We start from the raw sequence: 56,599 nt of genomic DNA, 5'->3' as shown, positions 1-56,599 counted from the left end.
ATCGCTGCTGCGGGTTCCGAAAAGATGACGAAAGGTTTCGGCCCATTGCTTCCCGGTTTTGTGCATCTGCCATTTGGCGATCACGACGCCCTGACTGAGGCTGCGAAATCACCGACGGTTGGTGCGATCATGGTTGAGCCTGTGCAGGGCGAAGGCGGTATTCGACCTTTGCCTGATGCCTGCCTTAAGGGGCTGCGCGATCTTTGTGACGAACACGGGCTGCTGATGATTTTGGATGAGGTCCAATGCGGCGTGGCGCGTACCGGTAAACTGTTCGCCCATGAATGGGCTGGCATCACGCCTGATATTATGATGGTCGCCAAGGGCATCGGCGGTGGCTTTCCACTTGGCGCTGTTCTGGCCACTGAAACCGCAGCGATGGGCATGACAGCCGGAACCCACGGATCGACCTATGGCGGCAATCCATTGGCCTGCGCCGTTGGCTGCAAGGTGATGGATATCGTGGCAGAGCCCGCGTTCATCGCGGATGTAAGCCGCAAAGCAGGCCTGTTTCGTCAAAAACTAGAGGGGTTGGTGGCGTCACATCCTGACGTATTCGAAGACGTGCGCGGCACCGGCTTAATGCTGGGCCTCAAATGCAAGGCGGTGAACATGGACATCGTTACTGCCAACTACGCACAAGAGCTTCTGACCGTTCCCGCAGCAGACAACGTCATCCGTCTGCTTCCCCCGCTCAACATCACAGATGCAGAGATAGACGAGGCCATATCCCGCCTTGAGAAAGCAGCCACACACATCACAGCGGGCGCTTAACTCTTTCTTAATCCTGCTTTTGTTTCCCAAATATCCTGTGGGATTGGAGGCTAGCCCCCAATTCCGCAGCCAATTACAAGCGATAGAACAATGACCCATTTTCTCGACATCAACAAAACATCTCCCGCCGACCTGCGCGGGATCATCGACAACGCCGCTACCATGAAGGCCGCGCGCGCAGGCCAGCCAAAGGGGACGCCAGATGCGGACCTTTCACTTGCCAATCACATGGTAGCCCTGATCTTTGAAAAACCGTCCACGCGGACACGTATTTCGTTTGACGTGGGCGTGCGCCAGATGGGTGGTGAAACGATGGTATTGTCTGGCAAAGACATGCAGCTTGGCCACGGTGAAACGATTGCTGATACGGCCCGCGTTCTGAGCCGCTATGTTGACTTGATCATGATCCGTACATTCGAAGAACAAACCCTATTGGAGATGGCCGAATACGCGTCTGTGCCTGTGATCAACGGGCTGACGGACCGCACACACCCGTGTCAGATCATGGCTGACATCATGACGTTTGAAGAACACAACGGCCCGATCAAGGGCAAGAAAGTCGTCTGGTCAGGCGACGGTAACAACGTGTTCGCGTCTTTCGCCCATGCCGCAAAACAGTTCGATTTTGATCTGGTGTTCACCGGACCCGAAACACTGCAACCCGAGGCCGCGCTAGACGGGCTATACACAACTGTGCGCGACCCAAACGAGGCCGTTCAAGGTGCTGATTTGGTTGTAACCGACACATGGGTGTCCATGCATGACCCTCAATCTGCACGTGAACGCCGCCACAACCAGCTGCGAGGCTATCAAGTCAATAAAAACCTGATGTCCAAAGCGAAGGACGACGCATTGTTCATGCACTGCCTGCCAGCGCATCGCGATGACGAGGCGACCTCAGAAGTTATGGACGGCCCGAACTCGGTTATTTGGGACGAAGCAGAAAACCGGATGCATGCGCAAAAGGCCGTCATGCGGTTCTGCTTGGGGAAATAATTCCCCCTTCGTCGGTGAGTTGCGACATTGTTGGCAAGCGTGAGGTTGAAGCCCCCGCGCTTGCAGCATACTCGTAGCGGATACAATTGAGGGATCCCGATGACCGAATCCGCGACGCTTGGCCTGTTTGGGCTTGGAACTATGGGCAGCGCTTTGTCGCTCAACATTCTCGAAAAAGGGTTTTCGTTGCATGTGACCAACCTTGAGACCGAGGTGGTTGGCGAATTCGTTAAGGAAGCCGAGGACGCAGGGCTGGCAGAAAATCTGCACGGCGCGGACGACTTGGCAAAGATGGTTGCCGCGATGGCGCCGCCGCGTGCGATTATTCTGATGATCCCGTCAGGCGCGCCGGTCGATGAAACCATTGAAAAGCTGCTGCCACATCTGGCCAAAGGCGACACGATTATCGACGCCGGTAACGCGGATTTTCACGTAACCCGCCGCAGGACAGCCGAAGTAGAGGCCCAAGGATTTACCTATATCGGTATGGGTGTTTCTGGCGGTGAAGATGGTGCACGGCACGGGCCAGCGATGATGGTTGGGGGTTCACCCGCCGCGTGGAGCGGAATTCGGGACGTGATTGAGGGCATTGCCGCCAAATTTGAAGGAAGCCCCTGCGCGGACCATTTTGGCCCCGACGGCGCAGGGCATTTCGTTAAAACGGTGCACAACGGTATCGAATACGCAGACATGCAGTTGATCGCGGAAACCTATGGCTTGATGCGCAACGGGCAGGGGCAGTCACCATCCGAAGTCGGCGAGGTCTTTGAGCGTTGGAACAAAGGTGTGTTGGAAAGCTATCTGGTTGAGATCACCGCGAAGGTCTTACAGGCCAGCGATACGGAAACTGGCGGGCCAGCAGTCGACGTTATTGTTGATGCGGCGGGTCAAAAAGGCACAGGTCGTTGGACGGCCATTGAAGCTGTGCGTTTGGGACAATCCGCCAATGTCATTGAGGCTGCGGTCGCCGCACGGGCGTGGTCGTCTGAGGGCGAAGCGCGGGCTGCGGGCAGTGCAATATTTGATGCGCCGCGGGGCGACTTGGAGCTGGACGAAGCTGATCTTGAGGCTGCGTTGCTTGTGGGGCGTATCGTGTCTTATGCGCAGGGGTTCCGGATTTTGGATGCGGCATCGGCTGAGTATGATTGGTCGATCGATTATGCCCGCGTCGCAGAAGTTTGGCGCGCGGGATGTATCATCCGTTCGTCTTTGCTTGGCGACATTGCCGCAGCATTTCGCGGCGATCTTCCTGAGGGCCAGCTTATTTTCTCTGAAACGTTTGCAAAGCTGATTTCTGAGGGTTTGCCAGCGTTGCGCCGCGTTGTTGGCGCTGCGGTTGCGGGTGGTCATGCGGTTCCTGCGCTCGCTTCGGCGCTTGGTTTCCTCGATACGATGCGCACAAAGCGCGGCACTGCGGATGTGATCCAAGCGCAGCGCGACTTCTTTGGGCACCACGGGTTTGTGCGGATTGACGGGCGTCGCGACCAACACGGGCCTTGGTGGGACTGATTGAAGTTGGAGTGATCTAGCGATCAGCGCTTGCAGCGGGCGGGGCGCAAATTTTCTTTGAAAATTTGAACCTTAAGCGAAGGAAAGGAAGAGGGGGCCAGCCCCCGTCCTTCAGACTCCCCCGGGATATTTTTGAGACAAAGACAAAATGAAGTTGGCCTATTTACGCGGTTTTGCGCGTAGGGTCGGGTCCGCTTGTGTTGGGTCTTCGGGCCAAGGGTGGCGTGGGTAGCGGCCGCGCATGTCTTTGCGCACGTCCACGTAGGATGTGGCCCAAAAGCCGGGGACATCCATCGTGGTTTGGATTGGTTTTTGCCCCGGCGATAGGAACGTCACGCGCAGTGGGCGGCCTGCGACAGTTGGATGCTGTGTGGTGCCGAACATTTCTTGAATGCGCAGCGTGATTTCGGGGGCATCGCCACTGTAACCAATCGGAGTATGGCGACCCAAAGGCGTGGTGAATTGGGCCGGTGCTTGGCTGTCGACGCGTTGCATTTGGTCCCACGTTAAGATCGCGCGCAATGCTTGGAGCGTGTCGTGGGCTTTCCATTGCGCCGTGGAGTGTGTGCCGTTGAGGTAGGGGAGAAGCCAGTCGTTGAGGGTTTCCATCAGTGCGGTGTCTGACATGTCGGGGAGGCTGGGATCTACTGCGCGAACCAGTGCGACGCGGGCGCGAAAGCGTTCGGCGGCTGCTGTGAACTTAAAGCCAAGCATGCGCACACCGTCGAGCATGGCGTGGGCGATTTCATCTGCTGGCGCATTTTTCCATGCGGTGTCTGACAATTTGATCGCGCCAAGGCGTTCTTGGGTGCGTGCCAGAACCTTACCGTCGCGTTTGGACCAAGCGCAGCTGTTGACGGTGGTGATCGTTGTGCCTGCCACATCGCGCATGTCGGCTTCCGAAATGGTGAGGGCGGCGCGGATTTTGGCTTCTCTTGGGTTGCCGTCTGTGTCGGTCACAACAAGCAAGCGCTGCCCTGCGAGAGGGTCGGCGCTGTCCATGTGCGCGCCATTACCGCCGGACAGAACGTAGCGTGGTTCGTCACCTGCACGGCGCAGGGCGATGCGGTCGGGGTAGGCCATTGCGGCGTAGATTTCGGAGGGCTGTTCGGGCGCGTTGGGTGCGAGTTTTGCCAACCGTTTGGCCTCTTGTTTGACGCGGGCGAGGGCACCTTTGTGGATTTGGTGTGCACCGATTTCTCCGGACAGCGCTTTGATACGTAGGGATAAATCGCTTGGAGCGCCTTGCAGGATGTCGCGCTCGGATAGCAGGGCAGCGAGGGGGGCGGCGGCTTTGCCCCCCGTGACCAACATATGCGCAAGACGCGGGTGGAGCGGCAGTTTCGCCAGTGCACGTCCGTGCGTGGTAATGCGACCATCTTTCAACGCGCCGAGTGCGGTTAGCAACACGCGTGCTTCGCTTAGGGCGTGTTCTGGTGGGGGCGTTAAGAACGGCAAGCCATCGCCCCCCCAAACGGCCAATTCCACTGCGAGGCCCGTAAGATCTGCAGCTTCAATTTCGGCGGGCGGGAACGCGGCGAGAGCGCCGTCTTCGCCTTTTGACCAAAGTTTGTAGGCGACACCTTCAGCCACGCGCCCTGCGCGGCCAGCGCGTTGGGTGGCTTCGGCGCGGGTGACGCGTTCGGTGATGAGACGCGACATGCCAGAGCCTGGGTCAAAGCGTGCGCGACGCGATTTTCCGCAATCCACGACTACGCGGATGTCCTCAATCGTGAGGGATGTTTCCGCGATAGAGGTTGCGAGGACGACTTTGCGGCCCGATGAGACGGAAGCAATCGCCGCGCGTTGCTGCGCGAAGGGTAGGGCGCCAAAAAGGGGGCGAATGGAGCAATCGCTTGGGAGGCGACCGTCGAGGCGAGCTTGGACGCGGCGGATTTCGCCCTCTCCGGGGAGGAAGACGAGCACGCCGCCTTGGGTCTCAGTGACGGCTTGTGCGACGAGGTCCGCTGCAGCTTGGTCAAAGCGCACGTCTTTGCGCAAGGGGCGGTCCAGCCAGCGCGGTTCAACCGCAAAAGCGCGTCCTTGGGACGTCACGACGGGGGCGTTAACCAATTCAGCGACAGGGCCTGCGTCCAAAGTGGCGGACATGACCATGAGTACCAAGTCAGGACGCAGTGCCTCGCGGACCTCTAGCGTGAGGGCCAAGCCGAGGTCGGCGTTTAGGGAGCGTTCGTGGAACTCATCGAAGATCACTGCGCCGATGCCCGACAGTTCAGGATCAGATTGGATCATGCGGGTCAGGATGCCCTCAGTAACAACCTCGATCTTGGTGGCACCGGACACTTTGGTTTCGCCGCGCATGCGGTAGCCAACGGTTTCCCCAGCCGTTTCACCCAATTGCTGCGCCAAACGTTCTGCTGCGGCGCGGGCAGCCAAACGGCGCGGTTCCAGCATGACGATTTTGCCTTGAACGATGCCCGCATCCAGCAAAGCCAGCGGAACACGTGTGGTTTTGCCCGCACCGGGGGGCGCTTGCAGGACGGCGCAGCCGCGCGCCCGCACAGCCGCAATCAGCTCGGGCATTACGTCATCAATGGGGAGTGCGTCGTTCATATGTCCTACATCTTGGCAAATATGATTAAACACAACACCCTGATCTGGACGTGAGGCGTTGGTGATCCCATAAAGCGCCTATGGATATTGCGACGACAGCTGAGAAAATCCGCGCAGGCGAGCGCCGCGCATTGGCCAGAGCTATTACACTTGTGGAAAGCACGCGTGCGTCGGATCGTGTTTTGGCGGCAGAACTGCTCGGGGCCGTCGGAACGGACCGCCAAGCGTTGCGCATCGGGCTGTCCGGTACGCCGGGTGTAGGAAAATCTACGTTCATCGAATCTTTTGGCAAAATGCTGACCGGGCTGGGGCTTCGTGTGGCAGTTTTAGCTGTGGACCCTAGCTCAACCCGTTCTGGCGGATCTATCCTTGGCGATAAAACCCGCATGGATTTGTTATCGCGCGACCCGAATGCGTTCATCCGTCCGTCCCCTAGTCAGTCCCAACTAGGCGGCGTGGCGCGGCGCACCCGCGAGGCGATTGCGCTGTGTGAAGCGGCTGATTTCGATGTGGTGTTGATTGAGACAGTTGGCGTTGGGCAATCCGAAACGGCAGTCGCGGAGATGTCTGATCTGTTCCTGCTGTTGCTAGCGCCTGCGGGCGGGGATGAGTTGCAGGGCGTGAAGCGTGGGATCATGGAAACCTGCGACATTATTCTTGTGAATAAAGCCGATGGGGATTTGAAAGCACAAGCGACGCGGACCTGTGCGGATTATGCCGGCGCGTTGCGCTTGATGCGCAAGCGCCCGCAAGACCCTGACGACTTCCCCAAAGCGGTCGCGGTTTCTGCCCTGCAAGAAGACGGAATCACAGCGGCATGGGATGAGATGAAAGCGCTGGTCGATTGGCGCAAAGAAGAGGGCGTTTGGGATGCGCGGCGTAGGGATCAGGCGCGGTTTTGGTTCCAAGAAGAGGTCCGCGCTGGGCTTTTGTCGCGGCTTACCTCGGACGATGCGGTTAAAACCCAACTTGCGGCGTTGGAGCAGGACGTGGCGTCTGGCAAAATTCGCCCAGCCCAAGCCGCTGAAGACCTGATTTCACAGCTTTTTCCGACTGCGCGGTAAATTCATCCGCAACGTAACGGCGAAAAGATGTGAATAGCGCTCTGATGGGTGCCTTGGCACTTGACGGGGCAAAGGAATCCACCTAATTCCCGCTCAATGAATTCAGCCCATGCCGCGTGCGGGGCTTCAACGCTATGATAAAAAGGGTCGCGCGCTACGCTGCTGGCCTTTGATGAACAAGGAAAACGCTATGTCTCGCCGTTGCGAACTGACCGGAAAAGGCCCTATGACGGGTAACAACGTGAGCCACGCGAAAAACCGTACGCGTCGCCGTTTCTTGCCAAACTTGCAGGACGTCTCTTTGATGTCCGAATCTTTGGGCCGCACATTTAAGTTCCGCATCTCCAACGCTGCGCTTCGCACTGTTGACCACCGTGGTGGTTTGGATGCGTTCTTCGCGAAATCCAAAGACGCTGAGCTGTCACCAGCCGCGTTGAAGGTTAAGAAAGACATCGCTAAGGCAGCAGCCGAAGCTTAAGTCTCTCGACCAGACAGATTGAAAGGCCCGAACATCGCGTTCGGGCTTTTTTCGTTTCCCACTCAAGGTTCATGGTGAACGGTGGGTGAACAAAGAACACCGCATTCGCGCGATAACCTTTTGTTCAAGAGTTAGGGTCACTTGTTGTCAGACAAGGAGACCCACCATGAGTTATCGAGCACATAGATATCCCACCATTTTCCCCATCGAGCTTAAATGCGCCGGACAGGTGCAAAAGGGGCATCTGACGAATATCGCATCGTCAGGGGCAGGTGTTTTTGATGTGCAAGGGCTGGAAGTGGGGGATGAGGTAACGCTTTGCTGTTCGGCGGGTAACCTTGCTGGCACGGTTCGATGGGCGGATGACGACCAGTGCGGTGTTATCTTCAAACACAAGCTTGGGCCACGTCAGTTGGAACAATTACGCCACGCACCGACAACGACAGGCCACGTTCTGCATCGTCACACGCACGCATTTACTGAACTACGCTGATTTAAACGTTCCTTTTGTCCGCGGTAGTCCACCAATTGCGACTATTGGATACTTTTCATTGCGTGCTAAGGCTTGAACATCGCGTTCGGGCTTTTTTCGTTTTGAGAGTCACAGTTCTGCCATTCTTTTCTGTTCAACCCTAGGGTGAATAAAAGCACTAAGGACTCCTAATAATGAAATACTCGATCGCAATTATTTTTGCCTGCATGTCCGGTTCTGCTTTTGCGGGCTGCGCAAATTTTACGGACGGGAGTTTGCCCGACAACTCCGCTCCTGTTGTGCGCATCTGTTATGACGATGTTTGCGACATCACGACGCAGGATTATATCTGTTCGACTATGAACACCTACCATGCAGGTTATGCGATTGGTTGGAGTGTCGATTGCACCTTCAACGATGCGACTGATCAGGACTGCCAGATCGCTTGGCAAGGGCGCGCAATTGACCCCGCCAAGCACGACCGCTTGACCTTCACGGAGTTGGATCAGTAGCGCGACACTGCGACCTTTCAGCACTTTTCCCAACCGGACGCCCCTGCTAGGTCTTCCTCCATGACCCGTATCTTAACCCTCACGCTTGCTTTGCTCATCGCTGTGACATCACAGCAGATGGCGATGGCGCGTGGGATGGCGCGGGATGCGTCTGGTCAGGTGATCCTGTGTACGGGCCAAGGGGTCATGACCGTCACACTCGACGCGCAGGGCGAACCGATGGGACCTGTCCATATCTGTCCTGACTGCGCATTGACGTTGATGGCCTTTGCGGACGCCCCGATTGCTGCTGAAAGCGCAGCTATCCACATTCAAACACTGGCGCATACGCCTGTTACGGCGTTGCAAATCCCAGTTGTCCCCACACGCACGCAAGCGCGCGGCCCGCCTTTGACCGTCTGAAGACTTACTTTCACTTTTCCAACATTCAGACTTTCAAAACAGGAGCGGATTATGTCCCTCAAAACTACACTTATGGGTGCTGTCGCAGCACTGTCTTTTGCTATGCCAGCATTCGCTGAAATCGAGGTTCACGACCAATACGCGCGGTCTTCCAATGCGATGGCGGGCGCGGCCTTTATGACCATCCACAACCACGGCGATGGGGATGACCACCTTCTTAGCGTCATGTCAGATGCGTCCGCGCGGGTTGAGCTGCACACACACATTGAGGATGCTGAGGGCGTCATGCGGATGACCTATGTTGAAGAGGGTTTTGTCCTTCCAGCGGGTGGTGAAATCACTATGCAACGCGGCGCTGCGCACGTGATGTTCATGGGCCTGAACACACCGTTTGAGCAGGATGATATCGTGACAATCACCTTTGTTTTTGAACACGCAGGTGAAGTTGTTGTTGAAATCCCGGTTGATCAAACTCGTGAAGAGCATGGCGCGATGAGCGGTGATGTGGATCACTCGGACATGGATCATTCCGACATGGATCACAGCGCCGACAACTAAAACGAAAACGGGCGCCCGTAAAAAAATGGGCGCCCGTTCATCTAGTCATACATGCGTTTAGCTTAACCGCACTGAGAGCGCGCCGATGAAATAAACGCGCGGTAGCGGTCCCAGAACGCATCATTTGCGTTGCTGTTGCTGATCTTAGTTTCATTCGCGATTTCCGGATCGGCCATAAACGTCGCAACGCGTGCGCGATCGCGGCTCGATAATTCGGAATTGGCGACGCGTTGCACGCAGCCACATAAGCTTGGGTTTGCGGCAGACCGGTCGGCCGCCAAACACGCGCGGCTAATGTCGCCGGTTGCGCCGCGTGTTGATCCTGAATTGCTTCGATTGCCGCCCGAACAAGCGGTCAACGCGACCAGTGCTGATAAAATAACAAAATTCTTCATATCGCCTCACTAACGGGCCCAACTTATTGCGGGGTCTTCCCCGTTGGTGCCTCAAACTGCTGAACACAGTATGCCGCAACGGATAGGATTGGGGAAGGGGGGCGATATCACGATTGATTAATCAGTAACCTTACGTCAGGTACAGGCGAGTAAAATTAACGAAACATCAACGTAAAGTAGATTAATGAAATTATTGTCCTTCATCGCCGCCGTATTCTTCGTCTCGGTCATACCGCAAAAATCTGAGGCATTCGTCTATGGCACGGACGAGAAAATGTTCTTCCACAGCGAAACCGAGTGGACGGACAACGCGGGAAACGAAATGTCCCTTTGCGTTTTGCGCAAGCGCTATCACCTCATGTGGATCGCCGTTTGGAGCAACTATTCCTACGCCGTTGCTGACAACCGCTGCGACACGGACAGCCTGTTTCTCTATCCTGAAGAGGACATCCTTAAGGATATCGCATCCGGTGAACTGACCGCCATTTCTTCCCCCGAAGTGCCTTTGAATTTCAGCCGCGTCTTTTGGGGCTTCACGCTGTTGATTGCCTTGGTGCCGCTGGTTTTGCTTGGCCTGTGGGGTATGCGTCAGACTAAAATCCGCAACGCCAAACGGGCTGAACTGACGGCAGGCATTCCGACCAATGTGCAAGGCCCGCTGGCGTTTTTGCTGCAGGCGGCGTTGTCCGACGGAACGGCGGACGACGCTGAGTTGACTGCGATCACCCGCGCTGTGAAAGAGATCTACAACCTGCGCCTCACCGTGCCGCAGCTTCGCGAAATCGTGGACAACACAGACGTCGATATGGAAGCGCCAGAGATCAAAGGCTTCTTGGCGTCTGGCACTGGCGAAGAAAAGCACCAAGCCCTGCGCCTGTTGGTGATGGTCACGGCTGCGGACGGCAAACTGGACGAAAGCGAGCTGAAATTCGCAGTCGAAGCCGGCGCAAAACTTGGGTTCACCCAAGCGGATGTGGCGCAGGTTTATAAGGCGATGAGCGCGCCTGCCGAACCACAGGTCTAATAACAAAGGGGAGCGTTCGCCGCTCCCCTTCTTCCTTGCCAAAACGTAGTTTTGGCAGCGCCCGCACCTCCCCCACGGGGAGGGCGCTTCTCGCCCACACCTCGGTTCGGGCGCGGGCAATTTTTGAACTCCCCTTTTGATTGCAAAACTTGGTTGATTTTCGCAGTAGGGTAGAGCACCGTTGGCATGTAATAGGGAGATAGCGTGTGAAGTGCATCGAAGAGTTGAGACCAAAAAGCCCGAAACCTACTTTGATGGACAAAAATAAGAAACCTGAGCGAACGCTGCTCTCGGTCTTTATGCGACTTTTGGAACTGATCCCAGAGTTGCGCGCTGAATTCCTCGCCGAATGTGGATACGGCTCAGGCAAGACCTGCACATATGAAAGCTTCATGGAGGTTTCATTTCCATCTTCAAAAATACCCGATCACCGCCCTGATGGGCTTGTGACATGCAAGCGTGGTTCATCTGTTTGGACAGCATTTATTGAAGCCAAGGCTGGTAAAAGTGAAATTAGGCCAGAGCAAATCCAAGACTATACGCATCTGGCATCATTGCTCGATGTCGACTGCGTAATTTCAATTTCCAACGAATTTGCTAGAACAGCGTCCGAGTTACCCTACCACGTTGCGGCCAATAAACGCCGCAAGCGGGTTATTTGTCATTTTGCTTGGGCTGAATTGAGAGCGATGATCGATCGCTTCGTAAAAGCACCTGAACTGTCAGACTTGGCAAGAAACGTCCTCGAGGACGCTGCAGGGTTCTTTTGGGATAAGGACAGTGGCGTTGTGACTTTTGACCAAATGCCTAAGGAATGGAGCGAATTTGTTCAGTCGTCTGGTGTTGGAGTTGGGTTCAGTGCAAAAACGCCTGGCATAACCGAGATCGTTCACGGTTGGCACCAGGAGCGACGTGACTTGCGCTCAAAATTGGCCCATCACGCATCGACCGTTGTTGACCTTCGTCATGAGTTGGGAGGGCGGGCAGAGTTCGACGCCGTTCTATCATATGATCGAAAGCGGTTAGCTGAAACGTATGAGCTGTCGGCGAGTTATCTGTTCAAAAACAGTAAGCTCGCGATTGAGGTGCTGTGTGAATTACAAGATCGAAAAACAACCGTCACTGTAGATATCCCTCCTCCCGCAGATAAGGGCGCGAAAGCAACAACTACTTGGTTGTTAAAGCAGACAAGTGAATTCGAGCCTGCGAAAACAAATTTTGTCATGTCTTGGAAGGGTAAAGGCAACGAACGCCATGCAACTCTCGAAGCTTTAAGGTCCGATCCAGAAAAACTGTTCGACGGGTATCGTGAGGGACCGAAAGCGATCAGATTGATCCGTCAGGTACATGATGTCCGCCGTTTCAGATCTGCTAAGAATTTTGTGGCGGACCTTGAGAAGCTTGTTCTTGGTGTGACGGACGAATTGAAGGCGGCGAGCTTCATCTAAGAAGCGGGCTTTCCCCCCTCGACAAATCCGTCAAACCCCTACATATCCACGGTATGATAGCACTTTCTCACATCCGCAATTTCTCCATCGTGGCGCACATTGACCATGGTAAATCCACGCTTGCTGATCGCTTGATCCAGTCCACGAATACCGTGGCGGAACGCGATATGAAGGCGCAGATGCTTGATAGTATGGATATCGAGCGTGAGCGCGGGATTACCATCAAGGCCAACACGGTGCGCATTGATTACACGGCGCAAAACGGTGAAGCCTATGTGTTGAACCTGATCGACACCCCTGGTCACGTGGATTTCGCCTATGAGGTTTCGCGGTCTATGCGTGCGGTCGAAGGTTCGCTTTTGGTGGTGGATTCCACCCAAGGGGTTGAGGCGCAGACGCTGGCGAATGTCTATCATGCCATCGATGCGGACCATGAAATCGTTCCTGTTTTCAATAAGATCGACCTTCCAGCAAGTGATGTGTCCCGCGTCGCGGAGCAGGTTGAGGACGTGATCGGTATTGATGCATCTGGTGCCATCGCGGTGTCCGCCAAAACCGGTGAAGGCATTAATGAAACGCTTGAGGCCATCGTGCAGCACCTGCCTGCCCCAACGGGCGACGTGGATGCGCCGCTGAAGGCGATGCTGGTGGATTCATGGTATGACAGCTACCTCGGCGTGATCGTTTTGGTGCGCATTATTGATGGTAAGCTGAAGAAGGGCGAGAAGGTTAAATTCCTGTCCAACGACACCATTCACCACGTTGATCGCATCGGCGTGTTCCGCCCAGAAATGACCCCCGTGGATGAGCTTGGGCCGGGCGAAATCGGCTTTCTGACGGCCTCAATCAAACAGGTGCGCGATACGCGGGTGGGCGACACGATCACCCATCAGCGCGAAGAAGTTGAACCGCTGCCGGGCTTCCAGCCTGCGCAACCTGTTGTTTTCTGTGGCTTGTTCCCTGTGGACAGCGCCCTGTTCGAAGACTTGCGTGAAGCGATTGATAAGCTGGCGTTGAATGATGCCTCGTTTAGCTTTGAGATGGAATCCTCTGCCGCGCTTGGCTTTGGCTTTCGCTGTGGTTTCCTTGGGTTGCTCCACCTCGAAGTGATCCGCGACCGGATTGAGCGCGAGTATGACATTGACCTGATCACCACCGCGCCGTCTGTGATTTACCACGTTCACATGCGCGACGGCACGTCGTTCGATTTGCACAACCCCGCCGACATGCCCGACATGACCCATGTGGACCACATTGAGGAGCCGCGGATTAAGGCGACGATTTTGGTGCCGGATGAATACCTCGGTGAGGTGCTGAAATTGTGCCAAGACCGCCGCGGCATTCAGGAAGACCTGACCTATGCGGGCAGCCGCGCGATGGCGGTTTATGACCTGCCGCTCAACGAGGTGGTATTTGATTTCTACGACCGCCTGAAATCCGTGACCAAGGGCTATGCGTCGTTCGACTATTCGCTGAAAGACTACCGCGAGGACAATCTGGTGAAGATGTCGGTGCTGGTGAACGACGAACCCGTGGACGCGCTGTCCATGATGGTGCACCGCGACCGCGCCGAGACCCGTGGCCGTGCGATGGTTGAAAAGCTAAAAGACCTGATCCCGCGTCACATGTTCAAAATCCCGATCCAAGCGGCCATCGGCGGCAAAGTCATCGCCCGCGAAACCCTGTCCGCCATGCGCAAAGACGTCACTGCCAAGTGTTATGGCGGCGATGCGTCAAGAAAACGTAAACTGCTGGATAAGCAGAAAGCGGGTAAGAAGAAGATGCGCCAGTTTGGGAAAGTGGATATTCCGCAAGAAGCGTTTATTTCTGCGTTGAAGATGGATAGTTAGGAGTGCTACCTTGGGTTGAATTTAAAACTGGGTAGAAACTATGGCGAAGTCTAAAACGAAACGTTACGGCGTGTTTAATGTTGTGGCGCAACCTCATCCTTCTGATATCTACCGAAAGATTTTTGAGGCTGCCGAAGGTGTCGGGGTCAAATACTGGGGTGATTATTACGCTGCCATTACACCCATATCTGCAACTAGAGGGAATGTGTTTACCGGCAGACTTGTAATCTGGATGGCAGTTGACCCAGACTCAAATGTCGTAAGCCTGACCGATTTCGTTGAAGTTCCTTTGAGTAGTAGTAATGACGTTACTATACCAACTGACAAAGGTCTCAATAGCCGGACCTTTCAGTTCGCGTTCAATGTCGGAAACCATCGCCTTTTCTTAGAGCTAAATAACGATGAAGGAAAAAATGTCTCCCCGCGTCGTGCAGAAGTAGCGTTTCAAAAGGCTTTGAGTGAGGCTGCTATAGATCTCGTCGACGAGCTAAGAGTGCAGATTGTTCCGGCTTCGGATAGCGTTGAAAAGATATTGGAAATCGAGAATCTATCGATGGTTGAGATAAAGATATTCAGGCCAAATCCGGATACAATTTCACCAGAAGCGAAGGCGATCTTAGACGAAGAGTTGGAGGACCAACATGCCAAAGAAGTTGTCAAAACTCTGAAAAGAGCCCCGAGTTTTCGTTCACTAGTCCTTAATGCTCGGAGTAAACTTATGGCGCAGGCGGCTGCGCTTGATGGACTTGTGAGAGGCAAAGGAAAAGATGCAGATGGGAAATCTGTGGAAGCCTCGACAAGCGATTACCCGACCGTTATCGTTCGAGTTGAGGACGTTGATGGAACGGATTCTGCAGGGGTTAGAAGTGTTGCGGGAGAGTGACGATATTTCTGATCTGAATGCTTTTCAGGTCTACTTCAGGCTTTATGGCGGTTGGCCGGCCTTACTGACTTCATGGTATTTTTGGCTGAGTCTTTTTTTCTCCTTTTTATGCTATCCAATCTGGAATGAAGAAGTTGAAAATGAGCGTATCTGGACCAGCTCTGCCGTAGAAATAATTCCAAGCCTGATGTCATTTTCGTTGGGCGGAATGGCGATCTTACTGGCCTTTTCCAATGAAAAACTGATGGAACGGATACAGGAGAGTGGAGCGGCTGACTCCTTATACATGAAGACATCAGCAAGTTTTTTCCATTTTATTCTCTTGCAAACACTATCTCTACTCGCGGTTCTTTTGACACAAGCCTTCTCTGTGGATCTTTTGTCTTGGTTTGGCTTTTTTTTAATGTCTTATGGTTTGATGGTTGCCGTTGCTGTCTCTGGAAATCTTCTTAAATTGGCTCAAGTATTCAACTTACTTGCTGCAAAGAAAAAGTAATTTCCTCACCCCCCATCCTTGACCCACATCAAAGCCGCAGGCTCTGATCCATGCCAATCTCCCCACACGCGCGCACGTGCGCGGCGTTGATTGACACTTAAGGAGCCACCTCATGCTTCGGCTTGCTTCCATTCTTTATTCTATCGTCGGCTCATCACTGGCGGGGACGTTCGTTATTGCGGCGCTGGTGACGGGATATGACACCATGTGGCCGATCCTGATTGCGGCTGTGGCGGGCTTTGTTCTGGCACTGCCGCTGACCTATTACGTCACCAAGGCGATGACGGGGAAATAATCCCGAAACGCGCGACGGAAGTTTGGGGCTGGGCCGTATTACCTTCATGACCACATGAGGAGCCGGCCATGTATTATCTTCCACACGCCTTTCTTGCTGCCGCTGGCGGCGCGTCGTTGTTGGTGTTTTTGACGTCCTGTTATCTTTAGACGCAGAAGGCGCGCAGGGTTGCTTCGAACTCGCGCGGTTTTTGTGCGTGGAGCCAGTGGCCTGCGTCCGGTAGTTTGGCGAAGCGGGCTTTGGGGAACAGCGATTTTATGACGGGGCGGTGGTCTGGCGCGACGTAGTCGCTGTCGGCGCCGGATAGGAACAGGGTTGGCCCGTCAAAGGCGCCTGTGACGTCTGGGAAGCCGATGATCTTGGGCATCTCGGCCTCAAGCACATCTAGGTTCAGGGTCCAGCGTTTTTCTTTCACATCAAGGGATTGCAGCAGGAAGTCGCGGACGTCTGGGTCCAGTGTTTCACCCGCCTGAGAGCGACGTTCAACCGCTTGCAGATCAACGGCGCGCATGGCGTTGATGTGTTGAGTTTGGGAATGGCTGTAGCCAACAGGCGCAATATCCGCGACGACGAGCTTACGAATGAGGTGCGGGTGCTTCAGCGCCAAGACTATCGCGGCTTTGCCGCCCATTGAATGGCCGACAACGTATGCGGGTTCGTCCAGTAATTCGGCCAGATCATCTGCCATGTCAAAGTAGCTTTGCGTGTCATGCCAAGGGCTTGCGCCGTGGTTGCGCATGTCGGGCGTGATGACGTGGTAGGTGTCAGAAAGGCGTTTGGCGATGACGCCCCAGTTGCGCGCGGACCCAAATAGGCCATGTGCGATGAGAAGTTTCGGGAGCGAAGGGTCGCCGTAGGTGAGGATATTCAGCATCGCTTTTGAGTAAGCGCAAAGCGTGCGAATTGAAAGGGTGCTGCGTGGTCGTTAAGCCTGAACGTATGACTGGGGATTCTGTTAACAAGTACGCAGATGAGGTTCAGAGCCTTATCGAAGAGAGACTGCGCATCAAGGGCCGGACGCTGGAAAAGGCGTTGGCGCGGGCGGGACGGTTGTTGCCGAAATGGGCGCACCGCGAAGGACGCTATCTGGCGCAGGCGAGCCAGTTGATGGCACACCCGAAACTTCGTTTGATGATTGACGAAGCTAAGGCTGTGAAAGCGCGGGACTTGTTGGTTGCGCATCTAAAATCCATCGATCCGAAAGAACGCCGTAAGACCCGTGTATTGGGCATACTGGGCGTGATCAGTTTTAATCTGATTATCGTGTTCGCCGCACTTATGGCTTACCTGTTATGGCGCGGATTCCTTTGATATCAAGCGGGTTACGAACGACGATTGTGACCGTGACGAAGGCCACATAAAGCAACAGATACCAACTGCCCATTTTGCTGAACGACGTCATCTGGAACGCCGCTGAGCCCGCGTAGACCCACGTGCCGGTTAAGGTGCCGACGTTTTCCGCGATCCATAGGAAGAAGCTTGCGAAAAGGACGGCGAAGGGCAGGGGGATCGCGTAGGTTTTTCCCAGTTCAAACACCACGCGGGTTTGCCAGAACAGGACAGCAGTGGCAGCAAACAGCACTAAGCGGATGTCTGGCACGAAGTGATGGGCGAAGAAGTTCACGTAGATTGCCACAGCTAGCACCACGGTCATCCAGAACGGCGGGTAGGGCGTGAAGCGAAGATCGAACAGCCGGATCACGCGGGCGACGTAACTGCCCACAGAGGCGTACATGAACCCGCTGAACATCGGCACGCCAAGGAACATGAAAATCGCGTCCTCGGGATAGGCCCACGATCCAGCGCTAACTTTGAACCACTCCATCGCGGTGCCTGTGATGTGGAACAGGGCGATGACTTTGGCTTCTTGCCAAGTCTCTAGCTTAAACGCCAACATGGCGATTTGGATCGCCAGAGCGATGCCAAAGAGCGCGTCATAGCGGTTGATGTGCCAATCAGAGGACCAGACGGCTTTGGTGCCGATGACAGCGATCAGGATGAGGCCGGCGAACAGGCACGCCCACGCGTGTTTAAGGATGAAAACCACGGGGCCTGCTGTGCGAACAGGCAGGCGTGCGCGGACAGGGCGTTCGATACGTGTCTCAAAGGTGCTTGGGTTTTGCATGGTGCTAGAAAAGCCAAAGCCGCCGCGGATGTCCACGGCGGCTTTGATTACGATTTGTGCAGAGCATCAAAGGTTTGGATACATCGGGAACTTCTGACACAGTGCTTCGACTTCAGCCGCGACCTTGGCTTCAACCTCAGCGTTGCCGTCTGAGCCGTTTGCGGCCAACCCGTCGACCACTTCGACAATCCAATCCGCGATCATGCGGAATTCAACTTCCGTGAAACCGCGTGTCGTTCCCGCAGGGGAGCCAAGGCGCACACCGGACGTGACCATAGGCTTTTCAGGGTCAAACGGGATGCCGTTTTTGTTGCAAGTGATGTGGGCGCGTTCCAGTGCGTGTTCTGTCTCATTGCCCTTCACGCCCTTTGGACGCAGATCAACAAGCATCACGTGGCTGTCTGTACCGCCTGTGACGATGTCGAGGCCACCCTTCATCAACTGGTCCGCCAACGCCTGCGCGTTTGCTACAACCTGCTTTTGGTAGGCTTTGAACTCAGGGCGCAGTGCTTCGCCAAAGGCCACGGCTTTACCCGCGATGACGTGCATCAGTGGGCCACCTTGGATGCCTGGGAAGATCGCTGAGTTGAACTTTTTCGCCAGTGCTTCGTCGTTGGTGACGATCATACCACCGCGTGGGCCGCGCAATGTTTTGTGCGTTGTTGTGGTGGCGACGTGGGCGTGTGGGAACGGGGACGGGTAGATGCCTGCCGCGACCAGACCTGCAAAGTGGGCCATGTCGACCAAAAGGTAAGCACCAACGCTGTCAGCAATCTCGCGCATGCGCTTGAAATCGATGATGCGTGGGATCGCGGACCCACCTGCAACGATCAGCTTTGGCTGATGCTCAGTCGCGAGTTCTTGAACTTGGTCGTAGTCCAGTTGGCTGTCTTGCTTGCGCACGCCGTACTGGACGGCGTTGTATATTTTGCCGGACTGGTTTGGCTTGGCACCGTGTGTGAGGTGACCACCAGCGTCCAGTGACATGCCTAGGATGGTATCGCCCGGCTTAATCAACGCTTGGTAGACACCTTGGTTGGCTTGGGAGCCTGAGTTCGGCTGAACGTTTACGTATTCAACGTTGAACAACTGCTTGGCACGGTCAATCGCGAGGTTTTCAGCGACGTCAACGTGCTGGCAGCCACCGTAGTAGCGGCGGCCTGGGTAACCTTCGGCGTACTTGTTCGTCATCACGCTGCCTTGGGCTTCCATAACGGCGGCGGAGACAATGTTTTCGGATGCGATCAACTCGATCTCGTTGCGCTGACGGCCAAGTTCGGCGCCAATTGCGGCAGCAATTTCTGGATCACGGGTGGAAAGGCTTTCGGTGAAGAAACCTTTGTCTTTTGTGGCAGCAGTCATAGCGATATCCTTTGGAGCATGCATTGGGGTCGCTGATAAGCTGTCCCTATGCTGCATAAAACCCCAAATTCTTCATTATCTTTATATCGATCCCGACAGGTTCGCGCTGTTGTGCGACTTGCGTTTCTACTGGCGGCGGGGGACAACAGGTTTCAACCTCGAAAGTATGCCCATGTCCGTTGATAAATCCAAGCAAGCCAAGCTCGCATTTGTGGCCAGCGATGCGCCAATCGCGCAGCAGGCCAAGGCCGCGCTGACGTCGCAGTATGGCGGCGTTTCTGTTGAAGATGCGGACATTATCGTCGCCCTTGGCGGGGATGGTTTCATGTTGGAAACCCTGCACGGCACCCAGCATCTGCCCGCGCCCGTTTACGGGATGAACCGCGGGACAGTTGGTTTTTTGATGAACAGTTTCTCGGCCCAAGGACTGCGGGACCGTCTCGCGAAGGCGGAAGAAGAGGTGATCAATCCGTTGCACATGGCTGCGACCTGTGTGGACGGAACTGAGCATAAGGCACTGGCGATTAATGAGGTTTCCCTGCTGCGCGCCGGACCGCAGGCCGCGAAATTGCGTATCCACGTTGATGGAAAAATGCGCATGGAAGAACTGGTGTGTGACGGTGCGCTGCTGTCTACGCCCGCCGGATCAACCGCCTATAACTATTCTGCCCACGGGCCAATCGTGCCGATTGGGTCAAACGTGTTGGCCCTGACTGCCGTTGCGCCATTCCGCCCGCGTCGCTGGCGCGGTGCGTTGCTGCCACAGGGCGCGCGCGTGACATTTGAAGTGACCAACGCCGACAAACGACCCGTGAATGCGGATGCAGATGGCATTTCGGTCAAAGACGTGGCTTCGGTCGAAGTTTGGTCTGCACCCGAGATTGAGCACCGTATCTTGTTTGATCCGGGGCATGGTTTGGAAGAACGTCTTATCCGGGAACAGTTTGCCTAAGGTCGTTGTCCGTTGATCTGCGCCCCTGTGAGATATGCCGTGTGGCTGTGATCGCCGACCCTCAGGTTTAGATGGAAGGCCTCGGTTCTATCGTTTTCGAGATAGCTGATGAGGTCGGGCGCGGTCTTTAGATCATTCAGTACTGCCTGAATACGCGCATGCCGGCCCTCGCCCGATGGCAAACTTGACGGAGCATCTGAGCGGTAAACGATGAACTTACGCTGTTCTTTGGGGGTAAGCGTTATTGGCTCGGGTGCAGGGGAAAGCACGAAGCCGTCCAAGTGGTTTCCGCTTTTTGCCGGATTTCCAAAGAAATTGGAGAAGGTGATAGCGAGCTCAAAAGAGAGCGGTCCAAGGGGGGCATCGCCGTTATTCTGAAGTTCGACCTCCACAAAGGTAACGCCGTCCGCGTGCCTTAGATGTAGGGTCTTGTGCACGTCCAGATCGTCAAAGACCCGCACAGCGCCAAGTGGTGTTTTGAAAGTTCCCGCTGGTTTCGGCTCAACAGTCCGTTTGGGCGGCGCTGATTTGCGGCGGCTGTCCCAGAGGATCGCTGCCAAAACGCCTGCAACGATAAAAACGGCCAAGATGTAGAAAGGAATGAATTTGCTAAGGGTCAGGAGGGCGATAAATGCCCCCCCCCAAATCCAGATTTTACCATCACCCTTTTGCATAGCCCATCGGCTTCAAGGCTTCTTTGATCTCATCCAAGATCACTGGATCATCGATCGTAGCCGGCATTTTGTATTCTGCGCTGTCAGCGATTTTCACCATGATGCCGCGTAGGATTTTACCGGAACGGGTCTTAGGCAGGCGATCCACGACCGTGCAGAGTTTGAACGCAGCAACGGGCCCGATTTTTTCGCGCACCAGTTTGACACAGCCTTTGATGACGTCTTCTTCGCTGGTCGTCGTGCCCTTGTTCAAGCAGACAAACCCCATCGGTAGTTGGCCCTTAAGTTGGTCCGTTACGCCTATAACGGCACATTCAGCAACGTCAGGATGCGCGGCAAGGACTTCTTCCATGCCGCCCGTGCTAAGGCGGTGGCCAGCAACATTAATCACGTCATCGGTGCGCGCCATGATGTAGAGGTAGCCGTCTTCGTCGATCATGCCTGCATCGCCGGTCTCGTAGTAGCCGGGGAAGGTATTGAGATAGCTTTTGCGGTAGCGGTCTTCGGCGTTCCAAAGCGTCGGCAATGTACCAGGGGGCAGGGGCAGCTTGATCGCAATCGCGCCGAGCTCGCCTTTAGGGAGTTCGTTTCCGTCATCATCGAGGATTTTCATCTCGTACCCTGGAAGCGGTACGGATGGGCTGCCGAGTTTGACGTCCAGTAGTTCAATGCCGACTGGGTTACACACACCGGGGTAGCCGAGTTCAGTCTGCCACCAATGGTCGATCACAGGTTTACCCAGTTGGTCTTGCGCCCAGATGATCGTGTCTGGGTCGGCACGTTCACCGGCGAGGAACACTTGATCAAGGCAACTCAGGTCATATTTCTTTACGAACTCACCTGTCGGGTCTTCACGCTTCACGGCGCGGAAAGCCGTTGGTGCGGTGAAGAAGGATTTAACGTTATGTTCTTCGATCACGCGCCAGAACGTGCCTGCGTCGGGCGTTCCAACGGGCTTACCTTCAAACACAATCGTGGTGTTGCCGTGGATCAGCGGGGCATAGCAAATGTAGCTGTGCCCAACGACCCAACCGACATCTGACGCGGCCCAGAACACGTCGCCCGGATCGACGTTGTAGATGTTCTTCATCGTCCAATTCAACGCAACCAAGTGGCCCGCCGTATGACGCACAACGCCTTTAGGGGCGCCTGTCGTGCCGGAAGTGTAAAGAATATAGGCGGGGTGGTTGCCCTCAACAGGAACACATTCAGCAGGCTCAACACCGTACTGGAAACCATGCCAATTGAAGTCACGGCCTTCGATGAGTTCCGCAACCTCTTGTTCGCGCTGTAAAATGACACAAAAATCGGGCTTGTGTTCGGCCAGTTCAATAGCGCCATCAACCAGTGGCTTATAGTGGACAACACGGTTTGGCTCTAAACCGCAGGACGCGGCGATGATGGCTTTGGGGGTTGCATCATCAATGCGCACGGCCAGCTCATTGGCGGCAAAACCGCCAAATACAACCGAATGCACCGCACCAATACGCGCGCAGGCAAGCATCGCCTCAAGTGCTTCAGGGATCATTGGCATATAGATGATGACGCGATCGCCTTTTTCGACGCCCTTAGCGCGCAAAGCGCCAGCAAGGCTGGCCACGCGGTTGCGCAGTTCAACGTAAGAAATCTCGCGTTTGGTATGAGTGATAGGGCTGTCGTAGATGATCGCGGTTTGCTCACCGCGGCCATTTTCGACGTGGCGATCCACCGCGTTGTAGCAGGTGTTTACCTTGGCATCGCTGAACCATTCATAAAGTGGGGCATTTTCGTCGAACAAAGCCTTTGTTGGGGCTTTGTCCCAATCGATTGCCTCAGCCGCCTTCATCCAGAATGCTTCTGGATCGGCCTGCCAGTTTTCGTAAACGTCCCGGTATCCCATGGTATTCCCCCCTATTTGCCATAGGGATAGGCCGTGCAGGGGGCATGGGGCAAGGCTGTTAGCGCCGAACTTGTGCAGAGTTTGCAAAATGTCGCAGGTCGGCGTTGCAAATATTTGCAAACACCTTCGCAATGATGAGAATTGCTAAGTTGATCGGCTTTACTTGCAAAGTTGCGAACAGGCTTAGGGGCGTTGAACAGAATCGATCTGCTTCTAAAGTGGTGTCAGCGTACCGGTTGCAATCTTACCGCCGCCAAACCTCGTATCGTAAATCGAGAAACGGTTGCCCGAGGTTATTACGATATTGCGGCAGGAGAATTCGTTCGGATCTGATCGAAGGGGGAAGCACAACCCTTGAGTTTCGACCTTCCAACGAAGGTTCGCGACTTCGCCATTGGCGTAAGACAGAACCACGGTTCCATCGGGGCTGAGTTCAGCACGGGTTGGCGTACCCAATACAGGATCGAGCGGCCGTATTGTCATGACCTGTCCGCTTAGGCGCGCTTCAAGTGCGTCCCCCGTGAGAGGTTCGCCTTGGCTTGTGGGCTCCATACAGGCGGCAAGGGAAAGGGATACGGTGGCTGCAAGCGCTAGGGCGATACGGGGCATAAAATCTCCATCTGGTTTTGCGCAGAACTTAGACATTAACTGCAGGCCCACAAGCGAAACCGCAGGTTGATTGCTATTTAAACAGAAGGGCTTGCAGCATTCGCCTTCGTTCGTCAGTCTGAGGGTCGTCTCGCTTTGAAAGGTCGTCTCTATGTTTCGTTTCACTTTAACCGCCATGCTCGCTTTTGGGCTTTCTGGTTGTATGACGCCAAGTGGTGGAGAACCAAGCAATGGGCTGGACGACACGCGCGTTGTGTTGCCGTCCCCAGACCCTGATGGCGGTCCGTTGGTTTTTGAATTCTACGCGGATGGAAAGGGCTTGTTTGCGTTGAACGAAGTCGCGGATCGCGGGCAAGAGCCCCTCACGTGGCGTATCTTAAACGATGAGCTGTGCATCGAAGTCGGCGGTTTATCCGAAGACTGTGTTCCTGTCGCCATTCAAGGCAACAGGATTAGTTTGGAAATTCGGTTCTCAGACCAACGTGGGGACGATTACGCCTCTTTAAGATCTACCCGTAGTTCTTGACCGGTGTTCCAGCAATCGCAGCCATATTAAGCAAGCCACGCGGTGTGATGGACGGTGTGACGATGTGCGCGCGGTTGCCCATGCCCATCAGAATTGGCCCAACCTCAAGACCGCCCGCTTTCATCTTCAGGATGTTGCGGACCCCGCCAGCAGCGTCTGCATGGCCAAAGATCAACACGTTGGCGACACCTTTCATGCGGCCATGTGGTAGCAGGCGTTCGCGCAGGTCGGGGTCTAGTGCAGCATCTACATTCATCTCGCCCTCGTAAGCGAAATCAACTTTCTGGGCGTCGAGAATTGACATCGCAGCGCGAATTCTGGTGCCGGTGTCGCAGTCCAGATTGCCAAACTGGGATTGGGCACAAAACGCGATGTTCGGCTTAAGTCCAAAGCGTTTCACATGGCGTGCAGCCCCAATCGCAGTCTGTGCAATCTGTTCCGGTGTCGGTTCTGAGCGCACATGTGTGTCGGCAATAAACAGCGGCCCGTCTTCTAGGATCATCATGCTTAGGGCACCTTGGACTTTGTGGTCTTTGCCCAAGATTTGTTCAATGTAATTGAGGTGCCAGCGGAACTGGCCGAAGGTGCCGCAGATCAGGCTATCGGCCTCTCCGCGCTGAACCATGACTGCGCCAATCGCGGTGGTGTTGGTGCGCATCACAGCGCGGGCAATGTCGGGTGAAACGCCGCGGCGCGACATAAGGCTGTGATATGTTTCCCAATAATCGCGGTAGCGGGCATCGTTTTCGGGGTTCACGATGTCCAGCTTGCTAACGTCGATATCAAGGCCAGCACGTTCTGCGCGGCCCGCAATGACCTCGGGGCGGCCGATCAGGATTGGCGTTTCGGTGGTTTCTTCCAGCACGGCTTGGACGGCACGAAGCACGCGTTCGTCTTCGCCTTCAGCAAACACGATCCGGCGGGACGCGGTTGCTGCTGCTTCAAACACGGGGCGCATCAGCATCGCAGATTTAAAGACTGACGCGTCCAGTTCTGCTTTGTAGTCGTCCAAATCAACGGATTTAGTTGCAACGCCCGTTTCCATTGCGGCCTTTGCAACAGCAGAAGCGACAACACCCATCAGGCGCGGGTCGAACGGTTTAGGAATGAGGTATTCCGCGCCGAACGTCATCTGTTCGCCCTTATAGGCGGCGGCCGCTTCGGCGGATGTCGTGGCGCGGGCGAGGGCGGCAATGCCTTCAACACAGCCGACTTTCATCGCATCGTTGATCTCCGTTGCGCCAACATCCAGCGCGCCACGGAAGATGAACGGGAAGCACAACACGTTGTTCACTTGGTTCGGGAAATCGCTGCGACCTGTAGCCATAATCGCATCTGGGGCGACTTTGCGGGCATCATCAGGGGTGATTTCCGGGTTCGGGTTCGCCAGCGCAAAAATGATCGGGGCTTTCGTCATTTTCGCAACCATTTCAGGCTTTAACACGCCCGGGCCGGACAAACCGAGGAACATATCTGCGCCATCAATCACGTCATCCAACGTTGCGGGTGTCGTCCCTTGCGCGAATTCCGCCTTTTGCGGCGTCATGTCCTTTTCGCGGCCCTCATAGACGAGGCCCTCAATATCACAGAGCCAAACGTTCTCTCGCTTTACACCAAGCTTAAGCAGCATGTTAAGGCAGGCAATTCCAGCCGCGCCCCCGCCAGTGCTGACGATTTTGATGTCTTCGAATTTCTTTTTCGATACCATCAAAGCGTTCGTCGCAGCAGCACCGACTACAATTGCGGTGCCGTGTTGGTCGTCGTGGAACACCGGAATATTCATCCGCTCACGGCAAAGCTTTTCGACTATAAAGCACTCAGGCGCTTTGATGTCTTCAAGGTTGATCGCGCCAAATGTCGGCTCCAACGCGCAAACGATATCTGCCAGTTTTTCAGGATCAGGTTCGTTCAGCTCGATATCAAAACAGTCGATATTGGCGAATTTCTTGAACAAAACCGCCTTACCTTCCATCACCGGCTTACTGGCAAGCGCCCCGATGTTGCCCAACCCAAGAACTGCAGATCCGTTCGTGACAACAGCCACGAGGTTACCGCGCGCGGTGTAGTCCTGCGCCGTGGCTGGGTTATCCTTAATCTCAAGGCAGGCTTCTGCGACACCCGGAGAATAAGCCCGTGCAAGGTCGCGACCATTTGCCATCGGCTTTGTCGCACGAATTTCCAGTTTCCCCGGTTTGGGGTGACGGTGGTATGCCAATGCCGCCTGTCGCAACGTTTCTTTTTTGTGATCGTCGTTGGGCGTATCGGACATATGTTACCAATCTATTCGGGCGTTTGAAAAAGTAGTTTAACGTTAAACTACTTTGTTTGGATTAAGAAACATGATCTGGATAGCATGCGCAAGATGCACTCTCTTGCAAATCATTAAACTGGGCTTCACGGTGAATAAAAGCGTCGATTTGAAACGTGTTGGTAATTCGCCCGAAAGTATAGAAGGTCTAGGTCATGAAGCATCTCTTGTTCTGTCTTATCTCATTATTCCCAACATTTGCGAGTGCGGAAATTGGCGATGTCGCCGAAGCCACATTGGATGGAACCGCAGGTGATGGCACGATTTTGTTAAGCAATGGTTGGTCCGGACGTATCTGGGGGATTGAGCCGAACGAGACGTACGTCGACTTTTTATGGGAAACCTATGGCGGTACAACGCTGACGTGTCAGCATGTCGGGTCAACAAGTATTCGTCTGACTGGGCTAATGATTTCCGATCCAACATTCATTTGCATTAGCGACAATGAGTATTTGCATGACGCTGCGATCGCTGCCGGAGCCGCAGCTGAAGCATGCGCTGCAACAGGCGGCGCGTTGGGGGGCGATGAAACGGGGGCTTGTTTGTCACGATGAATAAGGCTGTCGAAACCCGCGCTGAAGTGTGCTTGCCGACGACTGCCCTTGCGACGGACATCGGTTTCTTTACCAAGACGCTTAAGATGCGGATGGACTCAATTTACCCCGCTGATGATCCGTCCGTTGCTGTTTTTTCTGGCCACGGGCTGCGCGTTAGATTGGATAGTTCTTTGTCCACAGGCGCGGGGCATCTGCGCATTCTGACCGATGACGCTGATTTTTCAGATAGCCGTGCGCTGACGTCGCCTGGTGGGACGGTTGTTGAGATCGATGCACTTAACCCTCCGCTTCATTTGCCGCAGACGGACCACGCTTTTGTCGTCCGTCGCCTTGCGGATCAAGCGCCGTGGGTTATCGGACGGGCGGGGATGCACTACCGCGATCTGATCCCAAACCGCCTTGGTGGATCCATCATCGCAAGCCATATTCGTATCCCCGACGGTGGACCGGTTCCTGACCTGGTGCACTATCATAAGGTCGGTTTTCAGCTGATCTATTGTTACCGTGGTTGGGTCGATGTTTTGTACGAAGACCAAGGCGGTCCGATCCGCCTGCATGCGGGTGATTGTTTTATTCAGCCGCCCGAAATTCGCCACCGTGTGTTAGAAGCATCGGATGGCATCGAGGTGATTGAGATTGGCGTACCTGCCGAACATGTCACTGAAATCGAACATGAAATGACGTTGCCAACGCCTGATTTACGCCCTGAACGTGAATGGCAGGGACAGCGGTTTGTCCATAACGTTGGCGCGGACGCGCCGTGGCCGCCGTTTCGCCTTCAAGGTTTCATCGCACGTGACACCACGATCAATGACGCCACCAAATCTGTCGCGGGTGTGCAAGTTGTTCGGCGCGGTGAGGGTGCGCCAGAGTGGACAAAGCATGATGCCGACATTCACTTTACCTTCGTGATGGAAGGCGAGATGACTTTGGAAGGCGAAGGCAAGGAACCTTATCGGTTGGCAGCTGGCGATGCCTTTGTAATCCCGCCAAATATGGCCACGCGATATAGCGACCCCAGCGATGATATCGAATTGCTTGAAGTAACGCTTGCCGGAACGTTTACCACTTCTGCGGCTTGAACTTAGCGGCGTTGCGGCCCAATCTGCCTTGAACAATAGGAGCTGCCATGTCCTTGCTTGATGACGCCCGCGCTGTGCGCGAAAACGCCTATGCACCATATTCGAATTTCAAAGTAGGTGCCGCGCTACGCACCGCGAATGGGTCTATTTTTACAGGCATTAATGTCGAAAACGTCGCCTATCCAGAAGGTACTTGCGCCGAAGCAGGGGCGATTGCTGCGATGTGTGCGGCTGGCGAACGCGAGATAGCTGAGATCGCCGTGATCGCGGATGCGCCTGCTCCGGTGCCGCCATGTGGTGGATGCCGCCAGAAAATTGCAGAATTTGCTGGGGCTGATGTGGTTGTCACGATGTCGACAATGGACGGCTCGACATTGCAAATGACGGTAGGCGATTTGCTTCCGGGTAAATTTACAGCCGACCATATGGCGAAAGCTTAGTATGGATGCGCGTGCGATCATAGCCAAAGTCCGCCGTAAGGAAGACCCAACTTCCGAGGAATTAACGTGGTTTGCCAGTGGTTTGGCGACGCGTGCGGTGTCCGATGCACAAGCAGGTGCCTTTGCGATGGCCGTTTGTTTGAATGGGTTAAGTGATGAAGGGCGCGTCGCTCTCACAACCGGAATGCGTGACAGCGGCGATGTGATGAAATGGGATTTGCCTGGCCCGGTGTTGGATAAGCATTCAACCGGCGGGGTCGGTGATCCGGTTTCGCTTATCCTCGCGCCCGCCCTTGCGGCTTGTGATGTCTTCGTGCCGATGGTGTCTGGGCGCGGCCTTGGGCATACGGGTGGCACGCTGGATAAGCTCGAGGCGATCCCGGGCCTAAGTACCGATGTTCCACCAGCGACGTTCCGGTCCGTCACACGTGATATTGGCTGCGCGATTGTCAGTGCTACCAAGGCCATCGCCCCAGCCGATAAACGTTTATATGCTATTCGGGATGTAACTGCGACAGTTGAGAGTGTTGATTTGATCTGCGCGTCTATCCTGTCCAAGAAGCTCGCTGCGGGGCTGGATGGAATGGTTCTGGATGTAAAGGCCGGCAGCGGTGCGTTTATGAAGACCCCAGCTGAGGCTGTGAAACTGGCAAATGCGCTGGTTTCTACCGCCAATGGCGCGGGTACGCCGACTGCTGCCTTCATTACCGATATGTCCCAACCACTTGCCCCGAGTTTGGGGAATGCAGTTGAGGTTGCCACCTGTCTTGAAATTCTGTCGGGCAACCGCGCGGCTGCGCCTCGATTACATGATCTGACCGTCGCTCTTTGTGCACGAGTGCTGGCGCTTGCTGGACATGCCGAAGGCGAAGCTGAAGAACGTGTTACGGCGGCGATCTCATCCGGTCATGCGATGGTTTGTTTTGCATCGATGGTTCGCGCGATGGGTGGGCCGCCAGATATTGCCGAAGACTGGCACACGCACCTTCCCAAAGCCCCTGTGATCGGGGATGTCCTTGCGCCCAAAGATGGAACGATCGCAACGATCAACGGTGAGGCGCTTGGTCTTGCGGTGGTTCAAATGGGCGGTGGGCGGCAGGTTGAAACGGACCGTATTGATCCGCGTGTTGGTTTGTCAGATGTCCTTCCACTTGGCACCAAAGTGTCCCGCGGGGATCCTATCGCGACAATTCATGCCGCGGACGAAGACAGCGCGCATGATGCGGCACTTGCGGTGCTTGGGGCCGTTAAGATAGGCGAGCCTACTGAATTTGAAGACCTTATTATTGAGCGGATCAACCCATGAGCCAGACAAAGAATCGCGCGTTTCTCGTTGTGATAGACAGCGTTGGCATTGGCGGCGCACCTGATGCTGCGGACTTTTTCAACGGCGACACACCCGATACAGGTGCCAATACGCTGGGCCATATCGCACAGGCTTGTGCGGCGGGGCAGGTAGAAGACGGGCGTACTGGCCCACTCAAAATCCCGACACTAAATGCGCTGGGGGCAGAGGCCGCGATGAAGCTAGCAACTGGTCTTGAACTTGGTTGGCCTGCACCAACGGGGGCCTATGCATCTGCGCGTGAGGTCAGCATCGGCAAGGACACGCCGTCTGGCCACTGGGAGCTTTCGGGGGTCCCGGTGCCGTGGGACTGGCACACGTTTCCAGACACAACGCCGACTTTCCCTGACGACGTCACCGCCCGCATCTGCGCGCTGGCCGGAACGGACGGTATCCTCGCCAACTGTCATGCCTCTGGTGTGCAGGTGATTGACGATTTTGGCGCCGAGCACATCCGCACGGGTTGGCCGATTTGCTATACGTCTGTGGATAGCGTTTTGCAGATCGCAGCCCATGAAGAACACTTTGGGCTGGATCGCTTGCTTAAGCTTTGCCAAGACCTCGCGCCGATGTTGCATGACCTAAAAGTTGGGCGCGTAATCGCGCGACCATTCGTGGGCGAAGAGGGTAAGTTTGAGCGCACGCTGAACCGTCATGACTACGCCATCGCGCCGCCTTCGCCAACGCTTTGCGACTGGGCGGAAAATGCAGGGCGATCCGTACAAGCGATTGGTAAGATTGGTGATATTTTCTCAATGCGCGGGATTGATGAAGTCCGTAAAGGAGCAGATACAACCCTGATGGAACACTTATCTGACATGATCGATACTGCGCCGGATGGCGGGTTGGTCTTTGCGAATTTCGTCGAGTTTGACAGCCTTTATGGGCATCGTCGTGATGTTTCCGGCTATGCGCGCCACCTTGAATGGTTTGATGCGGAACTCGCTAAACTGCTGCCGAAACTGCGGGATGGCGACATGTTGTGCATCACTGCGGATCACGGCAACGACCCGACATGGGTCGGCACGGATCACACCCGCGAACAGGTGCCCGTCTTGGTTCACGGGATCGGGTCCCGTAATCTTGGCCAGATCAATTTTGTCGATGTTGCCGCGTCCATCGCGACCCATTTGAGCATTCCCGCACAGGGTAACGGACGGAGCTTTCTATGACCTATAAATCAATGCCCAAAGTGGAACTTCACACGCACATCGAAGGCTGCGCACCGCCTGCGTTCATCCGTGGTCTAGCGAAAGAAAAGTCTCTTGATATCAGCGGGATATTTAACGCGGACGGCACATATGCCTATCGCGATTTCGATCACTTCCTTGAGGTTTACGAGGCCGCTTGCACGACTCTGCAAGGCCCACAGGATTTTTACCGTCTGACGAAAGCCATCCTTGAGGAAAGCGCATCGCATGGTGTTGTCTATCAAGAGACGTTCATCTCACCGGACTTCTGCGGTGGTGGTGATGTGACCGCTTGGCGCGAATACCTTGATGCCATCCAGATGGCCGCAGATGAGGCGGACCGCGACTTGGGGATCACGTTGAAATGTGTTGCGACCTGTGTGCGCCATTTCGGGTCAGATAAGGCGAAAGCCGCCGCCAAATGTGCGGCCGAAACCAAGGGTGACTTCGTAACAGGGTTTGGGATGGGCGGCGCTGAAAACTTCGGTACGCCTACAGACTTTGCCTATGCTTATGATATGGCGCGTGAAGCGGGATTGGAATTGACATGCCATGCCGGTGAATGGGGCGGTCCCGAGATGATCGCAGCCACACTTCGCGACCTGAAGGTCACGCGTATTGGTCACGGTGTAGACGCCATCAAAGACCCCGCCTTGATGCGGCAAATCATCGACGCCGATGTCGTGCTTGAGGTTTGCCCCGGATCAAACGTGTTCTTGCAAGCCACAGGCGGGTGGTCTGAACATCCTATCCAACGGCTGCGCGATGCGGGTGTTAAGGTTACTGTTTCTACTGATGATCCGCCCTTTTTCGGCACCACAATGACCAATGAATTCGACATGCTTTCCCAAACGTTCGGATGGGGTGAGGAAGATTTCAAAGGCGTCAATGAAACCGCCCTCGCGGCGGCGTTCTGTGACGATGCAACACGTTCTAAAATTGCCAAACGATTGGAAACCGCATGACTGACCTGCCGCACCTTACCCATGTCAAACACCCGTTGGTGCAGCATAAGCTGACCCTGATGCGAGACAAGAACACGTCAACGGCCGTGTTCCGTCAGCTTCTTCGTGAGATTTCGCAGTTGCTCGCCTATGAAGTCACACGCGAATTGCCGATGACGACAAAGCAGATCGAAACCCCAATGGAACCGATGGATGCGCCAACGCTCGAGGGGCGCAAATTGGCGCTGATTTCGATTTTACGGGCAGGTAATGGGCTGCTTGACGGGATGCTGGAACTGATCCCTTCAGCGCGCGTGGGGTTTGTTGGGCTCTATCGTGATGAGGAAACCCTGCAACCCGTTCAATACTATTTCAAAGTTCCAGATAACATGAATGAGCGTCTCGTGATCGCGGTTGATCCGATGTTGGCCACTGGTAACTCGTCAATTGCAGCGATTGATTTGTTGAAGAAATCCGGTGCGAAAAATATTCGATTCTTGTGCTTGCTCGCCTCGCCCGAAGGTATCGCAGCAATGAAAGAAGCCCATCCTGATGTGCCGATTGTGACAGCTTCTGTTGATAGTCACTTGAATGACAATGGATATATTGTACCGGGACTAGGGGATGCGGGTGACCGTATGTTTGGCACAAAATAAGGGGGACAATCCCTTTACATATTAGGCATTGTTCGGCATTATTCCACAATATCTTGTGGGGATAACTATGTATATTTTTGGCCGAACTTCTGGATTACTGTCGACTGTTGCGATCGTCGCGTCGCTGATTGGCGGCGCTTCAAACGCGCAAAGCTTGCGAAATGCAAATGGCCCCGCGGAGATCCCGCCGTCATCCTTTACGTCCAACCAATACATCGACAGTCGTGGGTGTGTTTTTGTTCGTGCCGGAATTGGTGGAACTACAAATTGGGTTCCACGGGTGTCGCGCAGCAGAGAGCAGCTTTGTGGGTTCCAACCGAGCGGTTCCTCACGTCCCGTTGCCGCGCTGGCTGAGCCAGAACCAACCCCAGCCCCAGCGCCGGCACCAACCCCCGCAGCGCAGACACCAGCACCAGCACCAGCGCCCGCAGCACCTGCTCCGGTCGTTGCTGAAGCACCAGCGCCGGCCCTAGTCCAGCCCGCGCCCGCACCTGTTGTTCAGCCCCCAGTGGTCGCAGCTGCCGCACCAGCACCACGCGCGATACGTCCAGCGGCATCCGTTGGGACGATCACCCCTCCAGCTCCACAGGCTGCCAACGTGGGAACACAAGCAGCCGCACCATCGCCGCGCGTGATCACCGAACCCGTCGTAGAGCCACGCATCATTACGCGGGCGCAGGCTTGTGAGGGTTTGACTGGTATTCAGCCGAATTTCATTAGCCAACGCACAGGTCAGCCCATCGATTGCGGTGGACGCGAACCTGCGCCACAAGTTGCGGCCGCAGCGCCTAGTCCGGCTGTTCAAGCACCTGCCGCGGCGCAGACCCGCCTGACGCGTGCGCAAGCATGTGCAGACATGATTGCATCAGGTCGCCAGTACATCAGCGCAATCACGGGCCAACCTATTCAATGTGAGCAGCAAGCGGTTCCAGCACCAACGACGCAAGGTACATTTGCGCGACTTCAAGCAGACCTTGCTTTGCCGCAGCGCCCATATTCCAACCCGCTTGATATGGCACCAGGCGCGACGGTCGATCCAAGGCCAGCGCAAATTAGAGACCAATTGAACCGCGCTCGGTATTCCAATCCGCTTGATAGCGCGCCGGGCTCAACGTTCACGCCAAATGTGAACACGCGTTTAGCTGCAGCACCTTCAGGTACAACTGCTGATCCGGAGATCGTTTCGCGTGCGCGTAGTTCCGTGTCGCGGCAGGGTTACGTTGCAAGCCTACTCGGTCAGGATCCGCCACCCTATTCAAACCCAACAAACAGCTACGCGCTTTCTGCGCCGGTCGTTCCGGATGGCTATGCGCGCGTCTGGGGTGATGGTCGTTTGAACACCCAGCGCGGCATTCCGGCAGGGTCCTACACGCAAACGCCGTCTAACGTCGTGCGATATGCGACTGCACCGCGTGCCCCGCAGGTTGCGACGCAACAACCACGTGTCACCACGCCTGCAGCTGCCCCGCAACCACAGCGCCGCGAACAGATCAGTGGTCACCGTTATGTTCAGGTCGGCACGTTTGAGACCCGCAACCAAGCGCAGAATATCGCGCAATCCCTGCGGTCACGCGGCCTTCCAATGCGGATTGGCGTGTTCAACCAGAATGGTCGTGAAATGCGCATCGTTTTGGCTGGCCCATTCGGAAGCGAAAGCCAGTTGCAAAGCGCATTGGGTACAGCCCGCGGCGCAGGTCATTCAGGCGCGTTCACGCGCCGCTAATACGAGTTTGGACAGTTCTCCCGAGGAAGGGCCTTGCATGACGACGCAGGGCCTTTTCTTTGCTCGATAGATTAGCCGCAAATCCCTTGCAGGCTAATCCACTCCGCATCACTTAACAGCTCAGATGCCTCAGCGCCTTGTGTTGGGTCGGCTTCGATTAGCCCAAGTGTGGATTCACCGGTGACATCAACGGCGTAGGCGTAGGGGGTGCTGGGTAGCTGGGCATTGGCGAACATCTCAAGCAAGATTTCATCGCTGGCACGCACGGGTGGGTTCGCGAACAGTGTTTCAGCGTAGCTACGCAAGGTATCGGGTGGAATTTCGCCTTGGGTGAGCAAGTTGAAGGTCGTGCCGATGCCGGATTCCTTTAGCAAAGCCTCAAGCGGATCGCGCGCGCGCAGTTGCGCGGCCGCGGCAATGATATGGCCGCCAACAACAGCGGGATCTTCGGTGTCTTCAATGAGGTCGCGATTCATTACGATCAGCCCACCGGGTAGGTAAATGGCGGTATCAGGGCCAGACGGCACAACGAAAACCTGCCCACCTGCGTCTGGGCCCAAGGCCCGTGTGTGCAACTTTTCCAACGCGGCGGTCCCAAGCGGACTGCGGCAGGTTTGCCCCGTGATCCGTTGGATATGGCCAAGCAACGTTGCGCCAATTTCAGCGCGTTGCACGGGTGGCACAACGCTCTGGGCCTCACGGATCAGCGCATCTGGCAACCAAACCACTGCGCCAACAACAATAGCGCCTATTCCTGCGAGCAACCCGATATTACGCAAACGACCCGGTTTACTGCGCCGACGTTTCACGGTCTTGCGCACCTTTTCCATCGCATCGATCATCATGTCGTCACTGATTTCGAGCGTTTCAGTCGCGTCAGACCCCGGTGAAAACAGGGCAGGGCGTTCGCCCACGTTCAACCGTTCTACAGCCGGAAGCGACCAATGGGTCAACGGGCGCTCTGCCGTATCCGAAATAATCAGCGTGGCATTGCCAAAGGAAACGGTCACCTCGCGGCGCTGCGCATCCGGCGATGCCTTCCAAAGGCCGCCGCTTTCAAGTCTGTCGAATTCCGTTAGTGCTGTCATCGGGGTGCCTGATCTTACGCCGTTTTAGCGTCATTTTTTACAAGCATAGCGGGCATCGCAGGGAAAATCTACATCATCGCAGCGCCAACTGATCGAGCCGTAAAGACGCGAATGTAATCCCCAGGTGATGATCCGGCCCAAGACACCCACAATCGGTCAGGGTTGTCTGGATCAATCCACGCACGATCACCGTTTTCAAGGCCGCGTAATTCCTCGCCGATGTAAAACACATCCGTATTTGCCAGAAAATCGGTCGCGCCCATCGTGTCTTGGAAGGCGGCGACGCCAAGGATTGGCGCGTCGAAATCCACATACCCGAAATGTGTGCCGTTCACGCTGTCGAAAAACACATAGTGGCTGGCGACTTCGGTGCCTTGCGCGATCATGCCGCTGTTTGGTCCGATATCAACGCGGATCGGTTCGGACAGCACGATGTTCTGGTCCTCATCGAAGGCGAACAAATTGCAGCTGTCAAAATTATCGCTGCCGACTGTGAACCCCGTGGTGGGATCAAGAATTTCAAATTCGCCCGTGCCGGTTTGATCGACGATCTTTCCGCCAATCACCATGGCATGTGCACCGGTCGCAGACAGTGCGAGGGCTAGGAGCAACGGCTTAATCATTTGAAAGTCTTTCGCAATTCGAACTTTTGGATTTTCCCAGTCGATGTTTTGGGCAGCTCACCGAAAACGACTTTCTTGGGGCATTTGAACCCTGCTAACCGTTCGCGGGTGAACGCGATGAGCATGGCTTCGTCTCCGCTCCGTCCTTCTTTCAGCTCAACAAAGGCGCACGGGACTTCGCCCCACTTGTCATCAGGCATGGCCACCACGGCACACAACATGACGTCTGGATGCCCCATCAATGTCCCCTCGACTTCAACACTTGAGATGTTCTCGCCACCTGAAATGATAATGTCTTTGGCGCGATCGGCAATTTGCATCGATCCGTCAGGGTGCTGAATGGCGAGGTCTTCTGAATGAAAATACCCGCCTCTGAACGCCTTGGCCGTGGCGTCTGGGTTCTTTAGATAGCCCTTCATCACCGAATTGCCGCGGATTACAATTTCGCCCTGTGTCGCGCCGTCCATCGGCACTTGCTGCATGTCTTCGGACATGACGGTAATGTCTTCCATTTGGGGAAATGCCACGCCTTGGCGGGCTTTGATCGCCGCCTGATCGTCGGCAGAAAGTGCGTCCCAGTCTTCGTTCCAGAGGCATTCGGTGACGTGGCCATAGGTTTCCGTTAGCCCGTAGACCTGTTGCACGTTGAACCCCAAATCGCCAATCGCTGCGAGCGTTGCAGGCGCAGGGGGTGCGCCTGCGGTAAAGACCTCAACGGTATGGTCGAAATCGCGGCGGTCGGTGTCTTTGGCGTTCACAAGTAGGTTCAACACGATAGGCGCACCACCGAAATGCGTCACACCTTCATCAGCAATCGCATTATAGATCGCTGCCGCCGTAATATCGCGGCAACAAATCACAGTGCCGCCCAAACTTGGCATCATCCATGTGTGGTTCCAGCCGTTGCAGTGAAACAGCGGCACAATCGTCAAGTATCGTGGATGCAGCGTCATGCGCCATGTGATTGGCGTGCCCGTGGTCATCAAATATGCACCGCGGTGGTGACAAACGACGCCCTTGGGCCGGCCAGTGGTACCAGATGTGTAATTCAACGAGATGCTTTCCCACTCGTCTTCTGGCAGCATCCAATCAAAGTTAGGATCGCCCGCGTCCAAAAACGTTTCATAGTCGATTTGTTCGCCGATCTCAGGGACGCCAGCTTGCGCATCGGGTACCTCAACCACCAGTGGCGCTTCGCCGTCCATCAGATCAATTGCTTGCATGCACACGGGCAGGAACTGGCTGTCGCACAACACCACTTTAGCTTCACCGTGATCAAAGATGTACGCGACCGTGTCCACATCCAGCCGAATGTTTATCGTGTTCAGAACCGCGCCGCAGGCAGGAACACCAAAATGGGCCTCGGCCTGTGCGGGGACGTTCGGCAGCAGCGTGGCGACAACATCGCCCGGCTTTACGCCTGACATTTTTAGCGCACTGGCAAGCTGGGAAACCCTTTCATGATATTGCGCGTAGGTCAGGCGCATGTCGCCATAGACCAGCGCCTCACGGTTGGTGAAAACCTTCGCTGCACGTGCCAGATGGCTGAGCGGGGACAGCGGCACGTAATTTGCGGGGTTCTTATCCAACCCTGTCTCGTCTTTCATCCAACCCATGTCGTGGCCTCCCTGCTTCACGAAGACCAGAGTGTCGCAGTTTGCCTGAAAGTCAAATACACAAAAACGTCGTTTTGGGGCTGGCATAAGACGGCCGCCATTGGGACAGTGCGCCAAAGGACGAACACCCATGCAAACCACGGACCCTAAGCTGTCGATGATCTGCACGCTAAGCGGCATGTTCGTGCTGGGCGTCGTAGACAATTTGATCCCGATTATTTCGGACCGCTCAAGCCTGTGGTTGTTTCAAGCCGCGAGATCCAGCGCGACAGTTCCGATGTTGATCGCACTGTCGCTTCTTGGGCTCGGCACGTTGCGTGCGCTGCGTCCATGGCACGTGCTGGCACGGAATTTCTTTACGGGCACTGCGTTGCTTATCTATTTCGGATGCCTTGCATTTCTACCCATTGGGGTCGTGGTTGCAGGACTGTTTACCGCGCCGATTTTTGTGCTGATCCTTTCAGTCTTGTCGCGCGGACAAACGATTGGCCTTTGGCGCTGGCTAGCGGTTGCTGTGGGGTTTGCCGGGGCGGTCATGGTTGTCTGGCCACAAGACGGCAACATAACCGCGTTAGCGTTCGTTCCCATAACCGCAGGCGTATTCTACGCGATCGGCGCGATTGGAACACGGGATTGGTGCGAGGGCGAAAGCACGCTGGTTATGACATTGTCCTATTTCGCAATTCTGGGTGTGTATGGCTTTATCGGGCTCACAGTGCTGAGCATCTGGCCGATAGATGCCCCAGCCGGCGTCGATGGCTGGCTGCACCGTGGCTGGGTTCCCATGGACGCGCGAATGGTCTGGGTTACATTAGCACAAGCTGTCGGCAGTATTATCGGTGTGGGCCTGCTAACACGTGGGTATCAATTGGGTGAGGCGTCTTACGTGGCAATAAACGAGTATTCATTGATCGTGTTCGCGGCGTTGTTTGGCTGGCTTATGTGGGGTCAAACGCTGGGCTCAATCGCGCTTCTTGGTGTTGCATGTATTGTCGTTTCCGGCTCGATCATCGCCCTGAGGTCGTCGAAATGATTATTTCACGCGGGCGCGGCTATATCTTTGTTCACATTCCAAAAACGGGCGGCACGGCGATGGCACTGGCGCTGGAAGATCGCGCCAAAGCCGATGACATTATGATAGGTGATACGCCGAAGGCGGTTAAGCGACGCGGAAAGCTAAAAGGTGTAAAAACGGCAGGGCGCTTGTGGAAACACTCAACGTTGGCGGATGCTGAAGGGCTGATTACGCGCGACGAGATGGAGACGCTGTTCACCTTCACACTCGTGCGCAATCCGTGGGACCGGATGGTTAGCTATTATCACTGGCTGAAGTCGCAGAACTTCGAGCATCCGGCTGTGACATTGGCGAAATCCAAAGGGTTCTCGCGGTTTCTAAATGATCCGCTGACCCAAACCACGTTTCGCAACAACCCGTTTGAAAGCTACATGATTGACGGGGCAGGTCGCGTTCATGCGGATCTATATATTCGGCTAGAACATTTGGCTGAGGACATGGCACCGCTTTGCGCCCATTTAGGGTTCACCCCAGTGGTGCCTGTCGCCAACCAAAGTAACCGCGCACGCGATTGGCGGGGATTTTACACAGAATCAGATGCGGAATTACTAGGGGAACTTTGCGAGATCGACATCAAAACCCATGGCTATGGATTCGATCCTGCTTAGTTTTACGCAAAACTGTTTCCAATTTTAGCGTTAATCAACCGTTTACCAGTTTATTGCCGATCCCACATGATCAATGCCCCAAACTTGCCCCTTTGTGCGCCAAGGAGCGCCTTTGGAATCACCGCTTATGGTTTTGTTGCTACGGACCACCTCGCTGCCGAGGCGGTTCAAATAATAAAAAAATTAGACATGGGGATGTCAAAAATGTTTGCTTGGAAAAACACCACTTGGGACGCTGCTAAAACTGAAACCGCACAGCCAAAGCTGGACGCACGGACGACTGGAATGGTTTCCGGTACAAAGGTTGCCACGAACGTTGGTTGGGCACCGATCGAAACCATCCGCGAAGGTCAGCAGGTTCTGACATTTGACGGTGGGTTGCAGACAGTTATCGCCATTACACGCCACGCGCTGATGGCTGATCGCATGGACATAGCAAGCTGGCCACTTTCCGTTCCCGCTGGTGCCTTGGGCAACCGCGAAGACATGATGATCCTGCCACACCAGTCCGTCATGATTGAAAGCGACGCTGCTGAAGAAATGACGGGCGATCCATTCGCACTTATTCCCGGGGCAGCCCTCATTGGGTTTCGCGGCATTACACAAGAACGCCCTGCTGAATGGGTTGAAGTTATCCAGTTGCACTTTGCGCAAGATGAAATCGTATTCGCAAACATCGGCGCATTGTTCCTGTGCCGCGCACAGGCTGACCTAACAAGCGACATGGGCGCATCATCCTACGATGTTCTGAACATGGAAGTCGCAGAAGACCTTGTTGATTGCCTGATGTTTGAAGACGATGCACGCGCACCATCCGCAGCACCAGTTTACCACGCAGTTGCCTAAGCTAGCGTTGCAAGTTGCAAATGGGGGCTGACCTCGTTTGTGACCGTCGGTCTGCGCTTTCCCCCAGAAAACTCAGACCGTACGGGCCCCGTCCTTGGCAACAAGGACGGGGTAATTTTGTTGAGGGGGCACATAATGTCTGGTTTGAGTCCAAATTGCCAAATTTTTGCAACGCAGCTAAGGTCCGTTATCGGGCAATGTGGAATTTGAGCTTCGCAGGGTCGGCCCATATCAGGGATTTCGCCGATGTCATCCTCGCCGCAGGGCAGCTCCTCCGAAGCGAACGTTAAGGCATCATGCTGTATTCTTGAGTTACGGCGCAGTCGAGCATTGTCGCTGGTAGCGATGGACCATTTTGCCAGAGCTACCTATTGGCTATTTCATCAGATCGGGCTGATCCAAAAAGCTGACGCGCATGAATTCTTGCATGCGGTTGTTCAGGACGCGCGTGTGTTCGTGGGCAAGTTTATCTGCGGACTTCTCATCTTTGGCTTCGATGGCATCTACCATTTGATGATGGGCTGGACTTAAGGGGAACTCGGTTCCTTCCCGCCGAACGGACGTATAGTGAAAATGTAACATGCGGCGGCCTTCATCGAGAAGTCGTCCGTAGGCTTGGGCGAGATAAGGGTTACCCCCTGCATCTGCGACCCGCATATGGAATGTCTTATTCGCCTCTGAAAGGGCCAACGGTTCGACCTTATGACAAAGATGATCATAAATGTCCGCCGCTTCACGCATGGAGGCAATATCCTCGTCTTTGCGGTGCAAAGCCGCGAGCCGTGTCGTCGCGCGTTGGAGGTAATCGATTGCCTCGATGAAGCGAGGCAGGGTGGCGATATCAATCGGTGCAACAATTGTGGAGCGGTTGGACAGCATCTGTACCAGTCCCTCCGCAGAGAGCCGAACGATGGCTTCGCGCACAGGAGAACGTGACATTTCGAATCGCTTGGCGATACTTGTTTCGTCCAACGGCGCGCCGGGAGCGAGTCTGAGTTCTAAAATCTCATCCCGTAGCTCCTGATAGACGCGACGCGCGCTATCGCCTCGTTTTGGCCCATCTTTTCGGGGGCTTATTGCACTTGTCTTGGTCATCATGCTTTCGGCTGTTGCCTAAATTATCTGCAATTATCTCGGCGCTACGGCCATTCGCTCGATCATTTTGCATATTTTATTTGACTTGTCGACTTTTCGTCGACTAGCGTTCTCTAAAAACTTGTCGACACACTGTCGGCAAAAGTGGATCGCATAAACTGACATGGAGATTACAATGAAATACCTGACTTTAGCGGCGCTCGCACTTGGCCTTGCCGCAGGCACTGCTCAGGCGCAAAGCCGCCTTGATACAACACTGGAGCGCGGCAAGTTATTGTGCAGCGGGCACAATGGCAGCTTCCTTGGTTTTGCCGAAGTCGACGATCAAGGCAATTGGCAGGGCATGGATATTGACCTCTGCCGGGGCCTTGCTGCTTCGCTTTTCGGATCGTCCGAAGGCACGCTTGAGATCGTCCCAATTTCTTGGGCTCAGCGTTGGCCAGCACTGCAATCTGGTGACATTGATGTTGTCATCAAGCTGTCCGGATGGACGCAAAGCCGCGATACTGAACTGAACCTATCCTATTCGCTGCCTTACTTCGTTGGGGCCTTCCACGTAATGGCCCACGCTGATGTAGGGGCGGAAAGCGTTGCCGATCTGGATGGCGGGTCTATCTGCGTGTCTGCAGGCACATCGACAGAGCGTGTTCTGGCGTCCTACCTCGAAGGCAATGATATCGAAGCTGAAGTGGTTGTGTTCGAAAGCGGCGACGAGGTAAAAACAGCATACTTTAACCAACGGTGCGATGGCTTGATCTTGTTCGCTCCGCCATTGGCTGCAACGCGCGCCACCGCTGAAAACCCGGAAGCGCATATAATCTTGCCTGATGTCCTTGGGTTAGAGCCTGAATCCATCATCGTTCCAGAAGGCGACCCAAAGTGGCTTGACGTGATGAACTGGATGCTGTCTTCGCTTTGGTTTGCAGAAATCAACGGCATCACCCAGGCAAATGTTGATGAAATCAGAGCCAACCCAGGCTCGGCACAGATCGAAAAGTTCCTCGGCGTGACCCCGGGTTATGGTGAGCGCCTCGGGCTGTCTGATGATTGGGCCTACAACCTGATCAAAGAAGTTGGCAACTACGGCGAGATCTTTGATCGCAACATCGCAGATCCATACGCCCTGCCACGCGGCATGAACGAACTGTATACCAACGGCGGTGTCTTCTACCCGCTGACGGTTGACTAAATCGACCTCGTCCGGGGCCACTACTGGCCCCGGATCATTCGTTTGGAGGTTTCCCATGCTTGCAGCCCTTAAGAACAAAACCACCCGTGATCAGGCGGCCCAGTTTAGTTTTGTTGGCGTCTTGATCGTGCTGATCATTGCATTTGCGTTCACTGCGCGCAGCAATCTGGAAGCGCAAGGCATGACATCTGGCTTTGGGTTCCTGGACCGCGCTACAGGTTGGGGCGTAAGCTTTTCCTTGATCGATTTCAGTACCTCCGACACCTATCTAAAGGTGATCTGGGTCGGCATTTTGAATTCTCTTTTTCTTGGATCGATCTCCCTCGTTTTAGCCACGGTGATCGGCGTGGCCATCGGTATCATGCGGGTCTCTGGCAATAAGATGGCCGAGCTGATCGGCACCACATACGTCGAGATTTTCCGCAACCTCCCACTCTTGCTGCAGGCGTTCCTTTGGTACGCGATCTTAACAAACCTGCCCCGCCCAAAGGATATGGCTGAGGCATCTGGCCCCATCTTCTTTAGTGGGCGCGGTATCTACATGCCCGGCCTGAATGTAACGGGATTTTCTGTTTTTCTGGTCGCTTTGGCCTTGGTGGCGGCCTTCGCGATTTGGCTCTGGCTCAGATCGGCACGTCGGTTTGCCCGAATGGAAATTGCGCGTAAGAAAACCTTGTCACGCGCCGTTTGGCTCACCTGGCTGGTCGTCGCGGTCGTGCTTTTGTGGATTGGGCGAATCCCTGACACGTCACTTGTAAGCCAACCCTACCTGAGGGGGTTGAATTTCCGCGACGGTATTCGCGTGTCGCCGGAATTGATGGCCTGTATCATCAGCATTTCCATCTATGGCGGCGCTTATATCGGTGAAATCGTACGCGCAGGGCTCAACTCTGTTGGGAAGGGTCAAAGCGAAGCGGGCCATGCGCTCGGACTGAGTGGAATACAGACCTTTGTCTATATTCGCCTACCGCTTGCGATCCGCGCTGTGATGCCGACGTTGATCAACCAATACGTCTGGCTGTTCAAATCCACCACGATCGGGATCGCCGTCGGGTTTGTTGATTTCTTCATGGTGATCTCAACTTCGATCAACCAATCCGGCCAAACGCTGGAACTGATTGCCATCCTGATGGGCGGCTTCCTTATCATCAACTATTCCATGGCCTGGGTGCTGAACCGCGTGAACAACGCGATCAAGCTCAAGGGCAACCAGCTGAGAACTTGAGCGATGACAAAAACCTATACACCACCCTCTCTGATCGACAGGCTGCGCGCCGATTATTTCCCGACCAAGCTTAACGGAGCCGTTACGCTTATCTTTGCTGCTTTGGTGGCTTGGGCGCTGTGGAATCTGATCAATTGGGGAATCCTGCACGCAACCTTCAGCGCCGCGAATAAAGAAAACTGCGGACACGGCGCAGACGGCGCGTGTTGGGCCGTGATTGATGCCCGCTGGCGACTGATACTCTTTGGGCTCTATCCGTTCGAAGAACAGTGGCGATCCGCCATTGCCTGCATCGCTATCGTGATCACGGGCGGCCTGTCGTGCGTGCCGTGGTTCTGGAGCGGGCGGCGCATCACGACCCTCTGGCTCACCGGATTTGCGATTTTCTTCGTGCTGATGCGCGGCGGGATGTTTGGGCTGACGCCTGTGTTCGAACAAAACTGGGGCGGTCTTTCGCTGACGATCTTTATCTTCGCCAGCACCACACTGCTGGGCATGCCACTGGCAATTGTCTTTGCTTTGCTGCGCCGATCAGAGCTGCCATGGATCGCCCGTACTATGGGGTTGATCATTGATACGATCCGTTCTCTGCCGCTGTTGTCGATCATGTTCACGTTTGCCATTGTTCTGCCCTTCGTGCTGCCCGGCTGGATGATCGGCGATAAGCTTTACCGCGTGATCGTCGGCTACTCGTTGTTCTTCGCGTGCTATCAGGCCGAAATCATCCGTGGCGGGATGCAAGCGCTGCCCGCCGGTCAGGAAGAAGCCGCCAAAGCATTGGGCATGGGGTACTGGCACCGGATCGGATACATCGTGTTGCCGCAGGCATTCCGAAATGCACTGCCGCCAACGATCAACCAGTTGGTGATTACCTTCAAAGAGACCTCTCTGGTCGTGATCATCGGGTTCTTTGAAATCCTTGCGTCTGGCAATGCAGCCTACGGCAATGCCGAATGGAACTTTGCCCATGTCGAAGTCTACTGCTTTGTCGGTTTTCTTTATTTCATCTTCGTCTTTGCCCTGTCGCGCTATGGGGCTCATCTTGAACGCCGCATGGCTGTGGCTGAGCGTTAGGAGCATATTATGACTGAACAAAACGCCGTCCATATTCAGGACATGGACAAATACTATGGAACATTCCACGCCCTGAAAGACATCAACCTTAAGGTCAATAAAGGCGAAAAGATCGTAGTCTGTGGCCCGTCCGGTTCGGGCAAATCCACGCTGATCCGCTGCATCAATAAGCTTGAGGACTACCAATCCGGTTCAATCAATGTCTTGGGAACGGAACTGGACGACAACCTCGACAATATTGATGAAATCCGCCGCGAAACGGGCATGGTGTTCCAGCATTTCAACCTCTTCCCGCACATGACCATTCTGGAAAACTGCATCCTTGCGCCAACCCTCGTGCGCAAACAGCCCCGCGCAGAGGCAGAAGCCATCGCGATGGAATACCTCACCAAGGTCAAAATCCCTGAGCAGGCCGATAAATACCCCGGCCAATTGTCTGGCGGGCAGCAGCAGCGGGTGGCGATCGCACGGGCGCTCTGCATGAAACCCGAGATCATGTTGTTCGATGAGCCGACCTCGGCACTTGATCCTGAAATGATCTCCGAAGTGCTCGACGTCATGACCAGCCTCGCACAAGACGGCATGACGATGATCTGCGTGACGCACGAGATGGGCTTTGCCCGTCAGGTCGCGGATCGCGTGATTTTCATGGCCGATGGCGAAATCGTCGAAGAAGCCGAACCACACACATTCTTTGATGCCCCCAAACTAGAGCGCACCAAAGCGTTCCTAGGTCAAATCCTGGGGCACTAATAACAAGCAAGATGGAAATATTATGAGTAAGATCGACAGCCATTCCACCCACGACGCCGAACAGGATGCGCGCAACGAGAACATTCTGATCTATGTGAATGGTGAACTCGTGCCAAAATCCGAGGCCGTCGTGTCTGTCTATGACAGTGGCTTCATGTTGGGCGACGGCATGTGGGAGGGGCTGCGGCTCTATAACGGGAAATGGGCGTTCTTTGATGAACATATGGATCGGTTGTTCAACTCGTTGAAATCCGTGTCGATTGATATTGGTATGGGCCCCGCAGATGTGTTGGACATCCTGAACAAAACGGCCGACGCGAACGGGATGACGGATAATGCACACTGCCGCTTGATGATCACGCGCGGCCGCAAAGCGAAGCCATTCCAGCATCCCGGTCTGTCCCGTTTTGGCCCAACCATCGTGGCAATCGTCGAACACTCCAAGCCCTCTCAAAGCCTACAAGCCCAAGGTATAAGTTTGGCGACGGTGCCCCAGGTGCGTGGCCTGCCCATGAGCCAAGACGCCAAATACAATTCGCACTCTAAACTGAACTGCGTGATCGGATGCCTTCAGGCCGAACAGGCTGGCGCTGACGAAGCACTGATGCTCGACCCCCATGGGTTCGTGAACACGACCAATGCCTGCAACTTCTTCATCGTGCGACGCGGCGAAGTTTGGACCTCTACGGGGGATTACTGCATGAACGGCGTGACTCGCCAGAAGGTGATCGATCTATGCCGCGCCAACGATATCCCCGTTTTCGAGAAAAACTATTCGCTCTATGAAGCCTATGGAGCTGATGAGGCGTTTCTAACCGGTACCTTCGGCGCGCAAACCCCTGTGGCAGCGATTGACGGCAAAATGATCGGTACGGGTGACCGAACTATGACCCAGCGGATCAGGGACCTCTACAAAGACCTCGTGTTCCGAAACACGGGGGCCTAACCCATGGACAGGTTGAACGCAGGTGGCCTTGTGATGGTCGGGTGCGGTTTCATGGGGCAAGCCTTGCTGGAAGGTTGGCTGGCAAATGGATTACGGCCAGAGGCAGTGACCGTGCAGGACCCGACGCCATCAGACTGGCTTAGAACGCAAACGGGGCTTCGTGTTAACGCGCCTGTGCCTGCGACCCCCGCGGCCATCCTCATCGCCACCAAGCCACAGGTTCTGGATCAGGTTTTGCCGCCTCTTTCACCGCTCGGAAACGGCGAAACACTGGTGATGTCAATCGCAGCGGGGGCGCCTGTCTCCTTGTTTGAACGTCATTTCGGGGCTGAAACTCCTGTTATCCGCGCCATGCCGAACCTGCCCGCATCAATCGGATTTGGGGCAACGGGGATCTATGGCAATACCGCCGCTGAACCACATCTTCCCATAGCCGAGACCCTGTTTCGCGCCGTGGGAACCTGCGTGGCAGTTCCGGATGAAGACATGTTGCACCTCGTCACCGGCCTTTCCGGCTCTGGCCCTGCCTATGTGTTCGCGATGGTCGAAGCGATGGCCCAGGCTGCAAGCGATTTAGGCCTGCCCGAAGAACTTGCCGTGGCGCTCGCCCACCAGACGGTCGCAGGCGCAGGGGCAATGGTGGCTCAGCCAGAATCCCAAGCAGAGGCATTGCGCCATGCGGTGACCTCAAAGGGCGGAACAACAGCGGCCGGGCTCGCAGCACTGGTCCCCGAACTTAATCTGCTGATGGGCGAAACAATACAAGCCGCCAGCAAACGAAGTGTCGAGCTGTCCCAGTAATCCACCGTTTCCCAAAGCGTACTATGCGTGGGTTCGTGAGCCACTTGGTGGCTCTGTTCGAGCTCCAAACATCCCGTTTTAGATGCTCAAAGGTCCCTACGGAATCGCAGCGAATGCCGGTTTCCCACCCGTGCTGGATTTCGCGACATGGACGGTATTTGAGAAGCAGTCATCGAATGGGATATCTCCAATGGCAGGTTCGTCCGCAGAACGGACTTCCACCTAAGGGTAGTTTTGTACTTAAAGTCGTCCCTTTCATAAGAAAAGGCCGCTCCCGAGGGTGCGGCCTTTTCGAATTATCGCAGCGGCGTTATGCGGCTTTGCTATCCACGCCCGCGCCGAAGCGTCCGTAGAAGCTTTGGCCTTTGTCGGCCATTTCACGCAGCAAAGCAGGGCAGGCGAAACGGTCGCCGAATTCTGCCGTCAGTTGGTCACAGCGTTCAGCCGCATAAGGTGCGCCAAGAATGTCGAGCCATGAGAACGGGCCACCGGACCACGGCGCGAAGCCCCAGCCAAGGATCGCGCCAACATCGCCTTCGCGAATGTCCATCAACACGCCTTCTTCCAGCGCGCGTACGGCCTCGAGTACCTGAGAGAACAACAAACGGTGCTGCACTTCGACAAGCTCTGGCTGCTCTTCCGCTTCAGCGTAACGCTCAGTCAGACCGGACCAAAGACCAGTGCGTTTGCCCTTTTCGTCGTACTCATAAAAGCCGGCCTTGGTCTTGCGACCCAGGCGTCCCTCATCAGCCATCCAGAAAATCAGCTCATCTGCGCTGTCGTCATAGGCTTCGCCCATCGCGGCCTTTGTCGCCTTTGCGATTTTGACGCCGAGGTCGATGGATGTCTCATCCGTCAACTGCAATGGGCCCAGCGGCATGCCGACCAGCTTGGCGGCATTTTCGATTAGGGCAGGGGCGACGCCTTCTTGCAGCATCCGCACGCCCTCATTGACGTACGGCAGGATGCAGCGGTTTGCGTAGAAGAAGCGTTCGTCGTTTACAACAATCGGCGTCTTGCGGATCTGGCGGACGAAATCGAGGGACTTCGCAACAGCCACATCGCCGGTTTCCTTGCCGCGGATGATTTCCACCAGCAGCATTTTGTCGACTGGGCTAAAGAAGTGAATGCCGATGAATTGGTCAGGGCGTACCGATGCCTTGGCAAGTTCAGTGATCGGCAGGGTCGATGTGTTGGTCGCAAAGATCGCGTCATCACCGATGATCGCTTCGACCTTTTTGGTCATCTCTGCCTTAACGCCAACGTCTTCAAACACGGCTTCAACGATCAGGTCGCAATCTTTCAAAGCGTCCAGATCGGTGGTGGCATTGATCAGGCCAAGCACCTTTTCTTTCTTCTCTTCGGTCGCTTTTTTACGGGAAATACCTTTGTCCATGTAGGCGGTGGTATAGTCTTTCCCCTTATCCGCAGCAGCCTGATCACGGTCGATCAACACGACCTCAATCCCGGCCAACGCAGACACGAGGCTAATACCCGCACCCATCATGCCAGCCCCCAAAACACCGACCTTCTTAACGGTTTGGTCAGCAACGTCAGGGCGGTTCGCACCCTTTTCAAGGGCTTCTTTGTTGATGAACAAGCTGCGGATCATCGCCTCGGAGGATGGGTTCAATAGAACATTGGTGAACCAACGCGCTTCGACCTTAATTGCCGTGTCAAAGGGAACCATCGCGCCCTCATAGGCCGCTGACAGCAATGCTTTGGCGGCAGGATAAACACCTTGGGTCTTGCCGTTGATCATTGCTGATGCGCCAACATAGGTCATGAAACCAGCAGGGTGGTACGGTTCGCCACCGGGCATTTTGTAGCCTTTTTCGTCCCATGGCTTAACGATTGTTGGCTCAGATAGTACCCACGCCTTCGCGGCAGACAACAATTCGTCTGCTGGAACAACCTCATCCACAAGACCCGCTGACTTCGCCTTAGCAGGGTTCAGCAGTTTGCCTTCCAACAGGTAAGGAGAGGCCGCCATCGCGCCCATTTTGCGCACTAGGCGCGTCGTGCCGCCCATGCCAGGAAAAATGCCAACCATGATCTCTGGCAGGCCAATCTTGGCCTTCGGGTTGTCCGCGACAAAGATTCGGTGACAGGACAGCGGAATTTCGAACCCAATACCAAGGCCCGTGCCTTGCATGGCGCAAGCAATCGGCTTGCCACCTTTGTTGGTCTTCGGGTCCATACCCGCACGTTCAATCTTGCGCAGGATCGCGTGGCTGGCCATTAGGCCTTCCATCAAACCCTTGGCGGGGTTGTCGCCCGCGCTTTCCTTCATCTTAGCGATGATGTTCAGGTCCATTCCGCCTGCAAAGCTACCTTCTTTGCCGGATGTGATGATCACACCCTTCACGGCGTCATCCGCAAGTACCTGATCAATCAGCGCGTCGAGGTCCATAAATCCCTGCTGGTTCATCACGTTCATGGATTTGCCAACCGTGTCCCACGTAATCGTGGCCACGCCGTCAGCATCGGTTTTCATTGTGAAATCAGTCATGTCGATGCTCCTTAAACGCGTTCGATGATAGTTGCTGCACCCATGCCGGATGCAATGCACAGCGTAGCAAGCCCGACTTCTTTGTCAGAGCGTTCCAGCTCATCCAAAAGGGTGCCGATGATGATCGCGCCCGTTGCACCCAGCGGGTGGCCCATCGCGATGGAGCCGCCGTTCACGTTGACCTTTGAATGGTCAACATCGAACGCCTGCATGAAGCGCAAAACAACAGAGGAAAACGCCTCGTTTACTTCAAAAAGATCAATATCGGATATGCTCATGCCGCTATCGGCAAGGATTTTATGCGTCACAGGAACGGGCCCCGTCAGCATGATTGTCGGGTCGGTCCCGATTTTCGCTGTCTGACGGATACGTGCGCGTGGTTTCAAACCAAATTTCTCACCGAACTCCTTAGAGCCAACAAGAACACCCGCAGATCCATCAACGATACCGGAAGAGTTACCTGCCGTGTGGATGTGGTTGATCCGCTCAAGGTGCGGGTACTTCATCAATGCGACCTTATCAAAACCGGGCATGACTTCGCCCATCGCTTGGAAGGCTGCGTTCAAGCCGCCAAGGCTTTGCATGTCGGTTTGTGGCCGCATGTATTCGTCATGGTCCAAAATGTTCAGACCGTTCTGGTCCTTAACCGGCACGATAGAGTTGGCAAAACGGTTGTCTTTCCACGCAGCCTCTGCCCGCTGTTGGGACGCCACCGCGAGCGCATCCGCGTCATCGCGGCTAAACCCATACTCAGTCGCGATAATGTCGGCTGAAATGCCCTGTGGAACGAAGTATGTGTTCATCGCGATGCTTGGGTCAACGGCAATCGCTGCCCCGTCGGATCCCATCGGCACGCGGCCCATCATCTCAACGCCGCCCGCGATGTAGGCCTCGCCTGCGCCGCCTTGAATTTGGTTCGCCGCGAGGTTCACAGCTTCCATGCCGGACGCGCAAAAGCGGTTGATCGCAAGGCCAGGAATGGATTGGTCCAGATCAGACGCCAGCACGGCGGTGCGTGCCAAACACCCACCCGCTTCTTTAACTTGCGTAACATTGCCCCAAATCACGTCCTCAACGGCGTGGCCTTCAAGGTTGTTGCGTTCTTTCAGAGCGTTCAAAACGCCAGCAGACAGTTTTGCAGATGTCACTTCATGCAGCGATCCATCCTTGCGGCCTTTGCCGCGCGGCGTGCGGATCGCGTCGTAAATATATGCGTCAGTCATCAGGTCGGTCCTTTTGAATTCGTCTCAATAGTTGACGTGCACGTCAAGCGAAGCCTTTTCAAGCCTATCGTCGCGTCACTAAGGCGTTACGCGCGATCTGCAGGTGAACCCGGCATCAGATCGTAGGGGTGTTTCCAACCCTTTGTGCCCTCAATACGGATCATCCAAGCGTCGATATGGGGGAACTCAGTGCGGTCAAATCCGAATGGTTCAGGATAAAACAGGTAACCAACGCAGGCGATATCCGCGATCGTTAGGGCGTCACCGGCAAGATACGGCGTTACGCTCAGCTGCGTTTCCATGATCTTAAGCGCACCCATCAAACGTGCGGTCATAAAGGCAATCACATCCGCATTGCGTTTTTCCTCGGGGAGGAAGTTCATCAGGAAACGCAAGGGGCCAGCAACGCCGCTGACCTTGTGGTTGTCAAAGAACATCCAGCGCAGGATGTCGCGGCGCTCAGCGGCGGAACGGCCACCAAGTTTGCCGGTTTTTGAGGATACGTAGTCCTGAATGACACCCGATTGCGTCAACACCAGATCGGCGTCTTCCATGACAGGCACTTCGCCCATGACATTCAGCTCGCGGAACGCGTCGGTGCGGGTCTCACCGTTGAAGAAGTCGACGTAGACGGGCACCCACTCGGCCTCAGACAGCTCAAGCGTCAGGGCGGCCTTATATGCGTTTCCGCTTTCTCCAAAACAATGCAGTTTGATCATGTGCTTCCCCTTCCAAGGGCGATGGCCTGTTGGCCGGGGTTATTTTTTGCGTGCTTCTAGCTCGGAATTAAAGATCCGAAGGCGGTGACCAAACGTGTCTTCGTCGATAATGCTATCAAAGTTTTCAAACAGAAATGACAAGGCTTCGCCTTCGTCCAGCCCTGCATCTTTGGCAAACCGTTTGAGACGGCGATAGCCGTCTTCGGTCATGGCACAGGGGAAACGGCGGGTTAGGCGAAAACGTTTGGGCATGAGACCTCTAATATTGGTATTGAATGGGGCGGATTTAACCCGCCCCATTCAAAGCTTAGAAGTTTGCGGCGTCCAATGCCATCACAGTATCGGCACCTGTGTTGATCCGCGCCAGATGCATGCCTGTTGCTGGAAGCTGGCGTGCCATGTAGTAGCGGCCAGTGGCGATCTTGGTCTCGTGGAATTCAGTGTCGGTGTCGCCTGCAGCTAGCGCAACCATCGACGCCTTCGCCATACGTGCCCACATCAAACCGAAACAAACGTGGCCCATCATGTGCATGAAATCATAAGACCCAGCCAGTGCGTGGTTCGGGTTCTTCATACCGTTCTGCATAAAATACATGCCAGCAGCCTGTAGGTCCTTGGATGCGGCTTTCAGTGGCTCAAGGAAATCCGCCTCATACGCTTCATCGCCTTTGTTGTCAGAGATGAACGTTTTGACCATCTCAAAGAAGGCCATCACGTGCTTGCCACCGTCTTGCGCCAACTTTCGCCCAACAAGGTCGAGCGCCTGCACGCCGTTCGCGCCTTCATAGATCATCGCGATGCGGGCATCGCGTGCGTATTGGGACATGCCGGTTTCTTCGATGTAACCGTGGCCACCAAAGACCTGCTGCGCGGAAACTGCGGTTTCAAAGCCTTTATCGGTCAGGAACCCTTTGATGACCGGTGTCATCAGAGAGATCAGGCCCTCAGCGGCTTCGTCATCGTTCTTGTGTGCGCGATCGATCAGTGTGGTGCCCCAATAGGTCAGTGCGCGCGCGCCTTCGACGAAGGACTTTTGGTCCATCAAGTTGCGACGGATATCAGGGTGCACGATCAGCGGGTCGGCAGGGCCATCTGGGTTTTCATCACCCGTCACGGCGCGCCCCTGAAGACGGTCGTTGGCATAGGCCACTGCGTTTTGATAAGCGATTTCGGCTTGTGCGTAGCCCTGTAGACCAACACCCATACGCGCTTCGTTCATCATCACGAACATGGCCCGCATGCCTTTGTGCATCTCACCAATGAGGTAACCCTCGGCGTTGTCGTAGTTCATCACGCAGGTCGAATTGCCGTGGATGCCCATCTTTTCTTCGATCTTGCCGACGTCGACGCCGTTGCGATCGCCCAAAGAACCGTCTTCTTTGACGATAAACTTTGGAACGATGAACAGGCTGACGCCTTTAATGCCGTCTGGCCCACCTGGGATCTTCGCAAGAACAAGGTGGATGATGTTGTCGGCCATGTCGTGGTCGCCAGCAGAGATGAAAATCTTGGTGCCGGAGATCTTGTAGCTGCCGTCATCTTGCGGTTCAGCTTTGGTGCGCATGAGGCCTAGATCAGTACCGCAGTGCGGCTCTGTCAGGTTCATCGTTCCAGTCCATTCGCATGTAACCATCTTGGGCAGGAATTTCGCTTTTTGTTCGGGCGAACCGTGCACGTGGATCGCGCTATAGGCGCCGTGGGTCAGCCCTTGGTACATCTGGAACGCCATATTTGCGCTGACCAGTGTTTCCTGTGCCGCCGTGTGCATCACATATGGCAAGCCTTGGCCGCCGTATTCAGGGTCGCAATCCATTGCGGTCCAGCCGCCGTCTTTCATCTGTTGGAAGGCCTCCAAGAAGCCCTTTGGCGTGCGAACCACGCCGTTTTCCAACACACACCCTTCAGTGTCACCCACTGCGTTCAACGGCAACAAAACCTCAGTTGCCACTTTGCCCGCTTCTTCCAGAACAGCGCCTGTAAAGTCGCGGTCCAGCTCCTCATACCCGTCGATGTCCTGCTCGGAGACCTTCAAAACGTTATGAAGGATGAACTGCATGTCCTTGGTCGGGGCGTTATAGATAGGCATAAGGGCTCTTTTCGTTTTTGGGGTGGCAGGCTTTGGTTACACCGCCATCCGTTTGGGTTCTAGTTTGGCCAGTCGCGCAGCACCCCAATCCATTTGGGTCTTTAGCTCAGCGATGGCTTCGTCGAGTTCAGCGCGTTGCGCTTCCATGCCAACAAGATGCTTTTGTGCTAACGCGTAGGTCTCGCGCAGCTGCGTCTCTTGGCTGTCGTCCATGTAGTATAGGTCCAGAAGCTGGCGGATCTCTTCGAGTGAGAAGCCGAAGCGCTTGCCGCGTAGGATCAACTTTAGGCGGGCACGGTCACGTTTACCGTACAGTCGCTTTTGTCCTTCACGTTTAGGGAACAGCAGTTCCTTGGCTTCGTAGAACCGAAGCGTCCGTGGAGTTACATCAAAGTCTTCGCACATCTGGCGAATGGTCATGGTCTGGTCCGTCATTGTATTTTCCTCAAATCAAAGCCGTCTGGTTGACCGTGAGATGAGGGTTCTCGCCCTCACCTTACAAGTATTGTTGACGCGAACGTAAACGTAACGCCGCGTCAGAACGGGGTTTACGAAAGGTCAGGAAAGAAATCGCACAAAAGGACGCAACTTTCTAAGTGGGAAGATTGGTGAGGTTTTCCCCGCGAGCCTTATTTTTAAGGTTTTTGGAGTAAGGAAATCCATACTCAGTCGCGTGGTGATGGTAAGAATCTCTATGCGTCTCGAATGCAACCTTGCGTTTAGCGATACGTAATTGTGATCGTTTTCGTGTTCGAAAGAACCAATTCCCAGCCGCCATCTGCCGCGCGATAAGAATCTAGCCAAAGGAAATGCGAAGCGGTTTGCGGCATTTCAGCGGGGTCCATTGTGTCGCTTAGGGTGAAACTTTGAGCATGAACCGCGCCGTCTTCAACGTAGTAAACAGTTGCAACAATCTGGTCTGGATCGCGGCTGCCCAACAGGTTGCCGCCGTTACTGAGGACCAAGATCGACAGCGCGTCAGGTGCCAACAGATAAAACCGCGCCCAGACAGGAATCGCCCAAGGCGCGTGATTGGCCGGTGCTACGATTGTGGTATTTGTTTCAACCCGCCCTTCAACAGTCGCAATCTCAGCGCGGTGCGTGAAATCTTCTGGCGGGGCGAGGGGGGTATCAGCAAATGTCTGGCTGGCAATTGCGATGCATAGGCCGAGAACGACGATCCTAACCAAGGGATTTGGCCGTTTGGTCACGCATGGTCTTAAGTTCGGACAGTGTCTCATCAAGCTGGGTGCGTTGTTCTGTCAATTCGGCCACCTGTCGGTCGGCGAGTTCAATCCAGGTTTTCATTTGCGCTTCATTGCCTTCGTTCTCATAGATCATCAGCCATTGGCGAATGTCCTCAAGCGGAAAGCCAAATTTACGTCCACGCAAAATCAGCGTCATCCGTGCAAGTTCTTTGGCACCATAAAACCGCGAACGGCCAACGCGTTCAGGTGATAGCAGCTCTATATACTCATAATAGCGCAACGTACGCGGGGTCACATCATACTTGGCGCACATTTCTTTAAAAGTTAGACGTGGCTCAGTCATGACGTTCCTCCCATTCTTGTATTTAACTCTACGCGGCTGTCGCGTCTGGGGCAACGGGGGATACATCGATGTGAATTGGGGCTTGTGCGCGACTGCGTGGCAGGGTTCAAACACAGTATGACGAATGAACGCCAAACCTTGATCGCCAAGCAATTTATTTCTGCGCTGCCTTATGCGCATGCGTTGGGCATGGAAGTGACGGAAATCGGCGATGGCCACGCGACCATAACAATGCCTTATGACCTACGCCTTGTCGGTGATCCGGAAACAGGCGTTATCCACGGTGGAGCGGTCTCTGCGTTGTTGGATACCTGCGCGGGGGCTTCTGTTATGGTGCATGGCAGCAAGCCTGTTGGCACGGCGACACTTGATCTTCGGATCGATTATATGCGCTCGGCCAAACCCGGTGACATGATTACGGCGCGGGCTGAATGCTACCACGTGACCCGCTCAGTCGCTTTCATCCGGGCAACGGCGATGGATGCTGATACATCGCGCCCCGTTGCGACGGCGACAGGTGCATTCACCATCCAAACGGCCAAAGGGGGCAAAACATGAAGCGCCCTGAACCCGTCCAAGTGATTAAACAACGCCGCGACAAAGCGCTGCAATCGTTGTTGCAAGGCGTGCCCTATATTCAGTTCATGGGATTCAAGTTTGACCGCCGCGGCGATGAATTGACCGGTATCATGCCTTATCAGGATATGCTGATCGGCAACCCGATGTTGCCCGCATTGCATGGAGGCGCAACGGCGGCCTTTCTTGAAACGACTGCGATTGTTGAACTAAGTTGGGCGATGATGTGGGACCGGATGGAAGCCGGCGAAGATGTCACCAAATTACGCCTGCCCAAAACCATCGACTTCACCATCGACTATCTCCGCGCGGGCCTGCCGCGCGATGCCTATGCTCGCGCGACGATCAACCGTTCGGGACGCCGATATGCGTCCGTGCATGTGGAAGCATGGCAAGACAATCGCTCACGGTTGTTCGCACAGGCAACGGGTCATTTCCTGATGCCGCAACCCGACACAAACACGTGACGGTTCACCGTGGCTGACTTAACCCATCGCCGTATCCTGCAAATTGCAGTGCCGGTGGTGCTGGCTAATATCACGATCCCGATCCTTGGGTTGGTCGACACGGGCGTCATTGGGCAACTCGGCGAAGCAGCCCCGATTGGTGCAGTTGGCATCGGCGCAATCATCCTTACAGCACTTTATTGGATTTTCGGCTTCTTGCGGATGGGGACCACGGGGTTTGCCGCACAGGCAATTGGGGCAGGGGATAGCGCGGAACATGCCGCCATCCTGATCCGCGCGCTGGGCATAGCGGCCTTAGGCGGTCTTTCGATTTTTGTCTTGCAACGGCCGTTATTTGCCGCTGGCTTTTGGATGTCGCCCGCCAGCGTTGAGGTCGAATCCCTCGCCCGCAGTTATATGTCCATTCGCGTCTGGTCTGCCCCGT

59 protein-coding genes (2 of these 59 only partly in view) are annotated in these 56,599 nt (G+C 55.1%); 38 read left to right on the top strand and 21 right to left on the bottom strand.

From position 1 onward, the window contains the following. The 3 genes from OSB_RS11460 to gndA all read left to right on the top strand — a co-directional run. On the top strand, positions 1-774 hold the 3' portion of the coding sequence (locus tag OSB_RS11460) for an aspartate aminotransferase family protein (protein ID WP_049835131.1). The gene continues 408 nt to the left of window position 1, outside the view; 774 of the gene's 1,182 nt are visible here — the last part of the coding sequence; the start codon falls outside the window, past its left edge; its stop codon occupies positions 772-774. A gap of 90 nt (positions 775-864) precedes the next feature. Next, the gene (gene argF, locus OSB_RS11455) at positions 865-1,770 is read left to right on the top strand and encodes an ornithine carbamoyltransferase (protein WP_049835130.1); all 906 of its coding nucleotides are present in this window, start codon (positions 865-867) and stop codon (positions 1,768-1,770) included. Positions 1,771-1,869: 99 nt separating this feature from the next. Beyond that, positions 1,870-3,279: an NADP-dependent phosphogluconate dehydrogenase gene (gene gndA, locus OSB_RS11450; RefSeq protein ID WP_049835129.1), complete on the top strand. Its 1,410-nt coding sequence runs from the start codon at positions 1,870-1,872 to the stop codon at positions 3,277-3,279. A gap of 159 nt (positions 3,280-3,438) precedes the next feature. Here the strand turns inward: gndA and hrpB are convergent, their stop codons facing one another. Then, complete coding sequence (gene hrpB, locus OSB_RS11445; protein WP_049835128.1) at positions 3,439-5,853, bottom strand: ATP-dependent helicase HrpB; 2,415 nt, start codon at positions 5,851-5,853, stop codon at positions 3,439-3,441. An 80-nt stretch (positions 5,854-5,933) separates the two neighbouring features. Between hrpB and meaB the strand changes: the two genes are divergently transcribed. The 6 genes from meaB (at position 5,934) to OSB_RS11415 (ending at position 9,339) form a co-directional block, all read left to right on the top strand. Further along, a complete protein-coding gene (gene meaB, locus OSB_RS11440) occupies positions 5,934-6,917 on the top strand; it encodes a methylmalonyl Co-A mutase-associated GTPase MeaB (protein ID WP_049835127.1) in 984 nt (327 codons plus the stop codon). A 190-nt stretch (positions 6,918-7,107) separates the two neighbouring features. Beyond that, the gene (gene rpmB / locus OSB_RS11435; RefSeq protein WP_049836138.1) at positions 7,108-7,395 is read left to right on the top strand and encodes a 50S ribosomal protein L28; all 288 of its coding nucleotides are present in this window, start codon (positions 7,108-7,110) and stop codon (positions 7,393-7,395) included. Between the two features lie 166 nt (positions 7,396-7,561). After that, entirely contained in the window at positions 7,562-7,888 is a 327-nt protein-coding gene (locus tag OSB_RS11430; RefSeq protein WP_049835126.1) for a PilZ domain-containing protein, read from the top strand. A gap of 173 nt (positions 7,889-8,061) precedes the next feature. After that, on the top strand, positions 8,062-8,379 hold the full coding sequence (locus OSB_RS11425) for a hypothetical protein (RefSeq protein WP_049835125.1): 318 nt from the start codon (positions 8,062-8,064) through the stop codon (positions 8,377-8,379). A gap of 60 nt (positions 8,380-8,439) precedes the next feature. Continuing rightward, positions 8,440-8,781 (top strand): hypothetical protein, encoded by a 342-nt coding sequence (locus OSB_RS11420; RefSeq protein WP_049835124.1) that lies wholly within the window; start codon positions 8,440-8,442, stop codon positions 8,779-8,781. Positions 8,782-8,832: 51 nt separating this feature from the next. Beyond that, complete coding sequence (locus tag OSB_RS11415) at positions 8,833-9,339, top strand: copper chaperone PCu(A)C (protein WP_049835123.1); 507 nt, start codon at positions 8,833-8,835, stop codon at positions 9,337-9,339. A gap of 62 nt (positions 9,340-9,401) precedes the next feature. Here OSB_RS11415 and OSB_RS11410 read toward each other — a convergent pair whose 3' ends face one another. After that, on the bottom strand, positions 9,402-9,734 hold the full coding sequence (locus tag OSB_RS11410) for a hypothetical protein (RefSeq protein WP_049835122.1): 333 nt from the start codon (positions 9,732-9,734) through the stop codon (positions 9,402-9,404). A gap of 184 nt (positions 9,735-9,918) precedes the next feature. Here OSB_RS11410 and OSB_RS11405 point away from each other — a divergent pair, with 184 nt between their 5' ends. The 6 genes from OSB_RS11405 (at position 9,919) to OSB_RS11380 (ending at position 15,730) form a co-directional block, all read left to right on the top strand. Further along, on the top strand, positions 9,919-10,758 hold the full coding sequence (locus OSB_RS11405) for a TerB family tellurite resistance protein (RefSeq protein WP_049835121.1): 840 nt from the start codon (positions 9,919-9,921) through the stop codon (positions 10,756-10,758). A 206-nt stretch (positions 10,759-10,964) separates the two neighbouring features. Next, entirely contained in the window at positions 10,965-12,206 is a 1,242-nt protein-coding gene (locus tag OSB_RS11400) for a hypothetical protein (protein WP_143831259.1), read from the top strand. A gap of 53 nt (positions 12,207-12,259) precedes the next feature. Then, complete coding sequence (gene lepA / locus OSB_RS11395; protein WP_049835119.1) at positions 12,260-14,056, top strand: translation elongation factor 4; 1,797 nt, start codon at positions 12,260-12,262, stop codon at positions 14,054-14,056. Positions 14,057-14,096: 40 nt separating this feature from the next. Then, positions 14,097-14,939, top strand: coding sequence for a DUF4747 family protein (locus tag OSB_RS11390; protein ID WP_049835118.1), 843 nt, complete (start codon positions 14,097-14,099; stop codon positions 14,937-14,939). Continuing rightward, complete coding sequence (locus OSB_RS11385; RefSeq protein WP_049835117.1) at positions 14,896-15,435, top strand: hypothetical protein; 540 nt, start codon at positions 14,896-14,898, stop codon at positions 15,433-15,435. The genes OSB_RS11390 and OSB_RS11385 overlap by 44 nt, the downstream gene beginning before the upstream one ends. Positions 15,436-15,547: 112 nt before the next feature. Further along, complete coding sequence (locus tag OSB_RS11380) at positions 15,548-15,730, top strand: hypothetical protein (protein WP_049835116.1); 183 nt, start codon at positions 15,548-15,550, stop codon at positions 15,728-15,730. A 145-nt stretch (positions 15,731-15,875) separates the two neighbouring features. On the opposite strand, the gene OSB_RS11375 is transcribed toward OSB_RS11380, so the two are convergent. Then, entirely contained in the window at positions 15,876-16,604 is a 729-nt protein-coding gene (locus tag OSB_RS11375) for an alpha/beta fold hydrolase (protein WP_049835115.1), read from the bottom strand. 44 nt (positions 16,605-16,648) lie between these two features. On the opposite strand from OSB_RS11375, the gene OSB_RS11370 reads away from it, so the two are divergent. Next, positions 16,649-17,041, top strand: a complete 393-nt coding sequence (locus OSB_RS11370) for a hypothetical protein (protein WP_049835114.1) — start codon at positions 16,649-16,651, stop codon at positions 17,039-17,041. Here the strand turns inward: OSB_RS11370 and OSB_RS11365 are convergent. Together OSB_RS11365 and glyA are read right to left on the bottom strand one after the other, a co-directional pair. Further along, positions 17,007-17,891 carry a DUF817 domain-containing protein gene (locus OSB_RS11365; protein ID WP_234967376.1) on the bottom strand — a complete coding sequence of 295 codons (885 nt, stop codon included), beginning with the start codon at positions 17,889-17,891 and terminating at the stop codon, positions 17,007-17,009. The genes OSB_RS11370 and OSB_RS11365 overlap by 35 nt on opposite strands. Positions 17,892-17,921: 30 nt before the next feature. Then, complete coding sequence (gene glyA, locus OSB_RS11360) at positions 17,922-19,217, bottom strand: serine hydroxymethyltransferase (RefSeq protein ID WP_049835113.1); 1,296 nt, start codon at positions 19,215-19,217, stop codon at positions 17,922-17,924. Positions 19,218-19,389: 172 nt separating this feature from the next. Between glyA and OSB_RS11355 the strand changes: the two genes are divergently transcribed. Continuing rightward, positions 19,390-20,169: an NAD kinase gene (locus OSB_RS11355; protein WP_049836136.1), complete on the top strand. Its 780-nt coding sequence runs from the start codon at positions 19,390-19,392 to the stop codon at positions 20,167-20,169. Here OSB_RS11355 and OSB_RS11350 read toward each other — a convergent pair. The 3 genes from OSB_RS11350 to OSB_RS11340 all read right to left on the bottom strand — a co-directional run bounded on the left by OSB_RS11350 (position 20,166) and on the right by OSB_RS11340 (position 23,331). Then, positions 20,166-20,843 (bottom strand): hypothetical protein, encoded by a 678-nt coding sequence (locus tag OSB_RS11350; RefSeq protein WP_049835112.1) that lies wholly within the window; start codon positions 20,841-20,843, stop codon positions 20,166-20,168. The genes OSB_RS11355 and OSB_RS11350 overlap by 4 nt on opposite strands. Next, positions 20,830-22,722: a propionate-CoA ligase PrpE gene (gene prpE, locus OSB_RS11345; protein WP_049835111.1), complete on the bottom strand. Its 1,893-nt coding sequence runs from the start codon at positions 22,720-22,722 to the stop codon at positions 20,830-20,832. The genes OSB_RS11350 and prpE overlap by 14 nt, the downstream gene beginning before the upstream one ends. A gap of 213 nt (positions 22,723-22,935) precedes the next feature. Beyond that, positions 22,936-23,331, bottom strand: a complete 396-nt coding sequence (locus OSB_RS11340; protein ID WP_049835110.1) for a hypothetical protein — start codon at positions 23,329-23,331, stop codon at positions 22,936-22,938. Positions 23,332-23,482: 151 nt separating this feature from the next. Here OSB_RS11340 and OSB_RS11335 point away from each other — a divergent pair, with 151 nt between their 5' ends. Next, positions 23,483-23,857: a hypothetical protein gene (locus tag OSB_RS11335; RefSeq protein ID WP_049835109.1), complete on the top strand. Its 375-nt coding sequence runs from the start codon at positions 23,483-23,485 to the stop codon at positions 23,855-23,857. Here OSB_RS11335 and OSB_RS11330 read toward each other — a convergent pair. Continuing rightward, positions 23,841-26,126, bottom strand: coding sequence for an NADP-dependent malic enzyme (locus tag OSB_RS11330; protein WP_049835108.1), 2,286 nt, complete (start codon positions 26,124-26,126; stop codon positions 23,841-23,843). The two genes, OSB_RS11335 and OSB_RS11330, sit on opposite strands and share 17 nt — an antisense overlap. 194 nt (positions 26,127-26,320) lie before the next feature. On the opposite strand from OSB_RS11330, the gene OSB_RS11325 reads away from it, so the two are divergent. From OSB_RS11325 to OSB_RS11290, 8 genes are all read left to right on the top strand, one after another. Further along, the gene (locus tag OSB_RS11325) at positions 26,321-26,719 is read left to right on the top strand and encodes a hypothetical protein (RefSeq protein ID WP_049835107.1); all 399 of its coding nucleotides are present in this window, start codon (positions 26,321-26,323) and stop codon (positions 26,717-26,719) included. Further along, positions 26,716-27,804 (top strand): cupin domain-containing protein, encoded by a 1,089-nt coding sequence (locus OSB_RS11320; protein ID WP_049835106.1) that lies wholly within the window; start codon positions 26,716-26,718, stop codon positions 27,802-27,804. Before OSB_RS11325 ends, OSB_RS11320 begins: the two co-directional genes overlap by 4 nt. Before the next feature lie 47 nt (positions 27,805-27,851). Further along, the gene (locus OSB_RS11315; RefSeq protein ID WP_049835105.1) at positions 27,852-28,244 is read left to right on the top strand and encodes a cytidine deaminase; all 393 of its coding nucleotides are present in this window, start codon (positions 27,852-27,854) and stop codon (positions 28,242-28,244) included. A gap of 1 nt (position 28,245) precedes the next feature. Beyond that, positions 28,246-29,550: a thymidine phosphorylase gene (locus OSB_RS11310; RefSeq protein WP_049835104.1), complete on the top strand. Its 1,305-nt coding sequence runs from the start codon at positions 28,246-28,248 to the stop codon at positions 29,548-29,550. Next, on the top strand, positions 29,547-30,761 hold the full coding sequence (locus tag OSB_RS11305; protein ID WP_049835103.1) for a phosphopentomutase: 1,215 nt from the start codon (positions 29,547-29,549) through the stop codon (positions 30,759-30,761). The genes OSB_RS11310 and OSB_RS11305 overlap by 4 nt, the downstream gene beginning before the upstream one ends. After that, entirely contained in the window at positions 30,758-31,744 is a 987-nt protein-coding gene (locus tag OSB_RS11300; RefSeq protein WP_049835102.1) for an adenosine deaminase, read from the top strand. The genes OSB_RS11305 and OSB_RS11300 overlap by 4 nt, the downstream gene beginning before the upstream one ends. After that, positions 31,741-32,379 (top strand): uracil phosphoribosyltransferase, encoded by a 639-nt coding sequence (gene upp / locus OSB_RS11295; RefSeq protein WP_049835101.1) that lies wholly within the window; start codon positions 31,741-31,743, stop codon positions 32,377-32,379. The genes OSB_RS11300 and upp overlap by 4 nt, the downstream gene beginning before the upstream one ends. A gap of 67 nt (positions 32,380-32,446) precedes the next feature. Next, positions 32,447-34,102, top strand: coding sequence for an SPOR domain-containing protein (locus OSB_RS11290; RefSeq protein ID WP_049835100.1), 1,656 nt, complete (start codon positions 32,447-32,449; stop codon positions 34,100-34,102). A gap of 71 nt (positions 34,103-34,173) precedes the next feature. On the opposite strand, the gene OSB_RS11285 is transcribed toward OSB_RS11290, so the two are convergent. From OSB_RS11285 to OSB_RS11275, 3 genes are all read right to left on the bottom strand, one after another. Further along, positions 34,174-35,190, bottom strand: coding sequence for a hypothetical protein (locus OSB_RS11285; protein ID WP_049835099.1), 1,017 nt, complete (start codon positions 35,188-35,190; stop codon positions 34,174-34,176). 68 nt (positions 35,191-35,258) lie between these two features. Next, entirely contained in the window at positions 35,259-35,813 is a 555-nt protein-coding gene (locus OSB_RS11280; RefSeq protein ID WP_049835098.1) for a hypothetical protein, read from the bottom strand. Continuing rightward, on the bottom strand, positions 35,810-37,429 hold the full coding sequence (locus tag OSB_RS11275) for an AMP-binding protein (RefSeq protein ID WP_049836135.1): 1,620 nt from the start codon (positions 37,427-37,429) through the stop codon (positions 35,810-35,812). Before OSB_RS11275 ends, OSB_RS11280 begins: the two co-directional genes overlap by 4 nt. A 130-nt stretch (positions 37,430-37,559) precedes the next feature. On the opposite strand from OSB_RS11275, the gene OSB_RS11270 reads away from it, so the two are divergent. The 3 genes from OSB_RS11270 (at position 37,560) to OSB_RS11260 (ending at position 39,958) form a co-directional block, all read left to right on the top strand. After that, positions 37,560-38,462 (top strand): DMT family transporter, encoded by a 903-nt coding sequence (locus tag OSB_RS11270; protein WP_049835097.1) that lies wholly within the window; start codon positions 37,560-37,562, stop codon positions 38,460-38,462. Further along, complete coding sequence (locus tag OSB_RS11265; RefSeq protein WP_049835096.1) at positions 38,459-39,112, top strand: sulfotransferase family 2 domain-containing protein; 654 nt, start codon at positions 38,459-38,461, stop codon at positions 39,110-39,112. The genes OSB_RS11270 and OSB_RS11265 overlap by 4 nt, the downstream gene beginning before the upstream one ends. A 204-nt stretch (positions 39,113-39,316) precedes the next feature. Next, a complete protein-coding gene (locus tag OSB_RS11260; RefSeq protein ID WP_158454118.1) occupies positions 39,317-39,958 on the top strand; it encodes a Hint domain-containing protein in 642 nt (213 codons plus the stop codon). Positions 39,959-40,333: 375 nt separating this feature from the next. Here OSB_RS11260 and OSB_RS11255 read toward each other — a convergent pair whose 3' ends face one another. Further along, complete coding sequence (locus OSB_RS11255; protein WP_074202228.1) at positions 40,334-41,056, bottom strand: GntR family transcriptional regulator; 723 nt, start codon at positions 41,054-41,056, stop codon at positions 40,334-40,336. A gap of 172 nt (positions 41,057-41,228) precedes the next feature. On the opposite strand from OSB_RS11255, the gene OSB_RS11250 reads away from it, so the two are divergent. From OSB_RS11250 to proC, 6 genes are read left to right on the top strand one after another with little or no spacing between them, the layout of a single operon-like run. Next, on the top strand, positions 41,229-42,242 hold the full coding sequence (locus OSB_RS11250) for a transporter substrate-binding domain-containing protein (RefSeq protein ID WP_074202227.1): 1,014 nt from the start codon (positions 41,229-41,231) through the stop codon (positions 42,240-42,242). A gap of 55 nt (positions 42,243-42,297) precedes the next feature. Beyond that, a complete protein-coding gene (locus OSB_RS11245) occupies positions 42,298-43,467 on the top strand; it encodes an amino acid ABC transporter permease (protein WP_049835093.1) in 1,170 nt (389 codons plus the stop codon). A gap of 3 nt (positions 43,468-43,470) precedes the next feature. Further along, positions 43,471-44,541 carry an amino acid ABC transporter permease gene (locus OSB_RS16820; protein ID WP_049835092.1) on the top strand — a complete coding sequence of 357 codons (1,071 nt, stop codon included), beginning with the start codon at positions 43,471-43,473 and terminating at the stop codon, positions 44,539-44,541. A gap of 9 nt (positions 44,542-44,550) precedes the next feature. Further along, positions 44,551-45,294, top strand: a complete 744-nt coding sequence (locus tag OSB_RS16815) for an amino acid ABC transporter ATP-binding protein (protein ID WP_049835091.1) — start codon at positions 44,551-44,553, stop codon at positions 45,292-45,294. A 22-nt stretch (positions 45,295-45,316) separates the two neighbouring features. Next, positions 45,317-46,240 (top strand): aminotransferase class IV, encoded by a 924-nt coding sequence (locus tag OSB_RS11230; protein ID WP_200802530.1) that lies wholly within the window; start codon positions 45,317-45,319, stop codon positions 46,238-46,240. Positions 46,241-46,243: 3 nt separating this feature from the next. Next, entirely contained in the window at positions 46,244-47,041 is a 798-nt protein-coding gene (gene proC / locus OSB_RS11225; RefSeq protein WP_049835090.1) for a pyrroline-5-carboxylate reductase, read from the top strand. A gap of 310 nt (positions 47,042-47,351) precedes the next feature. Here proC and OSB_RS11220 read toward each other — a convergent pair whose 3' ends face one another. The 8 genes from OSB_RS11220 to OSB_RS11185 all read right to left on the bottom strand — a co-directional run bounded on the left by OSB_RS11220 (position 47,352) and on the right by OSB_RS11185 (position 55,132). After that, a complete protein-coding gene (locus OSB_RS11220; protein ID WP_049835089.1) occupies positions 47,352-49,553 on the bottom strand; it encodes a 3-hydroxyacyl-CoA dehydrogenase NAD-binding domain-containing protein in 2,202 nt (733 codons plus the stop codon). An 11-nt stretch (positions 49,554-49,564) separates the two neighbouring features. Continuing rightward, positions 49,565-50,776, bottom strand: coding sequence for an acetyl-CoA C-acetyltransferase (locus OSB_RS11215; protein ID WP_049835088.1), 1,212 nt, complete (start codon positions 50,774-50,776; stop codon positions 49,565-49,567). Positions 50,777-50,862: 86 nt separating this feature from the next. Beyond that, on the bottom strand, positions 50,863-51,495 hold the full coding sequence (locus OSB_RS11210) for a glutathione S-transferase family protein (RefSeq protein WP_049835087.1): 633 nt from the start codon (positions 51,493-51,495) through the stop codon (positions 50,863-50,865). Between the two features lie 39 nt (positions 51,496-51,534). Further along, positions 51,535-51,747 (bottom strand): hypothetical protein, encoded by a 213-nt coding sequence (locus OSB_RS11205; RefSeq protein WP_049835086.1) that lies wholly within the window; start codon positions 51,745-51,747, stop codon positions 51,535-51,537. A gap of 55 nt (positions 51,748-51,802) precedes the next feature. After that, a complete protein-coding gene (locus tag OSB_RS11200; protein ID WP_049835085.1) occupies positions 51,803-53,581 on the bottom strand; it encodes an acyl-CoA dehydrogenase C-terminal domain-containing protein in 1,779 nt (592 codons plus the stop codon). Positions 53,582-53,617: 36 nt separating this feature from the next. Then, on the bottom strand, positions 53,618-54,016 hold the full coding sequence (locus OSB_RS11195) for a MerR family transcriptional regulator (RefSeq protein WP_049835084.1): 399 nt from the start codon (positions 54,014-54,016) through the stop codon (positions 53,618-53,620). Between the two features lie 284 nt (positions 54,017-54,300). Further along, a complete protein-coding gene (locus tag OSB_RS11190; protein ID WP_143831257.1) occupies positions 54,301-54,792 on the bottom strand; it encodes a hypothetical protein in 492 nt (163 codons plus the stop codon). Next, positions 54,764-55,132 (bottom strand): MerR family transcriptional regulator, encoded by a 369-nt coding sequence (locus OSB_RS11185; protein WP_049835082.1) that lies wholly within the window; start codon positions 55,130-55,132, stop codon positions 54,764-54,766. The genes OSB_RS11190 and OSB_RS11185 overlap by 29 nt, the downstream gene beginning before the upstream one ends. 117 nt (positions 55,133-55,249) lie before the next feature. Here OSB_RS11185 and OSB_RS11180 point away from each other — a divergent pair, with 117 nt between their 5' ends. The 3 genes in view from OSB_RS11180 to OSB_RS11170 are tightly spaced (at most 9 nt apart) and all read left to right on the top strand, a layout consistent with a single transcriptional unit that may run on beyond the window. Then, positions 55,250-55,690, top strand: a complete 441-nt coding sequence (locus OSB_RS11180) for a PaaI family thioesterase (protein ID WP_049835081.1) — start codon at positions 55,250-55,252, stop codon at positions 55,688-55,690. Continuing rightward, positions 55,687-56,175, top strand: coding sequence for a PaaI family thioesterase (locus tag OSB_RS11175; RefSeq protein ID WP_049835080.1), 489 nt, complete (start codon positions 55,687-55,689; stop codon positions 56,173-56,175). Before OSB_RS11180 ends, OSB_RS11175 begins: the two co-directional genes overlap by 4 nt. 9 nt (positions 56,176-56,184) lie before the next feature. Continuing rightward, a protein-coding gene (locus OSB_RS11170; RefSeq protein ID WP_049835079.1) for an MATE family efflux transporter crosses the window boundary here: on the top strand, positions 56,185-56,599 show its 5' portion. The gene runs 893 nt beyond the window's last position; only the first 415 of its 1,308 coding nucleotides appear in the window; its start codon is at positions 56,185-56,187; its stop codon lies beyond the right edge, outside the window.

It is taken from the genome of Octadecabacter temperatus (assembly GCF_001187845.1).
Lineage (GTDB): Bacteria > Pseudomonadota > Alphaproteobacteria > Rhodobacterales > Rhodobacteraceae > Octadecabacter > Octadecabacter temperatus.
This window is presented reverse-complemented; position numbering and strand designations above follow the sequence as displayed.

Coding starts and splice junctions, on each gene's coding strand:
- argF (WP_049835130.1), top strand. CDS start 865: ATGACCCATTTTCTCGACATCAACAAAACATCTCCCGCCGACCTGCGC.
- gndA (WP_049835129.1), top strand. CDS start 1,870: ATGACCGAATCCGCGACGCTTGGCCTGTTTGGGCTTGGAACTATGGGC.
- hrpB (WP_049835128.1), bottom strand. CDS start 5,853: ATGAACGACGCACTCCCCATTGATGACGTAATGCCCGAGCTGATTGCG.
- meaB (WP_049835127.1), top strand. CDS start 5,934: ATGGATATTGCGACGACAGCTGAGAAAATCCGCGCAGGCGAGCGCCGC.
- rpmB (WP_049836138.1), top strand. CDS start 7,108: ATGTCTCGCCGTTGCGAACTGACCGGAAAAGGCCCTATGACGGGTAAC.
- OSB_RS11430 (WP_049835126.1), top strand. CDS start 7,562: ATGAGTTATCGAGCACATAGATATCCCACCATTTTCCCCATCGAGCTT.
- OSB_RS11425 (WP_049835125.1), top strand. CDS start 8,062: ATGAAATACTCGATCGCAATTATTTTTGCCTGCATGTCCGGTTCTGCT.
- OSB_RS11420 (WP_049835124.1), top strand. CDS start 8,440: ATGACCCGTATCTTAACCCTCACGCTTGCTTTGCTCATCGCTGTGACA.
- OSB_RS11415 (WP_049835123.1), top strand. CDS start 8,833: ATGTCCCTCAAAACTACACTTATGGGTGCTGTCGCAGCACTGTCTTTT.
- OSB_RS11410 (WP_049835122.1), bottom strand. CDS start 9,734: ATGAAGAATTTTGTTATTTTATCAGCACTGGTCGCGTTGACCGCTTGT.
- OSB_RS11405 (WP_049835121.1), top strand. CDS start 9,919: ATGAAATTATTGTCCTTCATCGCCGCCGTATTCTTCGTCTCGGTCATA.
- lepA (WP_049835119.1), top strand. CDS start 12,260: ATGATAGCACTTTCTCACATCCGCAATTTCTCCATCGTGGCGCACATT.
- OSB_RS11390 (WP_049835118.1), top strand. CDS start 14,097: ATGGCGAAGTCTAAAACGAAACGTTACGGCGTGTTTAATGTTGTGGCG.
- OSB_RS11385 (WP_049835117.1), top strand. CDS start 14,896: ATGGAACGGATTCTGCAGGGGTTAGAAGTGTTGCGGGAGAGTGACGAT.
- OSB_RS11380 (WP_049835116.1), top strand. CDS start 15,548: ATGCTTCGGCTTGCTTCCATTCTTTATTCTATCGTCGGCTCATCACTG.
- OSB_RS11375 (WP_049835115.1), bottom strand. CDS start 16,604: ATGCTGAATATCCTCACCTACGGCGACCCTTCGCTCCCGAAACTTCTC.
- glyA (WP_049835113.1), bottom strand. CDS start 19,217: ATGACTGCTGCCACAAAAGACAAAGGTTTCTTCACCGAAAGCCTTTCC.
- OSB_RS11355 (WP_049836136.1), top strand. CDS start 19,390: ATGTCCGTTGATAAATCCAAGCAAGCCAAGCTCGCATTTGTGGCCAGC.
- OSB_RS11350 (WP_049835112.1), bottom strand. CDS start 20,843: ATGCAAAAGGGTGATGGTAAAATCTGGATTTGGGGGGGGGCATTTATC.
- prpE (WP_049835111.1), bottom strand. CDS start 22,722: ATGGGATACCGGGACGTTTACGAAAACTGGCAGGCCGATCCAGAAGCA.
- OSB_RS11340 (WP_049835110.1), bottom strand. CDS start 23,331: ATGCCCCGTATCGCCCTAGCGCTTGCAGCCACCGTATCCCTTTCCCTT.
- OSB_RS11335 (WP_049835109.1), top strand. CDS start 23,483: ATGTTTCGTTTCACTTTAACCGCCATGCTCGCTTTTGGGCTTTCTGGT.
- OSB_RS11330 (WP_049835108.1), bottom strand. CDS start 26,126: ATGTCCGATACGCCCAACGACGATCACAAAAAAGAAACGTTGCGACAG.
- OSB_RS11325 (WP_049835107.1), top strand. CDS start 26,321: ATGAAGCATCTCTTGTTCTGTCTTATCTCATTATTCCCAACATTTGCG.
- OSB_RS11320 (WP_049835106.1), top strand. CDS start 26,716: ATGAATAAGGCTGTCGAAACCCGCGCTGAAGTGTGCTTGCCGACGACT.
- OSB_RS11315 (WP_049835105.1), top strand. CDS start 27,852: ATGTCCTTGCTTGATGACGCCCGCGCTGTGCGCGAAAACGCCTATGCA.
- OSB_RS11310 (WP_049835104.1), top strand. CDS start 28,246: ATGGATGCGCGTGCGATCATAGCCAAAGTCCGCCGTAAGGAAGACCCA.
- OSB_RS11305 (WP_049835103.1), top strand. CDS start 29,547: ATGAGCCAGACAAAGAATCGCGCGTTTCTCGTTGTGATAGACAGCGTT.
- OSB_RS11300 (WP_049835102.1), top strand. CDS start 30,758: ATGACCTATAAATCAATGCCCAAAGTGGAACTTCACACGCACATCGAA.
- upp (WP_049835101.1), top strand. CDS start 31,741: ATGACTGACCTGCCGCACCTTACCCATGTCAAACACCCGTTGGTGCAG.
- OSB_RS11290 (WP_049835100.1), top strand. CDS start 32,447: ATGTATATTTTTGGCCGAACTTCTGGATTACTGTCGACTGTTGCGATC.
- OSB_RS11285 (WP_049835099.1), bottom strand. CDS start 35,190: ATGACAGCACTAACGGAATTCGACAGACTTGAAAGCGGCGGCCTTTGG.
- OSB_RS11280 (WP_049835098.1), bottom strand. CDS start 35,813: ATGATTAAGCCGTTGCTCCTAGCCCTCGCACTGTCTGCGACCGGTGCA.
- OSB_RS11275 (WP_049836135.1), bottom strand. CDS start 37,429: ATGGGTTGGATGAAAGACGAGACAGGGTTGGATAAGAACCCCGCAAAT.
- OSB_RS11270 (WP_049835097.1), top strand. CDS start 37,560: ATGCAAACCACGGACCCTAAGCTGTCGATGATCTGCACGCTAAGCGGC.
- OSB_RS11265 (WP_049835096.1), top strand. CDS start 38,459: ATGATTATTTCACGCGGGCGCGGCTATATCTTTGTTCACATTCCAAAA.
- OSB_RS11260 (WP_158454118.1), top strand. CDS start 39,317: ATGTTTGCTTGGAAAAACACCACTTGGGACGCTGCTAAAACTGAAACC.
- OSB_RS11255 (WP_074202228.1), bottom strand. CDS start 41,056: ATGATGACCAAGACAAGTGCAATAAGCCCCCGAAAAGATGGGCCAAAA.
- OSB_RS11250 (WP_074202227.1), top strand. CDS start 41,229: ATGAAATACCTGACTTTAGCGGCGCTCGCACTTGGCCTTGCCGCAGGC.
- OSB_RS11245 (WP_049835093.1), top strand. CDS start 42,298: ATGCTTGCAGCCCTTAAGAACAAAACCACCCGTGATCAGGCGGCCCAG.
- OSB_RS16820 (WP_049835092.1), top strand. CDS start 43,471: ATGACAAAAACCTATACACCACCCTCTCTGATCGACAGGCTGCGCGCC.
- OSB_RS16815 (WP_049835091.1), top strand. CDS start 44,551: ATGACTGAACAAAACGCCGTCCATATTCAGGACATGGACAAATACTAT.
- OSB_RS11230 (WP_200802530.1), top strand. CDS start 45,317: ATGAGTAAGATCGACAGCCATTCCACCCACGACGCCGAACAGGATGCG.
- proC (WP_049835090.1), top strand. CDS start 46,244: ATGGACAGGTTGAACGCAGGTGGCCTTGTGATGGTCGGGTGCGGTTTC.
- OSB_RS11220 (WP_049835089.1), bottom strand. CDS start 49,553: ATGACTGATTTCACAATGAAAACCGATGCTGACGGCGTGGCCACGATT.
- OSB_RS11215 (WP_049835088.1), bottom strand. CDS start 50,776: ATGACTGACGCATATATTTACGACGCGATCCGCACGCCGCGCGGCAAA.
- OSB_RS11210 (WP_049835087.1), bottom strand. CDS start 51,495: ATGATCAAACTGCATTGTTTTGGAGAAAGCGGAAACGCATATAAGGCC.
- OSB_RS11205 (WP_049835086.1), bottom strand. CDS start 51,747: ATGCCCAAACGTTTTCGCCTAACCCGCCGTTTCCCCTGTGCCATGACC.
- OSB_RS11200 (WP_049835085.1), bottom strand. CDS start 53,581: ATGCCTATCTATAACGCCCCGACCAAGGACATGCAGTTCATCCTTCAT.
- OSB_RS11195 (WP_049835084.1), bottom strand. CDS start 54,016: ATGACGGACCAGACCATGACCATTCGCCAGATGTGCGAAGACTTTGAT.
- OSB_RS11185 (WP_049835082.1), bottom strand. CDS start 55,132: ATGACTGAGCCACGTCTAACTTTTAAAGAAATGTGCGCCAAGTATGAT.
- OSB_RS11180 (WP_049835081.1), top strand. CDS start 55,250: ATGACGAATGAACGCCAAACCTTGATCGCCAAGCAATTTATTTCTGCG.
- OSB_RS11175 (WP_049835080.1), top strand. CDS start 55,687: ATGAAGCGCCCTGAACCCGTCCAAGTGATTAAACAACGCCGCGACAAA.